Annotated in this window: 39 protein-coding genes (2 of these 39 cut by a window edge); 27 read left to right on the plus strand and 12 right to left on the minus strand. The window is 63.3% G+C overall.

Going from position 1 to position 57,671, the window contains the following annotated elements; genetic code table 11:
• On the minus strand, positions 1 to 2,650 hold the 5' portion of the coding sequence (locus ACN9MU_RS08915) for a TonB-dependent receptor (RefSeq protein WP_426169802.1). Its footprint begins 119 nt before the window's first position; only the first 2,650 of its 2,769 coding nucleotides appear in the window; the start codon lies at positions 2,648 to 2,650; the stop codon falls past the left edge of the window.
• A 241-nt stretch (positions 2,651 to 2,891) separates the two neighbouring features.
• Between ACN9MU_RS08915 and ACN9MU_RS08920 the strand changes: the two genes are divergently transcribed.
• The 20 genes from ACN9MU_RS08920 to ACN9MU_RS09015 all read left to right on the plus strand — a co-directional run bounded on the left by ACN9MU_RS08920 (position 2,892) and on the right by ACN9MU_RS09015 (position 32,615).
• Positions 2,892 to 3,827, plus strand: a complete 936-nt coding sequence (locus tag ACN9MU_RS08920) for an ABC transporter permease (RefSeq protein WP_426321763.1) — start codon at positions 2,892 to 2,894, stop codon at positions 3,825 to 3,827.
• Between the two features lie 12 nt (positions 3,828 to 3,839).
• A complete protein-coding gene (locus ACN9MU_RS08925) occupies positions 3,840 to 4,871 on the plus strand; it encodes an ABC transporter permease (RefSeq protein WP_426337152.1) in 1,032 nt (343 codons plus the stop codon).
• 1 nt (position 4,872) lies between these two features.
• Complete coding sequence (locus ACN9MU_RS08930; RefSeq protein WP_426337153.1) at positions 4,873 to 6,546, plus strand: ABC transporter ATP-binding protein; 1,674 nt, start codon at positions 4,873 to 4,875, stop codon at positions 6,544 to 6,546.
• Between the two features lie 70 nt (positions 6,547 to 6,616).
• Entirely contained in the window at positions 6,617 to 8,839 is a 2,223-nt protein-coding gene (locus tag ACN9MU_RS08935; RefSeq protein ID WP_426169811.1) for a response regulator, read from the plus strand.
• Positions 8,840 to 8,868: 29 nt separating this feature from the next.
• Positions 8,869 to 9,858: a VTT domain-containing protein gene (locus ACN9MU_RS08940; RefSeq protein WP_426169814.1), complete on the plus strand. Its 990-nt coding sequence runs from the start codon at positions 8,869 to 8,871 to the stop codon at positions 9,856 to 9,858.
• 244 nt (positions 9,859 to 10,102) lie between these two features.
• A complete protein-coding gene (locus ACN9MU_RS08945; protein ID WP_426169817.1) occupies positions 10,103 to 11,113 on the plus strand; it encodes a glucokinase in 1,011 nt (336 codons plus the stop codon).
• Between the two features lie 177 nt (positions 11,114 to 11,290).
• Complete coding sequence (gene scpB, locus ACN9MU_RS08950; RefSeq protein ID WP_426321770.1) at positions 11,291 to 12,022, plus strand: SMC-Scp complex subunit ScpB; 732 nt, start codon at positions 11,291 to 11,293, stop codon at positions 12,020 to 12,022.
• A complete protein-coding gene (gene rluB, locus ACN9MU_RS08955; RefSeq protein ID WP_426344441.1) occupies positions 12,009 to 14,012 on the plus strand; it encodes a 23S rRNA pseudouridine(2605) synthase RluB in 2,004 nt (667 codons plus the stop codon). The genes scpB and rluB overlap by 14 nt, the downstream gene beginning before the upstream one ends.
• A 338-nt stretch (positions 14,013 to 14,350) precedes the next feature.
• Complete coding sequence (gene rimP, locus ACN9MU_RS08960; protein WP_130315189.1) at positions 14,351 to 14,839, plus strand: ribosome maturation factor RimP; 489 nt, start codon at positions 14,351 to 14,353, stop codon at positions 14,837 to 14,839.
• Positions 14,836 to 16,401 carry a transcription termination factor NusA gene (gene nusA, locus ACN9MU_RS08965; RefSeq protein WP_426169826.1) on the plus strand — a complete coding sequence of 522 codons (1,566 nt, stop codon included), beginning with the start codon at positions 14,836 to 14,838 and terminating at the stop codon, positions 16,399 to 16,401. The genes rimP and nusA overlap by 4 nt, the downstream gene beginning before the upstream one ends.
• A gap of 63 nt (positions 16,402 to 16,464) precedes the next feature.
• On the plus strand, positions 16,465 to 19,353 hold the full coding sequence (gene infB, locus ACN9MU_RS08970; protein WP_426321775.1) for a translation initiation factor IF-2: 2,889 nt from the start codon (positions 16,465 to 16,467) through the stop codon (positions 19,351 to 19,353).
• A 197-nt stretch (positions 19,354 to 19,550) separates the two neighbouring features.
• Entirely contained in the window at positions 19,551 to 19,952 is a 402-nt protein-coding gene (gene rbfA / locus ACN9MU_RS08975; protein WP_426169831.1) for a 30S ribosome-binding factor RbfA, read from the plus strand.
• A complete protein-coding gene (gene truB / locus ACN9MU_RS08980; RefSeq protein ID WP_426321777.1) occupies positions 19,949 to 20,875 on the plus strand; it encodes a tRNA pseudouridine(55) synthase TruB in 927 nt (308 codons plus the stop codon). Before rbfA ends, truB begins: the two co-directional genes overlap by 4 nt.
• Entirely contained in the window at positions 20,872 to 21,453 is a 582-nt protein-coding gene (locus tag ACN9MU_RS08985) for a hypothetical protein (RefSeq protein ID WP_426321779.1), read from the plus strand. Before truB ends, ACN9MU_RS08985 begins: the two co-directional genes overlap by 4 nt.
• A 111-nt stretch (positions 21,454 to 21,564) precedes the next feature.
• Complete coding sequence (locus ACN9MU_RS08990) at positions 21,565 to 23,544, plus strand: M13 family metallopeptidase (protein WP_426344442.1); 1,980 nt, start codon at positions 21,565 to 21,567, stop codon at positions 23,542 to 23,544.
• Positions 23,545 to 23,614: 70 nt separating this feature from the next.
• Complete coding sequence (locus ACN9MU_RS08995) at positions 23,615 to 24,712, plus strand: sensor histidine kinase (protein ID WP_426169842.1); 1,098 nt, start codon at positions 23,615 to 23,617, stop codon at positions 24,710 to 24,712.
• Positions 24,709 to 25,428: a LytR/AlgR family response regulator transcription factor gene (locus tag ACN9MU_RS09000; RefSeq protein WP_426321783.1), complete on the plus strand. Its 720-nt coding sequence runs from the start codon at positions 24,709 to 24,711 to the stop codon at positions 25,426 to 25,428. Before ACN9MU_RS08995 ends, ACN9MU_RS09000 begins: the two co-directional genes overlap by 4 nt.
• 73 nt (positions 25,429 to 25,501) lie before the next feature.
• On the plus strand, positions 25,502 to 27,337 hold the full coding sequence (gene typA, locus ACN9MU_RS09005) for a translational GTPase TypA (protein ID WP_426169847.1): 1,836 nt from the start codon (positions 25,502 to 25,504) through the stop codon (positions 27,335 to 27,337).
• Between the two features lie 308 nt (positions 27,338 to 27,645).
• Positions 27,646 to 30,699 carry a TonB-dependent receptor gene (locus tag ACN9MU_RS09010; RefSeq protein WP_426321785.1) on the plus strand — a complete coding sequence of 1,018 codons (3,054 nt, stop codon included), beginning with the start codon at positions 27,646 to 27,648 and terminating at the stop codon, positions 30,697 to 30,699.
• Between the two features lie 8 nt (positions 30,700 to 30,707).
• Complete coding sequence (locus ACN9MU_RS09015) at positions 30,708 to 32,615, plus strand: family 43 glycosylhydrolase (protein ID WP_426321787.1); 1,908 nt, start codon at positions 30,708 to 30,710, stop codon at positions 32,613 to 32,615.
• On the opposite strand, the gene ACN9MU_RS09020 is transcribed toward ACN9MU_RS09015, so the two are convergent.
• Genes ACN9MU_RS09020 through ACN9MU_RS09045 form a run of 6 tightly spaced genes read right to left on the minus strand, consistent with a single transcriptional unit; the run spans position 32,602 to position 39,355 of the window.
• Positions 32,602 to 33,972 (minus strand): FGGY-family carbohydrate kinase, encoded by a 1,371-nt coding sequence (locus tag ACN9MU_RS09020; protein WP_426321789.1) that lies wholly within the window; start codon positions 33,970 to 33,972, stop codon positions 32,602 to 32,604. The two genes, ACN9MU_RS09015 and ACN9MU_RS09020, sit on opposite strands and share 14 nt — an antisense overlap.
• Entirely contained in the window at positions 33,969 to 34,985 is a 1,017-nt protein-coding gene (locus tag ACN9MU_RS09025; RefSeq protein WP_426321791.1) for an ABC transporter permease, read from the minus strand. Before ACN9MU_RS09025 ends, ACN9MU_RS09020 begins: the two co-directional genes overlap by 4 nt.
• A complete protein-coding gene (locus tag ACN9MU_RS09030) occupies positions 34,982 to 35,974 on the minus strand; it encodes an ABC transporter permease (RefSeq protein WP_426344443.1) in 993 nt (330 codons plus the stop codon). The genes ACN9MU_RS09025 and ACN9MU_RS09030 overlap by 4 nt, the downstream gene beginning before the upstream one ends.
• Positions 35,971 to 37,458 (minus strand): sugar ABC transporter ATP-binding protein, encoded by a 1,488-nt coding sequence (locus tag ACN9MU_RS09035; RefSeq protein WP_426169861.1) that lies wholly within the window; start codon positions 37,456 to 37,458, stop codon positions 35,971 to 35,973. Before ACN9MU_RS09035 ends, ACN9MU_RS09030 begins: the two co-directional genes overlap by 4 nt.
• 26 nt (positions 37,459 to 37,484) lie before the next feature.
• Entirely contained in the window at positions 37,485 to 38,450 is a 966-nt protein-coding gene (rhaS, locus tag ACN9MU_RS09040; RefSeq protein WP_426172152.1) for a rhamnose ABC transporter substrate-binding protein, read from the minus strand.
• A 38-nt stretch (positions 38,451 to 38,488) separates the two neighbouring features.
• A complete protein-coding gene (locus tag ACN9MU_RS09045; protein WP_426321797.1) occupies positions 38,489 to 39,355 on the minus strand; it encodes a DeoR/GlpR family DNA-binding transcription regulator in 867 nt (288 codons plus the stop codon).
• Positions 39,356 to 39,632: 277 nt separating this feature from the next.
• On the opposite strand from ACN9MU_RS09045, the gene ACN9MU_RS09050 reads away from it, so the two are divergent.
• The 4 genes from ACN9MU_RS09050 to ACN9MU_RS09065 are packed head-to-tail and all read left to right on the plus strand — an operon-like array spanning position 39,633 to position 44,800.
• A complete protein-coding gene (locus ACN9MU_RS09050; RefSeq protein WP_426344444.1) occupies positions 39,633 to 41,732 on the plus strand; it encodes a bifunctional rhamnulose-1-phosphate aldolase/short-chain dehydrogenase in 2,100 nt (699 codons plus the stop codon).
• A 21-nt stretch (positions 41,733 to 41,753) separates the two neighbouring features.
• Complete coding sequence (rhaI, locus tag ACN9MU_RS09055) at positions 41,754 to 43,046, plus strand: L-rhamnose catabolism isomerase (protein ID WP_426344878.1); 1,293 nt, start codon at positions 41,754 to 41,756, stop codon at positions 43,044 to 43,046.
• Between the two features lie 3 nt (positions 43,047 to 43,049).
• Positions 43,050 to 44,486, plus strand: a complete 1,437-nt coding sequence (locus ACN9MU_RS09060; RefSeq protein WP_426344445.1) for a glycoside hydrolase family 28 protein — start codon at positions 43,050 to 43,052, stop codon at positions 44,484 to 44,486.
• On the plus strand, positions 44,483 to 44,800 hold the full coding sequence (locus ACN9MU_RS09065; protein ID WP_426321803.1) for an L-rhamnose mutarotase: 318 nt from the start codon (positions 44,483 to 44,485) through the stop codon (positions 44,798 to 44,800). The genes ACN9MU_RS09060 and ACN9MU_RS09065 overlap by 4 nt, the downstream gene beginning before the upstream one ends.
• Here ACN9MU_RS09065 and ACN9MU_RS09070 read toward each other — a convergent pair.
• Positions 44,788 to 45,693 (minus strand): alpha/beta hydrolase, encoded by a 906-nt coding sequence (locus tag ACN9MU_RS09070; protein ID WP_426344446.1) that lies wholly within the window; start codon positions 45,691 to 45,693, stop codon positions 44,788 to 44,790. The genes ACN9MU_RS09065 and ACN9MU_RS09070 overlap by 13 nt on opposite strands.
• 14 nt (positions 45,694 to 45,707) lie before the next feature.
• Here ACN9MU_RS09070 and ACN9MU_RS09075 point away from each other — a divergent pair, with 14 nt between their 5' ends.
• On the plus strand, positions 45,708 to 46,331 hold the full coding sequence (locus ACN9MU_RS09075; protein ID WP_426344447.1) for a 3-keto-disaccharide hydrolase: 624 nt from the start codon (positions 45,708 to 45,710) through the stop codon (positions 46,329 to 46,331).
• A 14-nt stretch (positions 46,332 to 46,345) separates the two neighbouring features.
• Here the strand turns inward: ACN9MU_RS09075 and ACN9MU_RS09080 are convergent, their stop codons facing one another.
• Entirely contained in the window at positions 46,346 to 47,686 is a 1,341-nt protein-coding gene (locus tag ACN9MU_RS09080) for a hypothetical protein (protein WP_426344448.1), read from the minus strand.
• A gap of 126 nt (positions 47,687 to 47,812) precedes the next feature.
• On the opposite strand from ACN9MU_RS09080, the gene ACN9MU_RS09085 reads away from it, so the two are divergent.
• Both ACN9MU_RS09085 and ACN9MU_RS09090 read left to right on the plus strand, forming a co-directional pair.
• Positions 47,813 to 50,119 (plus strand): DUF6250 domain-containing protein, encoded by a 2,307-nt coding sequence (locus ACN9MU_RS09085; protein WP_426169881.1) that lies wholly within the window; start codon positions 47,813 to 47,815, stop codon positions 50,117 to 50,119.
• 20 nt (positions 50,120 to 50,139) lie between these two features.
• A complete protein-coding gene (locus tag ACN9MU_RS09090) occupies positions 50,140 to 51,495 on the plus strand; it encodes a glycoside hydrolase family 88/105 protein (RefSeq protein ID WP_426344449.1) in 1,356 nt (451 codons plus the stop codon).
• A gap of 34 nt (positions 51,496 to 51,529) precedes the next feature.
• Here ACN9MU_RS09090 and ACN9MU_RS09095 read toward each other — a convergent pair whose 3' ends face one another.
• The 3 genes in view from ACN9MU_RS09095 to ACN9MU_RS09105 are tightly spaced (each overlapping or abutting the next) and all read right to left on the minus strand, a layout consistent with a single transcriptional unit that may run on beyond the window.
• Positions 51,530 to 54,493, minus strand: coding sequence for a DUF4982 domain-containing protein (locus ACN9MU_RS09095; protein ID WP_426337163.1), 2,964 nt, complete (start codon positions 54,491 to 54,493; stop codon positions 51,530 to 51,532).
• Entirely contained in the window at positions 54,490 to 57,318 is a 2,829-nt protein-coding gene (locus ACN9MU_RS09100) for a GDSL-type esterase/lipase family protein (protein WP_426344450.1), read from the minus strand. The genes ACN9MU_RS09095 and ACN9MU_RS09100 overlap by 4 nt, the downstream gene beginning before the upstream one ends.
• Positions 57,315 to 57,671, minus strand: the final stretch of a protein-coding gene (locus ACN9MU_RS09105) for a glycoside hydrolase family 2 TIM barrel-domain containing protein (protein ID WP_426344451.1). Its footprint extends 1,965 nt past the window's final position; the window shows 357 of its 2,322 coding nt (coding positions 1,966–2,322); its start codon lies beyond the right edge, outside the window — the gene reads right to left on this strand; it ends in the stop codon at positions 57,315 to 57,317. Before ACN9MU_RS09105 ends, ACN9MU_RS09100 begins: the two co-directional genes overlap by 4 nt.

The following is a 57,671-nucleotide window of genomic DNA, read 5'->3' on the forward strand; positions in this document are numbered from 1 at the left end:
TCACGTTGTTGATCGAAGCGAACACCGTGAACTGCTGGTTCACGTTGTAGCGCGCCGACAGGTCCAGGGTGGTGAACGAGGCGATCTTGCAGCCGTTGGTGCCCGGCTGGCCGTTGGCCAGGGTGGAGGCGCAAGGATCACCGGCGAACTTGACGTTCTCCATGCTATCGCGGTAGTTGACGATACCGGCAACGTTCCAGTCACGGAAGTCCCAAGATGCGTTCAGGTTCATCTTGTTCTTAGGCGTGCCGGCGCAGTTTGAAGTGTCGCAGTTGCCGTGGGTGCCGTTGAACTGGTACACGGTAGTGGCGGACTCGTGACGCTTCCAGGTCGCGGTATGGGTCCATACGAAGCCCACAGTTGCGCGGCCGTACTCGCCCAGGCGGATGCGCTGCTTGACATCCAGGTCCACGCCGCTGACTTCGGTGAAGCTGGAGTTGCGGTACGGCGCCTGTGTCAGCACCAGGGTGCCCGAATTCGGGATCACGACGCCGTTGACGACCAGGTTGTTGTCGTTGCGGATGGCGGTTGGCAGGGCAGCTGCTTCGTTGTATGGCAGCGGGTTGATCTCGTTGCTACGCTTGATCTTCCACGCATCGAGCGCCAGGCTGGTGCCGTCGAACGGGTCCCACACGATGCCCAGGGTCGAGCCCTTGGAGGTTTCAGGTTTCAGGGCAGAGGAGCCAACCTTCACAGCTGCAACCGGAATGCCGCAGTCGGTCGAGGTAGCACCGCCAGGTGCCGGCGTTTTGCCGTTCGGGCAGCGGATTGGATCGGTAACGGTGGAAGTGCCGGTCGATTGCGACAGCGGGGAACCTTCCGCTGGGCCAGGAGCACGGAAGCCTTCGGTGTAAGTACCGCGCAGGGCGAAGGACTTGACCGGGGTCCATTTGAAGCCGGCTTTAGGCGTAGTGGAATTGAAACTGTCGTACTTGTCGTAACGTACGGCAGCGCTCAGTTCCAGGCCTTTCAGCACCGGGGCGGCCAGTTCGAGGAAGACTGCCGATACCTTGTTGTCGCCGAAGGCTGCAACGTAGGAAGAGTTGATCGAACCGTCGATCGAGCCGGACAGCGACGGGTTTTCCAGCTTTTCACGGCGGTGTTCGGCGCCGACTGCCAGGCCCAGGTTGCCGCCTGGCAGGGCGAACAGTTCACGCGAAGCGTGGAAGTCGATCACGTCCAGCTTGGTGGTCGAATCCGAGGTCGCGTTGGTGACCAGGGCAGAGTACAGGGCAGCCGAGTTCTTGGACGCTTCGGTGCCGATGTAGTACCAGCCGTACTGGGTCGGATCGCGCATTGCCGTGCGCAGCACGTTCAGGTTCAGCATATTGCTGTAGTCCAGGTGCAGCTTGGACTTGGAGTGGGTCAGGCCAGCGTCGTAGTCCCAGCCGGCGACCGCGCCTTTGATTCCCACCACGAATCGATTGAACTCGTTGTTGGCCGAGCGGGTGCTTGGGCCGATATCAAACGCGGTGTAGCGCACGCGGGTCGCCACGCCATATGGGTTCTGCGGGTGGTTTGCGCCCATCAATGCCAGCGCGCCGTAGTTGACGAAACCCAGCGGGTTGGCGGCATTCGGCGGGAAAGCCACCGTTGGCGTGATCGATGGCGGCGTCATGGTGAAGGCGGTATCGCGCTTCGAGTAGCCGGCTTCAGCGTACACCTGGGTGTCGCCATTGACCTGCCAGGTGCCGCGCGTGTACAGGTTGACCGATTCGATCTCCGGCTGCATGTCGCGGAACTGATCCTGATGCCACAGGCAGCCGCCGTTGGCGCCGGTCTGGTCCTTGGTGGCGCTCAGGGTGGAGCAGCCAGGCAGGCCGACGTAATCCAGGGTGGCCGGATTGCGGATCGCGCCGGCTGGACCAGCCGAAGCGTTGTTGTTGCCGGCGATGTAGCCGCCGGCGAACTGGGTGCCGACCGGGAAGCCGTACGGACGCAGGTCGCCCTTGCCGATGTGGCCGCGGTCCTTGCGGTCGCTGTTCTTGATACGGTCCGAATCCGTGAACTCGGCATTGACCACCCAGTTGTACTTGTCTTCGTCCAGGTTGCCCAGCCCGTAGGTGATGGAAGCCTTGTTCTGCTTGCCGTCGTCGTAGCGCGACCAGCCGGTATCACCCTTGACTTGCAGGCCCTCGAAGTCCTTGCGCAGGATGATGTTGACCACGCCGGCGATTGCGTCTGCGCCGTAGGTGGAGGAAGCGCCGTCTTTCAGGATTTCAATGCGCTCGACGATCTGCATCGGCACCGTGGACAGGTCGGTAAAGCTCTTCTGGCCGTCGTCGGCACGTGCGAATGGGGCCATGCGGCGGCCGTTCAACAGTACCAGGGTCGACGTCGCACCGAGGCCGCGCAGGGAAATCGCGGTGGAGCCAGCAGCGAAGCCGTTGCCGAAACCAGTCGGCAGCGAACCGGCGCCGTCAACGGTCAGGGTCTGCAGGTATTCGGCCACGGTTGCCTTGCCGGACTTCATCAAGTCTTCCTTGCTGATGACCTGGATGGGCGATGCAGTTTCCTGGGTCGCACGCTTGATGCTCGAGCCGGTCACTTCCACGCGCTGCATTGGCGCCGGGGCTTCCTGCGCAAAGACAGGGGCGGCTATGGTGGCCAGCATACCGCCGGCGCAAACCAGCCGTACGGAACGAGCCATGATTTTTTCCATCATGTTTGCTATCTCCAAAAATTTGGAATAAAAAGACGAGCTACAGCTTTTGACTACTGCTTCGGCGCTCCCATTGGAAGGAACCATCTATGTGATTCCTCGGGGAAAGATGAGAGCATTTGGACTAATATTGCGTCAATTAAAAACTGGCCAACGATACAATTTTGAGAAGATCCGTCTCATTTATGAAACGATAGCAAGTGAACCAGTTATAGATTGATTACCGAGGATGATTTCATTTTTAATACGTCGCATCTGGCAAATGGCGCCGACACTGCTGGGTGTTGTGTTACTGGTGTTCGTGCTGTTCAACTGGGTAGGTGGCGATCCTGCCTATATCCTGGCCGGCAAGATGTCCGACGCCGCCAGCATCGACAATATTCGCCGCCAACTTGGCGTGGACCAGCCCTGGTACGTTCAGCTGGGAATTTTCCTGAAGCAGATCGCGACTTTCGATTTTGGCCAGAGCTGGGCCACCGGGGAAGCGGTATCGGACATCATCACTTCCCGCCTGGGGCCTTCGCTGACCGTGCTGGTGCCGCTGACCTTGCTAGAAACCGTGCTGGGCATTGCACTGGCCCTGGCGGTGGCCTTCGTGCGCGGTTCGCTGGCCGACCGCGCCGTGATGGTCGCTTGCACGGTAGGCATGTCGATCTCCATCCTGGTCTATATCATCGTGTTCCAGTATTGGCTGGCCTACAAGGCGGGCTGGTTCCCGGTGCAGGGCTGGGGTGCCGGCTTGCCGGAGAACCTGCGCTTCGCAGCGCTGCCCATCCTGATCGGGCTGGCTGTGTCGCTGGCGCCGACCTTGCGCCTGTACCGCAGCTTCGTGCTGGACGAAGTCGGGCAGGATTACGTGCGCACGGCGCGCGCCAAGGGCTTGCCCGAGCGGCGCGTGATGTGGCTGCATGTGCTGCGCAATGCGGCGATCCCGATCATTACCCACGTGATGGCGAATTTGCCAGCCATGCTGATCGGCGCCTTCCTGCTGGAGCGCTTCTTCGGCATCCCGGGCATCGGGCGCGAAGTGATCCTGGCGGTGGAGCGTTCCGATTTCCCCGTGATCAAGGCGATTACCGTCTACGTAGCCGTGGCGACCATGGTGTTCAACCTGCTGACCGATCTGCTGTACCAGGCTGTCGATCCGCGCGTACAGCTCAAGTAAGAAGGACAGCGCATGCATGCCATTCATGACTCGGCCGGACTGTGGACCCTGGCCTGGCGCCGCCTGCGGGCAGACCGGCTTGCCATGGCGGCGCTGGCGGTCGTAGCCGGCTTCCTGCTCCTGCTCGCAGCTTCCGCCAGCGGCATCGTAGCAGCCGACTGGGAAGAGGAGGTTGCGCTCAACTATGCGCCGCCGACATTTGCTGCGCCGCCTGCGGTGCAGGTGGCGCACGATGCCGCCGCCGGGACCGACAACGCCGGCAGCGCAGCGCCACCCCCCAATGAATTCGACCCGCTGGCGGAAGACCTGCGTGAGCTGCGCGCCACCTTGGGCAAAGCGGTCGCCGAGCCCGCTGCAGGACGGGCTCCGAGCCTGCCGTTCGGCGCTGACAAATGGGGCCACGACATCATCAGGAAAACCATCAAGGGCGGCGAAACCTCGATCGTGGTCGGCCTGGCTGCGGCCACGCTGGCAGTTGGCCTGGGCACGTTTTTCGGCGCCGTTTCCGGCTTTTACGGCGGCGTGGTGGACGATTTCTTGAACTGGTTCTACAACGTCTTTACCTCGATCCCCTCGATCCTGATGATCCTGACCGTGGCCGCCGTGCTGCAGCAGAAAGGTGTGCTGACCATAGTCCTGATCCTTGGATTGACCGGCTGGACCGGCCCATACCGCCTGATCCGCGCCGAATACATCAAGCACAAGGCGCGCGAATACGTGCTGGCTGCCGACGCCATCGGCGCTTCGGCCTGGCGCAAGATGTTCAGCCACATCTTCCCGAATGTCAGCCACGTGGCCCTGGTGCAGCTGTCGATCCTGGTGGTGGGCTTCATCAAGGCCGAAGTGATCCTGTCCTTCCTTGGCTTTGGTGTGCCGGTCGGCGTGGTGAGCTGGGGCTCCATGCTGAACGAGGCCCAGAATGAACTCGTTCTCGGCAAATGGTGGCAGCTGACTGCTGCCGCCAGCGCCATGGCCTTGCTGGTCACGGCCTTCTCCCTGTTTGCCGACGCCCTGCGCGACGCGCTCGACCCCAAGGTGAAATGACATGCTGCTACAGGTCCGCAACTTGCGTATCCGCTTCCGTACCGACAAAAAGAACACTGTCGAGGCGGTGAAGGGCATTTCCTTCGACATCCCGCATGACCGTACGGTCGCCCTGGTGGGCGAGTCGGGCAGCGGCAAGTCGGTCAGCTCGCTGGCTGTCATGGGCCTGCTGCCGCCGCAAACGACCCTCATCGACCAGCAAAGCAGCGTGCTGTTCGAGGGCCGCGAAGTGCTGCACCAGCCGGCACGTGAACGCCGCGCCATGTGCGGCAGGGATATTGCGATAATTTTCCAGGAACCGATGTCCTCGCTGAACCCCGTGTTCACGGTCGGCTTCCAGGTCGGCGAAGTGCTGCGCCTGCATATGGGCATGGACCGGCGCAGCGCCCGCGCCCGCACGCTGGAGTTGCTGGAAGAGGTGGGCATCCCCGATCCGCCGGCCAGGATCGACGCCTATCCGAGCCAGTTGTCGGGCGGCCAGCAGCAAAGGGTGATGATCGCCATGGCGATAGCCTGCAGGCCCAAGCTGCTGATCGCCGACGAGCCCACTACCGCACTGGATGTCACGATCCAGAAGCAGATCATGGAACTGATTGCCGGGCTGCAGAAGAAACACCGGATGTCGGTGCTGTTCATCACCCACGACCTGGGCCTGGTGGCGGAAATTGCCGATGACGTGATCGTGATGCGGCACGGCGAAGTGCGCGAAACTGGCGATGCGCGTGCGGTGTTCGCCGATCCGAAAGACCTGTACACGCGCGCGCTGCTGCACTGCCGGCCATCGCTCGACGCGCGCCCGGTGCGCCTGCCGGTGATCAGCGACTACATGGAAGGGCGCTTCGGCGCTGCCGTGCAGCAGGCGCAGCGCGCGCGCGGCAGCGCTCCGGGCGATGAGATCGTGCTGGACGTGCGGGGCCTGAAAAAGAGCTTCTGGCTGCGCGAAGGCCTGTTCGGCAAGCGCGAATTCCAGGCTGTCAAGGACGTCTCGTTCACGCTGGCGCGCGGCAAGACACTGGGCGTGGTCGGCGAATCGGGCAGCGGCAAGTCCACGCTCGGCCTGACGCTGCTGCGCCTGCACCAGGCCAGCGGCGGCAGCGCCCTGTTCAAGGGGCGTGACCTGCTGGCGATGAGCGACAAGGAGTTCCGCCCGTTCAAGCGCCGCATCCAGATCATTTTCCAGAACCCGTATGCCTCGCTGAACCCGCGCTTTACCGTGGGCCAGATCCTGCTGGAACCGATGCGGCTGCACGGCATCGGCGCCGACGACGCCCAGCGGGTAGAGCTGGCGCTGGCGCTGCTGGAGCGGGTAGGGTTGCCTCAGCAAGCCTACCATCGCTATCCGCACGAATTCTCCGGCGGCCAGCGGCAGCGCATTGCCATCGCGCGCTGCCTGACCATGAAGCCGGAAATCCTGGTATGCGACGAGTCGGTATCGGCGCTGGACGTGTCGGTGCAGGCCCAGGTGCTGAACCTGCTGCAGGACCTGCAGGACGAATTCGGCCTGTCCTATATTTTCATCTCGCACGACCTGTCGGTGGTCAGGTACATTTCCGACCAGGTGATGGTGATGCATAAGGGTGAAGTGGTGGAAATGGCCGACTCGGACGAACTGTATCGCAACCCGCGGCACCCCTACACGCGCTCGCTGCTGGCGGCTATCCCCAGGGCTGCTTGATCGCCCCCAGCAAAGCTGGCACACTGGTCATTCGCGCCGCATACCGCGGCGCCCCGGCCGGAGCAGGTCTTTGCGTTCGAACAAAGTTGCCTCCATCGCATTATTGGTCAGCGTGGCGTTAGCGAGCATCGTCAGCGCCGTGCTGCTGGTGTTCGCCGCTTATTCCTATTCCTCGGAGAGCAGCAAGCGCTGGCAAGAGCTGCAGCGCGTGCTGAACATCAGCGCCGACCAGTTGGCGCTGGGGGTAGCCATGCCAGCCTGGAATTTCGACGACAAGCAAGTGTTGTCCATCATGCGCGCCAGCATGAACCAGCGCGACCTGCATGCCATCGTGTTGTACGGCACGGGCAGCAAGCGTGAGCTGGTGGTGCAGCGCGGCCCCGGCGACAAACTTGAAACCAGCCTGCCGCTGGCAACCACGCCGGACATGCTGGTGGCCCAGCGCCCGGTCGTCGTCGATGGCGCCGCGATCGGCACCATCAAGGTTTTCGCAACGCCAGCCTATATGCTGCAGCAATTGCAGGACCAGCGCCGCGCCAACCTGATGGCGATCCTGGTGCTGGCCGCGGCGCTGGTCACCAGCCTGTACGGCTTGCTGTGGTTCCTGATCCTGCGGCCACTGAAGGCTGTAGGCCAGTACGTCATGGGCGATACGCCGCAAAAGGCCTGCTTCTACGGCGAACTGCGCACCCTCAAAGAGTCCATCCACAAGATGTGGGAGCTGCTCGACAGCCGCTACCGCGCGATGCGCGAGAGCGAGGAACGCCTCAGCGTTGCCACCCGCGCTGCACGCATCGGCATCTGGGACTGGGACGTGGTCTACGACGAATTGATGCAGGACGACGAGATCATGCGCCAGTACGGCCTTGGCAGCCGGCTGGGCGGCGGCAACTACAAGGCCTGGCTGGAGCGCGTGGTGCCGGAAGACCGGGAGCGCGCGCGCGCCGAAGTGGCGGCCGCCTTGAACGGCGAGCGCGACTTTTCCCTGCAATTCCGCATCCGCCGGCCTGACGGCACGCTGCGCCACTTGCGTTCAATGGCTCGCTCCTTCCGCGATGCGCAGGGCAAGGTGGTGCGCATGGTCGGCGTCAGCATCGACGTCACCGAGGCTACCGAAAGCGAGCAGGAGTTGCGGCGCCACCGCAGCCACCTGGAAGAACTGGTGAGCGAACGCACGGCAGCCCTGTCGGTAGCGGTCGCCGAAGCCCAGGCGGCCAGCCGCGCCAAGAGCGTGTTCCTGTCCACCATGAGCCATGAACTGCGTACGCCCCTGAATTCGGTGATCGGCTTTTCGCGCCTGATGGCGCATTCGACCACCATGTCGGCCGATGAAAAACGCAATATGGCGATCATCCACCGCAGCGGGCAGCATTTGCTGGCCTTGATCAACGACATCCTCGAGCTGTCGCGGATCGAGGCCGGCGGCGTCAGCTTGCACCGGGAAGCGGTCGACGTGGCGCAGCTGCTGCGCGATGTGTGCGATATGGTCGGCGAGCGTGCCGTGCAGGCCGGGGTGGCGTTGAAGATGGAATGCGGCGCCTTGCCGCGCGCGCTGATGATGGATGGCGCCAAGGTGCGCCATGTGCTGCTCAACCTGGTGACCAATGTCCTCAAGCATGCGCGCCAGGGCACGATCACGCTGTCGCTGCGGCCGACGGGCTTGCCCGGCGGGCGGCATGGCCTGGCGTTTGCAGTATGCGCGGGACAGGCTGGCATTCCAGAAGACCCCGGCCTTGGCCTGGCGATTTCGCGCCAGTACGTGCGCATCATGGGCGGCGAGCTGGAAGTCGAGCCCGGGCCGAGGCCGGGAGCGGGCACGGTATTCCGCTTTACCATCGAGGCGGAAGAGGCCGATGCCGGCGAGCCCCTGGCGCGCCTGCCGCAGCTGGCGCCGATGCACCAGGGCCGGCGCATCCTGGTGGTGGATGACGGTGTCGAGGGCCGCCACCTGTTGCGCAGCATGCTGCTGCCGGCCGGCTTCGAGGTTCAGGAGGCGTCCGATGGCATGGAGGCACTGGATGTCATCGCCAAGTCGCAGCCGGAACTGGTATTGATGGACTGGCGCCTGCCAGTGCTGGACGGGCTGGAAGCAACGCGCCGCCTGCGCGCCGATCACAGCCTGCCGCAGCCGCGCGTGGTGTTGATGGCGGCAACGGCCTTTGGCGGCGAGCGGCAACAGGCCCTGGCGGCCGGCGCCGACGACTTCCTGCACAAGCCGGTGGAACAGGACAGGCTGTTCCGGATGCTGCAGCAACAGCTGTCGCTGCAGTACGTCGAGGGAGCCCTGCCTTAGCCCTCGTTTTGCGCTACCATAGTCGAACTATGGCTAACCTAATATCCTTGTTGCAGCAGTATGGTGTCCTGATCGTCTTTGCCGTGGTGCTGGTCGAACAGATGGGGTTGCCAATTCCTGCCTATCCGGTGCTGATCGTGGCCGGTGCGCTGGCCATCGATAATGGCAATAGCGCGCCGTTTCCGGTGGTGCTGGGCGTTGCCATGCTGGCATGCCTGCTCAGCGATTTCTTCTGGTTCCGCGCCGGCCGCCGTTTTGGCAAGCGCATCCTCAAGCTGCTGTGCAAGATTTCGCTGTCGCCGGACTACTGCGTCAGCCAGACGGAAGACAACTTCCGCAAATGGGGGCCGAAGTCGATGGTGGTGGCCAAATTCATCCCCGGCTTCAACACCATTGCCCCACCGATGGCAGGCGCGCTGGGCACCGGCGTGCCCACCTTCCTCGGTTTCAGCCTACTGGGCGGCCTGCTGTGGAGCGCCACCGGACTGCTGATCGGGGCCTATTTCCATGCCGACGTGGACAAGGTGCTGGACGTGCTGTCGACCATGGGGTCGACCGCGCTGACGGTGCTGGCTATCCTGCTCGGCCTGTTCGTGCTGGCCAAGTTCATCGAGCGGCGCCGCTTCCAGAAGGCCATGCAGACCGAGCGCATCAGCATCGACGAACTGAAAGAGTTGCTCGATTCGGGCCATGATCCGGTAATGGTCGATGCCCGCAGCGCCACCGCACAATTGCTGGATCCGCCGGTGCCGGGCGCCCTGCTGGTAGGCGCCAGCGACCCGCTGGCCGTGATCAAATCCCTGCCGAAGGACCGCCACATCATCGTCTACTGCAGCTGCCCGAACGACGTCACCGCCGCCAAGGTCGCCAAGCAGCTCCACTCCCACGGCTACAAGCGCGCCAAGCCCTTGCACGGCGGCCTCGATGCCTGGAATACCGCCTTCCGCAGCGAGGGCGAATCCGCCGTGATCGCCGAACAGACCCCCGACAGCCTCACCCCCGCCGACTCCCGTCATTAATTAAAGTCGGGGTCAGGTCTGGCAATCCGCCAAAAAAGGCACGTGCGTGCCTTTTTTGGCGGATTGCCAGACCTGACCCCGACTTTTTTACGCAAGCTGGAGTAGTCATACTACCGTCGAAATATCGCGTAATGTAGTGTGTGTACCTAATTTTTACGTTTCTTGTACTCAAACTACAAAGAATTCCTTGCGTCTCGGCTAACAAATCCCTTAGGATTAAGGCTCAACTTAATCGCTTGTGCCCATGACTGCCCAGACCATCCCTGTCACGCCTGCCTTCTTCCAAAGCCCGCGCCTGCTGGCCGATGTGGGTGGGACCAATGCCCGGTTTGCCCTGGAACTGGCGCCAGGCAGGATTGAGCATATCCACGTGCTGTCCGGCGCAGCTTATGCAACGCTGGCCGATGCGCTAAGGGCTTACCTGGCGCTGCCGGATGTGGTGGCGGCTGCCGGCCTGGGCGTGCGTCATGGTGCGATTGCGATCGCCAATCCGGTCAATGGCGATTACGTCAAGATGACCAATCACCATTGGGAGTTTTCGATCGAGGCATTGCGCCTGGAAGTGGGCTTCGAGGTGCTGGTGGTGGCCAATGATTTCACCGCGCTGGCGCGCTCGCTGCCGCTGCTGGCGGATGACCAGAAGCGCCAGGTCGGTAGCGGCACGCCGCAAGCCGGCGCGCCGCTTGGCCTGATCGGCGCCGGCACCGGCCTTGGCGTGTCGGGCCTGATCCCGTCGGCAGCCGGCTGGACCGCACTGCTGAGCGAGGGCGGCCATGTCAGCTTCCCGCCGATGAATCCGGAAGAGGTGGCGATCCTGCAATACGCCTGGACCGAATTTCCGCATGTGTCGGCGGAGCGCTTGCTGTCCGGCGTCGGCATCGAACTGATTTACCGCGCGCTGGTGGCCCAGCGCGGCCATGAGGAGCCGGTACTGCCGGCGCCGGAGATTGCGCGCCGCGCGCTGACCGGCGAGTGCCCGCTGTGCGACGATGTGATTGAGCACTTCTGCACCATGCTGGGCACCATTGCCGGCAACCTCGGCGTGACACTGGGCGCGACGGGCGGCATCTATATTGGCGGCGGCATCGTGCCGCGCCTGGGCGAGCGCTTCGACCGTTCCGGCTTCCGCGCCCGTTTTGAGGAAAAAGGGCGCTTCAACAAATACCTGGCGGCGATTCCTACCTATGTGATCACTGCCGAGTACCCGGCTTTTGTTGGTGTTTCGGCAATCCTGGCCGAGCGCCTGGCCGGCTAAGCGAGCAGGCTTTTACACTTCTCCTGACTTTTATCAGGTACAATTGGCCAAGTTGGATGAAGCGGCGCCTGTCGTCCGCCTTGTTTTCGCCCTGAAAACGCTCTCCACCTGAGACTCTCGCCCCGGCGCGTAGCGGTCCGGCGCCTTCTTACTTAGTTACACAACCAAATGTAGTGTATGGATAATGCAGAGGCTAAGAAAGTCCTCGAAGCTGCGCTGCTATGCGCCCGTGAACCCTTATCGATCCACAGCCTGAAAAAGCTGTACGTCGAAACCGACGACCAGGGCAATCCGCTCGGAGCTGGGGTCGGCGCTGATACGATCAAGGAATTGCTGGAAGAGTTGCGCCAGGATTGGCAAGGGCGCGGCATTGAGGTGGTCAGCCTCTCCAGCGGCTGGCGCTTCCAGAGCCGGCCTGAAATGAAGTTGTACCTGGATCGCCTGAATCCGGAAAAACCGCAGAAATATTCGCGCGCCACGCTGGAAACGCTGGCCATCATCGCTTACCGCCAGCCGGTGACCCGCGGCGATATCGAGGAAATCCGCGGCGTTGCGGTGAACTCGCAGACGATCAAGATGCTGGAAGACCGCGGCTGGGTCGATACGGTCGGCTACCGCGATGTGCTGGGCCGCCCGGCCTTGCTGGGCACGACCAAGCAGTTCCTGGACGACCTGGGACTGGAATCGCTGTCCCAATTGCCGCCGCTGCAGCAGATCAGCGATACGCAGAATGAAAATCCGCTGGAAGTACTGGAGGCTCGCTTGACCGAGAACTTCGAGAAGGCGGCGCAGGAAGCACAAGTAGTAGAAGAGAAAGAGGCGACGCCAGACGAGGCGCCGCCGGTAACAGATGACCCGGCGCCCGATAACGTCGAGCCCTTAGCAGAAACGAATAATGAACAAGCCTGATAACTCCCCAGAAACCGGTACCCCGGCAGCCGCCGAGACCGCACCCGCCAAGCCGAAACGCCGCACCAAGGCGCAGATCGAGGCTGACAACGCTGCCGCCCTGGCGGCCGGCGAAACGCCAAAGCCCAAGCGCCGTACCAAAGCCGCGGCCGAAGCTGTGGCGGGCGAGCAGCCTGCTGCGAGCGCGGAAGCCGCTCCGGTCAAAAAGCCGCGTGCCAAGAAGGTTGTAGTGGCGGAAGCGGCACCGGTTGCGGAAGCAGCTCCAGAGCCGGCCGCACCGGCACCTGCGGGGGCAGCGCAGGCCGGCGAAAGTGGGGAAGGCCAGGGCAAGGATCGCGGCCGTGCGCCGCGCGGCCCGCGCCAGATGCGCGAACAGCGCGCACTGCGCCAGGCTGAAAAGGCTGCCGTGGCGGCACTCGGCGCCGAAGCAGTGCCTGCCGAGGGCGCCGCGCTGGCCGCCGCTGAGGGCGGCGACGGTGCGAGCCCATGGCCAAGTGCAGTCCCTGCTGAAAAGCGCCACGACAAGCATGGCAAGCACAAAGGCAAGAAGGGCAAGCACGGCAAGCAGGCGCATGGCGAAGGCCAGGGCGCGCAAGCCGGCGAAGGCGGCCAGGTTCAAGGCCAGGGCAAGGGCGGCCAGGGCAAGCAGCGCGTGCCGGGCGCCTTCGGCAACAAGATGAAGGCCAAGGACAAGTCGTCCGAAGCCGATGCGGTGTTCTCCTTCGTGACCTCCGACGCGTTCGACCGCGACGAGGGCGGTTCCGGTAAGCCGGTCAAGGCGCGCCGCGACCTGACGGCGGAAGACGATGCACCGAAGTTGCACAAAGTGCTGGCGGAAGCAGGCATGGGCTCGCGCCGCGACATGGAAGAGCTGATCATCGCCGGCCGCGTGTCGGTGAACGGCGAGCCGGCCCACATCGGCCAGCGCATCCTGCCGACCGATGCGGTCCGCATCAACGGCAAGCTGGTGCAGCGCAAGGTTTCCAAGAAGCCGCCGCGCGTGCTGGTCTACCACAAGCCGGCCGGCGAAATCGTGTCGCACGACGACCCGGATGGCCGTCCATCGGTGTTCGACCGCCTGCCGACCATGAAGACCGGCAAATGGCTGGCCGTTGGCCGCCTGGACTTCAATACCGAAGGCTTGCTGCTGTTCACCACCTCCGGTGACCTGGCGAACCGCCTGATGCACCCGCGCTACAACATCGACCGTGAATACGCGGTGCGTACCCTGGGCGAGCTGGAAGAGGGCATGCGCCAGAAACTGCTGGCCGGCGTCGAGCTGGAAGACGGCATGGCGCAGTTCACCAAGATCGCCGATGGCGGCGGTGAAGGCGTGAACAAGTGGTACCGCGTGGTGATCGGCGAAGGCCGTAACCGCGAGGTGCGCCGCATGTTCGAGGCGATCGGCCTGACTGTGTCGCGCCTGATCCGTACCCGTTACGGCGCGCTGACCTTGCCTTCGAACTTGAAGCGCGGTCGCTGGGAAGAGATGGAAGAGAATTCGGTGCGCGACCTGCTGACGGCTGTCGGCTTCAAGAAAGAAGGCAGCGCCGGCGCTGGTGCTGGCGAGGGTAAGAAGCCGCAGGGCGGTCCGGGTCAAGGCCAGGGCAAGCGTGAACGTGAGCGCGAGCCGAATGGCAACCGCATGGATGTGAGCAACAAGAATGCCGATCCTTTCCCGCAGGCGCCGCGCGGTGGCCGCAACCAGGGGCAGGGGGCGTTCTATGGTGCGCCGCGTCATGGCGGCGGCTTCACCGGATTCGGTGACCAGCAGCCGGGTGGCCGTGGCGCCGGTGGTGCTGGCGGCGGCAAGGGTAAGGGTAAAGGCAAGGGGCAGGGTAGCGGTCCTCGCCAGCCGGATCCGCTGATGACGACTTTTGGCTTCGCTGGCCAGGGCCACGGCCACGGCCAGGGGCAGCAGCGCCGCGGCGGGCACCAGCCGCGCGGCGGGGCTTCGGACCATGGCATGCCGCGCCGCCGTAAGGGCTAAAACCGGTAAACCGGTGTCTGACCCGCAGGGTCAGACACCTGCCCAGCCAGCGGCAGTAGCGTACAAGTGTCTGCCCCCCGCGGGTCGGACGGGGCGGCCGTCCGACTGCAGTGCCGGTTTAAGGTGTTGGTTTTTGAGCACCTTCCTATTGTTACACCCTCGTCCGATGTGGTATGCGGCATTGCAGCGAAGTCAATAAGGCGCTATAATGAGCAGCCTAGTTAAAGTTCTTCGCAGGTATTTTTGCCGAGAGTGCTTTCATCTGGCTGCAGTAACGAAAGATGGGCAGTTGCCCATTTTTTTTTGGTTGAATCGTTTTAAGTATCTGGAGATTTCTTTTGCAACTGCCTGAATTGATTGAAAAAACCGTCGCTGGCCTCGGCTACGACCTGGTCGATTTCGAACGGGCCGAACGCGGACTGCTGCGTGTTTATATCGACTTCACGGCGGAAGATGCAGAAGAAAAGGGCCCGATCACGGTTGAAGACTGCGCCACGGTGAGCCACCAACTGTCGCACGTGCTGACGGTCGAGAACGTTCCTTACGAACGCCTCGAAATTTCGTCGCCTGGCCTGGACCGTCCGCTGCGCAAGTTCAGCGACTTCGTCCGCTTTGCCGGCTCCGAAGCGATCGTCAAGCTGCGCATGGCCATTCCAGGCACTGCAAATCGCAAGTCCTACCAGGGCATCCTGACGGAGCCTGAAGGCGATCAACTGGGTATTGAATTTGAAGGTAAAGAAGGTCCTGCGGTGCTGAATTTCACGCTCGCGGACATTGACAAGGCACGCTTGGTGCCGCAGGTGAATTTTGGGAGCCGCAAAGCATGAGTCGCGAAGTATTGTTATTGGTTGATGCGCTGGCGCGCGAAAAGAACGTCGACAAGGAAGTCGTGTTCGGCGCGCTCGAGTTCGCACTGGCGCAAGCCACGAAGAAGCGCTATGAAGGCGAAGTGGATATTCGCGTTTCGATCGACCGTGAAAGCGGCGAGTTCGAGTCCTTCCGCCGCTGGCACGTAGTGCCGGACGAAGCCGGCCTGCAACTGCCTGACCAGGAAGTGCTGCTGTTCGAAGCGAAAGAGCAGATCCCTGACATCGAAGTCGATGAATACATCGAAGAGCCGATCGAATCCGTGGAATTCGGCCGCCGCTTCGCCCAGGACACTAAGCAAGTGGTCCTGCAGCGCGTGCGCGATGCTGAACGCGAGCAGATCCTGCAAGACTTCCTGGAGCGCGGCGACGCGCTGGTCACCGGCACCATCAAGCGCATGGAACGCGGCGATGCGATCGTCGAATCCGGCAAGATCGAAGCCCGTCTGCCGCGCGACCAGATGATCCCGAAGGAAAACCTGCGTATCGGCGACCGCGTGCGTGCCTACATCCTGCGCGTTGACCGCAATATGCGCGGCCCGCAAGTGATCCTGTCGCGCACCGCGCCAGAGTTCATCATGAAGCTGTTCGAACTGGAAGTGCCGGAAATCGAACAAGGCATGCTGGAGATTAAATCCGCTGCGCGCGACGCCGGCGTGCGCGCCAAGATCGCCGTGCACACCAACGACAAGCGCATCGACCCGATCGGTACCTGCGTCGGCATGCGCGGTTCGCGCGTGCAGGCCGTGACCGGCGAGCTGGGCGGCGAGCGCGTGGACATCGTGCTGTGGTCGGAAGATCCAGCGCAATTCGTGATCGGCGCGCTGGCACCTGCCAACGTGTCCTCGATCATGGTTGACGAAGACAAGCACGCGATGGACGTGGTGGTTGACGAAGAAAACCTGGCAATCGCCATCGGCCGCTCCGGCCAGAACGTGCGCCTGGCTTCCGAGCTGACCGGCTGGAAGATCAACATCATGACCGCGGAAGAATCGGCCGACAAGCTGGCGACCGAAACCGCTGCAGTGCGCGCACTGTTCATGGAAAAGCTGGATGTGGACCAGGAAGTGGCCGACATCCTGGTGGAAGAAGGCTTCAGCAGCCTGGAAGAAATCGCCTACGTGCCGATTTCCGAGATGCTGGACATCGAAGCGTTCGACGAAGACACCGTCAACGAGCTGCGTACCCGTGCCCGCGACGCCCTGGTGACCGAAGCCATCGCTTCGGAAGAAGGCCTGGAAGGCATGGAAGAGCAGCTGGTTGGCCTGGAAGGCATGGACCGCGTCACCGCGGGCAAGCTGGGCCTCGCAGGCATCAAGACCCTGGCGCAATTTGCCGGTCTGGCCTATGACGAGTTCGGCGCCATCCTGGCATTGTCGAGCGACCGCGCGCGTGAACTGATTTCGAATGAGTTTGAGAATGTGACCGACGATGAAATGAAGCTGGTCGACGGTAAGTACGATGATCGCGCCAAGGCCCTGCAAGCCAAGGCCTGGGCATCGTCCGAAGCGGCCAAGGCCTAAAGAATGGCCTGAACAGCAGTAGCAGCTTTATTTATCATCGAGACACATAGAAAAGAGGACTGAATGGCGAGTAACAACGTAGCCCAATTTGCCACCGAACTGAAGATGCCTGCAGATTTGCTGCTGTCGCAGCTGAAGTCTGCTGGCGTCGAAAAGAGTTCGGCGTCAGATCCATTGTCAAAAGATGATAAGGACAAGCTGCTGGAACACCTGCGCCGTACCCACGGCGCAGGAGCAGAGCCGGGCGAAAAGAAAAAGATCACCCTGACTCGTAAAGAGACCACGGAGATCAAGCAGGCCGACGCCTCCGGCAAGGCCCGCACCATCCAGGTCGAAGTGCGCAAGAAGCGCACCTTCGTCCAGCGCGACGACGTGGTGACCACCACCGCCGCCAAGCCGGCCGCGCCGGTGATCGACGCTGCCGAACAGGCGCGCCGTGAAGAAGAAGCACGCCGCCAGGCCGAGCTGATCGCCCGCCAGGAAGCGGAGCTGAAAGAGAAACAGGAACGCCTGGCCAAGCTCGACGAGGAAAAGGCTGCCCAGGCCAAAGCCGCCGAAGAGGAAGCCAAGCGCGTAGCGGAAGAACAGTCCAAGAAAGCTGCAGCCGACAAGGCCGCCGCCGAAAAGGCCGCTGCTGCCGCTGCTGCCGGCGCCGCGCAGAAAGCCGCTGCCGAAGAAGAAGAGAAGAAGCGCCTGGCCGATGCCGAAGAGTCCAAGCGCAAGCACGAAATCGCCGCCAAGGAAGCCGCCGAGCGCGCCGAAGCGACCGAACGTGCCCGTAAAGCTGTTGCAGACGAAGTGGCCCAGATCAAGCTGATGATGAGCCAGCCGCGTCGCGTCATGAAGGCTCCTGAGCCGGCTCCGGCCGCTGCTGCAGCCAAGCCGAAAGTCGCCGAAGGCACCCTGCACAAGCCAGCCGACAAGAAGCCTGCCGCTACCGCAGCAGCTCCAGCCGGCGACAAGAAAGAAGGCAAGCCAGGCGACAAGAAATCCATCAAGTCGGCCAACGTGGCTTCGACCTGGCAGGATGAAAAGCGCCGTGGCGCCCCGGGCGGCGGTGCAGGCAAAGGCCGCGGTGGCAACACCGGCGCCAATGCAGGCGGCCGTGACGGCTGGCGTGCAGGCGGCAAGGGCGGTCGCCGCGGCGGTCATCATGACGATCGCGAAACCAACTTCCAGCAGCCGACCGAGGCGATCGTGCATGACGTGCACGTGCCGGAAACCATCACCGTGGCCGAACTGGCGCACAAGATGGCGGTCAAGGCATCCGAAGTCATCAAGCAGCTGATGAAGCTGGGCCAGATGTGCACCATCAACCAGGTGCTGGACCAGGAAACCGCGATGATCGTGGTGGAAGAGATGGGCCACAAGGCCTTCGCTGCTGCCGTCGACGATCCGGAAGCGCTGCTGGCCGACCAGGGCGAGCACGCCGAATACGAAGCAACCCCGCGTGCACCAGTGGTGACCGTGATGGGCCACGTCGACCACGGCAAGACCTCGTTGCTGGACTACATCCGCCGCGCCAAAGTCGCGTCGGGCGAAGCCGGCGGCATTACCCAGCACATAGGCGCTTACCACGTGGAAACCCCGCGCGGCATCATCACCTTCCTGGATACCCCGGGTCACGAAGCCTTCACGGCCATGCGTGCCCGCGGTGCGAAAGCAACCGACATCGTCATCCTGGTGGTGGCGGCCGACGACGGCGTGATGCCGCAGACGAAGGAAGCAATCGCCCACGCCAAGGCAGCAGGCGTGCCGCTGGTGGTGGCGATCAATAAGATCGACAAACCAGGCGGCAACGTTGACCGCGTGACCCAGGAGCTGGTGGCCGAACAGGTGGTGCCGGAAGAATACGGCGGCGATTCGCCGTTCGTGCCGGTGTCCGCCAAGACCGGCCAGGGCATCGACGACCTGCTGGAGCAAGTGCTGCTGCAAGCCGAAGTGCTGGAACTGAAAGCCCCGGTGGAAGCGCCTGCGCGCGGCCTGGTGGTGGAAGCTCGCCTGGACAAGGGCCGTGGTCCTGTGGCCACCATCCTGGTGCAATCTGGCACCCTGCGCCGCGGCGACGTGGTGCTGGCAGGTTCGTCCTTCGGCCGCGTCCGTGCGATGCTGGACGAGAACGGCAAGTCGATCGCGGAAGCAGGTCCTTCCATCCCAGTGGAGATCCAGGGCCTGACCGAAGTGCCGGCCGCCGGTGAAGAAGCGATGGTCATGGCTGACGAGCGTAAGGCCCGTGAGATCGGCCTGTTCCGCCAAGGTAAGTTCCGCGACGTGAAGCTGGCCAAGCAGCAAGCCGCGAAGCTGGAAAACATGTTCGACCAGATGGCCGAAGGCGAAGTGAAGAATCTGCCGCTGATCATCAAGACCGACGTGCAAGGCTCGCAGGAAGCGCTGGTTGGCTCGCTGCAGAAGCTGTCGACCTCCGAAGTGCGCGTACAGATCGTGCACGCAGCGGTGGGCGGCATCTCGGAATCGGACGTCAACCTGGCGACCGCCTCCAAGGCAGTCATCATCGGCTTCAACGCCCGTGCCGATGCACAGGCGCGCAAGCTGGCCGAGACCAACGGCGTCGACATCCGCTACTACAACATCATTTACGATGCGATCGAAGAGGTCAAAGCGGCGCTGTCGGGCATGCTGGCGCCGGAGAAGCGCGAACACGTTACCGGCCAGGTCGAGATTCGCCAGGTCATCCACGTCTCCAAGGTCGGCGCGATTGCGGGCTGCCTGGTTACCGATGGCGTAGTCAAGCGTTCGTCTTCCGTCCGCCTGCTGCGCAACAACATCGTGGTGTGGACCGGCGAGATCGACTCGCTCAAGCGCTTCAAGGACGATGCGAAGGAAGTTCGCGCCGGCCTGGAGTGCGGCCTGAACCTGAAGGGCTACAACGACATCGTCGTAGGCGACGTGCTCGAAGTGTTCGAAGTGCAGGAGATCGCCCGTACCCTGTAACAGCAGGACGGCGCGATACACGGCGGGTGCTTCCCGCCTCGCGAGAGCGGGGCAGGGCACCCGCCTTTTAGTTTTATGAAAACCGGCAAACCGATGCCCGACCCGCAGGGTCAGGCACCTGGCCCACGGCAGCCGCGTATCGGTGTCTGACCCTGCGGGTCAGACACAGGTTTACCGGTTTAAAAGGAAAGAAAATCATGGCAAAACACAGCAAATCCATCCCCCAGCGCGGCCTGCGCGTGGCGGATCAAATCCAGAAAGACCTGTCCGAGCTGATCGCCTTCGAAGTGAAGGACCCGCGCGTCGGAATGATTACCCTGTCCGAAGTGCAGCTGACGCCCGACTATGCGCATGCGAAAGTCTTCTTCACCACCCTGAAGGACGATCCCGAGTCGATCAAGAACACCCTGGCCGGCCTGGCCGCCGCCGCCGGCTACCTGCGCAACCAGCTGGGCAAGCGCCTGCACATCCACACCTTGCCGCAGCTGCACTTCCTGCACGACATGTCCGCCTCGCGCGGCATGGCGATGTCCGCCCTGATCGACAAGGCCAACGCCACCCGCGCCGCCGACTTCGAAGAAGACAAAGACGAAGAATGACCGAAGCACGTGTAAAGCGCGTGCGCGACGCTGTGAACGGCGTGCTGCTGCTCGATAAGCCGGTTGGCCTGTCCAGCAACGACGCCCTGATCAAGGCCAAGCGCTTCATGAACGCGAAAAAAGCCGGCCACACCGGCACGCTCGACCCGTTTGCCACCGGCCTGCTGCCGCTGTGCTTCGGCGAAGCGACCAAGTTCTCGCAAGACCTGCTGGAAGCCGACAAGACCTACCTGGCCACCGTGCACCTTGGCGTGCGCACCGACACCGGCGACACCGAAGGCCAGGTGCTGGAAACGCGCGACGTCGGCGCGACGCTGGCAGACATTGAAGCCGTGCTGCCCCGTTTCCGCGGCCCGATCAAGCAAGTACCGCCGATGTACTCCGCGCTCAAGCGCGATGGCAAGGCCTTGTACGAATACGCCCGCGAAGGCATTACGCTTGAGCGCGAGGCGCGCGACGTGGTGATCCACAAGCTGGAAATCGTCGGCTATGAGGCGCCGTTCCTGCGCATTGAAGTCACCTGCAGCAAAGGCACTTACATCCGCGTGCTGGGCGAAGACATCGGCGCCGCCCTGGGCTGCGGTGCGCACCTGAATGCCCTGCGCCGTACGCAAGTCGGCGCGCTGACCACCGACAAGATGGTCGCGCTGGAAGACCTGGCCGCCCACGCTGCGCCACGCGAGCTGCTGGCGCCAGTGGACGCTCTGCTGTCCTCTTTCCCGCGCATCTTGCTGAACGCCGACCTTGCGAAACGCTTCCTGCACGGCCAACGCCTGCCGCTCGGCAAAGAGCCGAGCATTGCCGTCCCCACGCCATACGAGGGCCGGGTGCGCATTTACGATGAAGCCGGCCGCCTGCTCGGCACTGGCATCTTCGGCGAATATGCCATCCTGGCGCCGGAGCGCTTGATCGCAGCTGCGTGAAGGCGTACTTTGAACTCGGCGCACCTGACGGCCTCCGCTCCAGGTTTCTCGCCGATGCCGCCGAATTCGAAAGCTGGCTTCTTGACCTGGCAGGAGAACTATCCGGCGAATATCCGCCTGCGGCGCTGGCCAAGCTTGCGGACATTTCACTGCGCGGCGCTGCAGCGCTGAAGACTGCCCATCTGGACGAAGCATGCCTGATCGACCGCCTCATGCACGATTACTGGATCTTCTGCACCATGACCGCCCGGCATGGAGAGCAGGACGTCACGCCGGCGACCGGGCATTGCTACCCGATGGAGCTCGCGCGGGTCCTGCCGGCTGCCAGCCCCGAAGTGTGCGAATACTATCGGCGCCTGTTCGCGGGCAACACGCTGGCTGAGTGCAGCGGCCATACTTTTCGATCGGCAGACGGCGTGTTCCGCTGGTCCTGGCTCTTGCCGCATGAGGTGGCGGATTTTTGCGACAGGTTGCAGGACCATGCACATTCCGAAAGCGAAGATGCAGTACGCGAGACTCTCGCGCTACTCCGTATGGCAAAGGACGAGCGAAGCAGTCTGCTGATTTCGATTGCCTGAGCGCCCAGGTTTTTTGCCACTTGTCCCCGCATAGCGCCGTTCGGCCCCTTTTTTTCCAGGCTCAAGGAAGAGGTCCGAGAATGAACCACCAATTCATTCGAAAGGCTCACCATGAAACTGCTGAAGCTTGCCAGCCTGGCCGTGCTGGCTTCCCTCGCCGCCCAGGCCGGCGCCGCTGCGCCGCGCATCCAGGATGACCTGTACCGGGCCGTCAACGGCGCCTGGATCGAGACCACCACTATTCCCGCCAGCCGCACCGAGTCCTACGGTGCGGAGCTGCCCGATATCGTCGATCAACGCGTGCGCGAAATCGTCGAGGAGCTGTCCGCGCGGCCGCAGCGCGCGGGCAGCATTGAGCGCAAGATCGGCAGCTACTACGCGGCCTACCTGGATACCGGACGGATTGAAAAGGCAGGCTTGGCGCCGGTCCGGCCCTTGTTGGCCGAGATTGACGCGATTGGCAATCGCCGTGAGCTGGCCCGGTGGATGGGACGGGCGCAGGGACGCATCGAGACGCCGCTGTGGCTGTGGGGCGGCTTTGCCGACTTCAAGGATCCGACGCTGAACCGCGTCATGATGTGGCAAGGCGGGCTTGGCTTGCCGAGCCGGGATTACTATCTGTCGCCGGACGACGTTCCGATGGCGAAAGCGCGCGCGGCCTACCGCGAGTACCTTGCGGCGCTGGCGGCGCTGGCGGGCCAGCCGCAGCCCGCAGCGATGGCTGCACGCGTGTTGGCGCTTGAACAGCGCATTGCTGCAGTCCAGCTTCCGCTGGCGCAGGCGCGCGATCCGGCGCTGATGCACAACCCGATGAACGCGGGCGAGCTGCTGCGGCATGCGCCCGGCATCGACTGGCCGGCCTTCATGCGCGCCGCCAGCATGCCCGTGGACGAGGCGGTAACGGTGGCGCAGCTTGCGCCGGCCAAGGCCATTGCCGCGCTGTTCGCCGCAGTTCCCCTGGACGACTGGAAGATGTACTTCAAGCTGCGCAGCCTGGACGAAGCGGCACCGGTATTGCCGAAGGCTTTTCGCGACGCCAGGTTTGCTTTCAGGGGCAGGGCCCTTGGCGGCCTGGGCGCTGAAGCGCCGCGTGCCGAAAGCGCGATCATCGAGCTCAGCACGGCCTTGAGCGAACCGTTAAGCAAAGTGTATGTCGAACGCCATTTCCCGGCTGCGCACAAGGCGCGCGTGAGCGCCATGGTCGATCACCTGCTGGGCGCCTATAGCGAGGTGATTGCCGACAGCAGCTGGATGTCCGCGGCGACACGTGAGCAGGCATTGGCCAAACTGTCCAAATACCAGGCCAAGATCGGGTATCCGGAGCAGTGGCGCGATTATGCCGGGCTTGTCGTGCGTGACGGCGATGCCCTTGGCAACCGTCACCGAGCGCGTCGTTTCGAGTGGGAATACAAGGCGGCGCAGGCGGGCAAACCGATGGACCGCAGCGCATGGGCAATGTCCCCGATTGCCGTCAACGCTTTCTACGATCCGATGCTGAACGAAATCAACTTGCCGGCCGGCCTGCTGCAGGCGCCCTTGTTCGACATGGCAGCGGACGATGCGGCCAACTACGGCGGTATCGGGGTCCAGATTGCCCATGAGATCAGCCACGGTTTCGATTCGATGGGCGCGCAGTTTGATGGCGATGGCGTCATGCGCAACTGGTGGACCGATGCCGATCGCAAAGCTTTCGAGGAAATCGGGCAGCGTCTGCAAGCGCAGTACGCGCGCTACGAGGCCTTGCCGGGCAAGTACGTCAACGGCGCCATGACGCTGGCGGAGAATATGGCCGATCTGGCCGGGCTGCAGGTGGCGTTCCGCGCGTATCAGCTCGCATCTGCCGGCAAAGTCGTGCCGCTGGTGGACGGCTTCAGTGGCGAGCAGCGCTTTTTCCTGAACTTTGCAAAAAGCTGGCGCAAGAAGGCGCGCGACGAACGGGTGCTGCAGCTGCTGGCGTCCGATCCCCATGCGCCGAACGAGTTTCGCGCCAATGGGCCGGCAGTGAACGTCGACGCCTTCCATGAGGCGTTCGCCACCAAGCCGGGCGATGCCATGTTCAAGCCGGCGGATGAGCGTATTCGGGCGTGGTGAGGCGCATAGCTCGCTTATTGCATAAAAGTCACCTAGAATGCGGTACTCGAATCCTTTGCCTGCCACCTGCATGCGTCAACCCTTCTTCTTCCCGCGCGACAGGCAGTTCTGGATCTTCCATGGCAGCGCGCTCGCCCTTGGCTTTGCGGTGTCGGCATTGATGATCTATTTCGCCGGCTACCGCGTCGCCAGCAAGCTGCTGGCAAGCACGGTGTGGATGCCGGTATACACGGTGGCAGTGCTGTGTTTCCGCTGGCTTTACCTGCGCCGCGCATGGCAGCGACTGTCCATGGGACGCCTTGTTTTCATCGCGGTGGGCTACAGCGCGGTGGCGGGCATCGCCATCGGGGGGCTGGTCGTGTCGCTTGTCGCTCCGCCGTTCATCGGCGATGTGCGTGTCCAGTACCAGGCTCTCGGGATGTCGTTCGATCCCCGGCGCTATTACTTCGATTCGTTCGTTGAACAGGCGGTGCAAAGCCAGCTCTTTGTCTGCATCTGGTGCTTCATCTATACCAGCGTCACCTCGATGCGACGCATTCGGGAGACGGAATTGCAGACCTTGCGTCTGCAAAACGGCTTGAAGGAAGCCCAGTTGAGCAGCCTGTCAAACCAGCTCAACCCCCATTTCCTGTTCAACGCCTTGAACAACATCCGTTTCATGATGCATGAGGACGTGCAGTTGGCCGACCGCATGACGACGTCGCTGTCGGACATCTTGCGCTATTCACTGGAAAGCAGTCGCCATGACAAGGTGAGCTTGCGGCGTGAGCTGGCCATCATCCACCAGTACGTGGACATCGTGAAGATCCAGCTGGAAGAGCGCATGGATTTCGCGATCCGCATTCCCGAGCAATTGCACGGCGCCCTGGTGCCGCCGATGGTGCTGCAGATGCTGGTTGAAAATGCGGTCAAGCATGGCCTGGAGAACCTCCAGCGCGGCGGCAGGCTGGCGGTGGACCTGGCCGACCGCGGTGATTGCCTCGTATTCGAAGTCTGCAACGATACGCCGCAACAGGCGCCCGGCAAGACAGGCGGCATGGGTATCGGTTTGCAGAATATCGAACGCCGCTTGAAGCTGCTGTATGGCGAACTGGCCGCCATGCTGGTCGAGCGCAGCGCCGGCCAGTTTAAAGTGACCGTGACATTACCCAAGGAATATGCAAAGTGAAAGCTGTTGTCGTTGAAGATTCCCGCCTGGCGCGCGAAGGGCTGGTGCGCATGCTGCAGGCTTTCCCCGCGATGGACGTGATCGGACAGGCGGACCATCCGAGCACGGCGCTGGCATTGATGCGGGAGACGCGGCCCGAAGTTGTTTTCCTCGACATCCATATGCCCGGTGCCACAGGCTTTGATTTGCTGGAGCAGCTCGATTATGTGCCGCGCGTGATATTCACCACCGCCTATTCGGAACATGCCATCCGTTCCTTCGACTTCCATACGGTCGATTATCTCCTGAAGCCGATCAGCGCCGAACGCCTGGCCCTGGCCATAGCCAAGCTGACGGGTGCCCCCGGCGCCTCGGACGAGGGTGAGGCGCACAAGCCGGAACTGGAATTTAACAGCAGGATCTTTATCAAGGATGGCGACCGCTGCCACCTGGTGTCGCTTGACGCGATCCATTACATCGAGAGCTGCAGGAACTACGTACGGGTGTTCTTCGGCGAGAAGAGCGCCTACGTCAAGAAGTCGTTGAACAGCATTGAGGCCCGCCTGCCCAGGCAGTTCTTCTTCCGCGCCAATCGCCAGCACATCGTCAACCTGCAGTCCATTGTGCGCATCGAGGAGTCGATGAATCTAGGCTACGACGTGACCCTCGCCTGCGGCAAGGTGCTGGAAATTTCGCGCCGCAACGCAGCCGAGTTGAAAGAGCTGCTCAGTTTCTAAGTCGCGCCACACCATGCTATACTAGTGGGTTCAGTGCTTCCGCACGTGCAGAATTCCTGTCAATACACAAATCATGTCTAATACTAAACGCGCAATTCGCAACATCGCCATCATCGCCCACGTTGACCATGGCAAAACCACCCTGGTGGACCAGCTGCTGAAGCAATCCGGTACCTTCCGCGAGAACCAGCAGGTTGACAACCGCGTCATGGACTCCAACGATCTGGAGAAAGAACGCGGCATTACCATCCTGTCGAAGAACTGCGCCGTTGAGTACGAAGGCACCCACATCAACATCGTCGACACCCCAGGCCACGCCGACTTCGGCGGCGAAGTGGAGCGCGTGCTGTCGATGGTCGACTCCGTGCTGCTGCTGGTCGACGCGCAGGAAGGCCCGATGCCTCAGACCCGTTTCGTCACCCGCAAGGCGCTGGCCCTGGGCCTGAAGCCGATCGTGGTGCTGAACAAGATCGACCGTCCCGGCGCGCGCGCTGACTGGGCGATCAACCAGACCTTCGAACTGTTCGACAAGCTGGGCGCAACCGATGAACAGCTGGACTTCCCGATCATCTACGCATCGGGCCTGAACGGCTACGCCGGCCTGACCGAAGACGTGCGCGGCGGCGACATGAAGCCGCTGTTCGAAGCGATCCTGAAGTACGTGCCGGTGCGCGACGACAATCCGGACGGCCCGCTGCAGATGCAAATCACCTCGCTGGACTACTCGTCCTACGTGGGCAAGATCGGTATCGGCCGTATCAACCGTGGCCGCGTGAAAGCAGGCCAGGACGTGGTCGTTGTCGACGGTCCAGGCGCTACCCCGATCAAGGGCCGCATCAACCAGGTGCTGAACTTCAAGGGCCTGGAGCGCGTGCTGGTTGACGAAGCTGTCGCAGGCGACATCGTCCTGATCAACGGTATCGAGGAAATCGGCATCGGTTCCACCGTGTGCGCGGCCGACACCCCTGATCCGCTGCCAATGCTGACCGTGGATGAACCAACCCTGACCATGAACTTCATGGTCAACACCTCGCCGCTGGCTGGCCGCGAAGGCAAGTTCGTGACCTCGCGCCAACTGCGCGACCGCCTGGACAAGGAACTGAAATCCAACGTGGCACTGCGCGTTGCCCCGACCGATGACGACACGATCTTCGAAGTGTCCGGCCGCGGCGAACTGCACCTGACCATCCTGATCGAGAACATGCGTCGCGAAGGTTTCGAAATGGCCGTGTCGCGTCCACGCGTTGTGTTCAAGATGGTGGACGGCGTGCGCCACGAGCCGTACGAAATGCTGTCGGTTGACGTCGAAGAAGCCAACCAGGGCGGCGTGATGGAAGAACTGGGCCGCCGCCGTGGCGACCTGCAGAACATGGAATCGGACGGCAAGGGCCGTGTGCGCCTGGAGTACCGTATTCCTGCGCGCGGCCTGATCGGCTTCCAGGGCGAATTCATGACCCTGACCCGCGGTACCGGCCTGATGTCGCACGTGTTCGACGCCTACGCTCCGGTCGACACCTCCAAGGGTGAAATGGCTGGCCGCCGCAACGGCGTGATGATCTCCCAGGACGACGGCCAGGCCGTTGCCTATGCGCTGTGGAAGCTGCAGGACCGCGGCCGCATGTTCGTGGTGCACAACGACCCAGTGTATGAAGGCATGATCATCGGTATCCACTCGCGCGACAACGACCTGGTCGTGAACCCGATCAAGGGCAAGCAGCTGACCAACGTGCGCGCTTCCGGCACCGACGAGGCAGTGCGCCTGGTTCCGCCAGTCCAGCTGTCGCTGGAATACGCAGTGGAATTCATCGAGGACGACGAGCTGGTGGAAATCACGCCTAAGTCGATCCGCCTGCGCAAGCGCTACCTGAAGGAACACGAGCGCAAGCGCGCTTCCAAAGAAAACGCGTAATCGCCTCAGCGCATCGCGCCAGCCCGCCGCCTCGCAAGAGCCGGCGGGCTTTTTCTTTGCGCCTGCGCGTAACAAGCAATCACCGGATTGATCGTTTGCGCATTGCAGCAAGCATATCCTTATTCGTAGAACGCCTTTAACTGGGGGTTTTTTTCAACACTTTGATCATCGTAGTGATTCTTTGGCAGAGCCGTGATTTTTCGTTACAGGGCTCACTTAGAATCGGCTCACCAAGCAAGCAAAACTACAACAAGGAGATCACCGTGAGTCAGCCGCAGTACAGGAAAGTCCGACTGTTCAATCGAACGATGTACATTTTGGTATCGCAACTGGTCGCCAGCGGCGCCTTTGCGCAGGAGGCGGAGCAGCAAGCGACGCATGTGGTGACCGTCAGCGGCACGCGTGCTTCCGTGGCGTCGGCCATCGAACGCAAGATCCGCAGCAGCACCGTCTCCGATTCGCTGGTGGCGGAAGACGTGAACCAGTTCCCGGACAAGAACGTGGGCGAGGCGCTGTCGCGCATCACCGGCGTGCAGTTGACCCGCGATTTCGGCGAAGGCTCGCAGGTCTCCATCCGCGGCGTTGAGCCGGACCTGAACCGGGTGGAGATCAACGGCATGTCGGTGCTGGCCACGGGTGATGGCGGCGGCCGCGGCGCGGAATTACGCGAGCTGGCATCGGAACTGATCCAGTCGATCGACGTCTACAAAGGAACCACCGCCGACCTGACGGAAGGCGGCGTAGGCGGTACGGTGGTCATCACCACGCGCAAGCCGCTGGACTTCACCAAGCCCACCCTCAGCACTACAATTTCGGCCGAACGCGCGACGAGCCGTGGCGGCGCGCAGCCGCGTGCCAGCTTGCTGCTGGCCGACAAATACCTGGACGGCAAGCTGGGCCTGATGGCCAATATCGTCTACGACAAGGTTTTCACCCGCAACGACTACGCGCGCAATACTTCGTGGCGCTTCCTGCGCGACTGGGACTTCTCGCCGGAGAAGACCGTCACCAGCCTTGACCCGGCCGTGGCGGCTGTGAGCACGCCTGCCGGCTGCGCGTCGACGACGCTGACCTCGGCCCAGCGCACCGCCTGCAACGCGCAATGGTCCGACTATTCGCCGGGTATTTCGCGCTACGGCATCTGGACCCGCGACCATCAACGCACTTCGGCGGAACTGACGGCGCAATACCAGTTCACGCCGGGCTTGCGGGCCTTTGTCAGCTACGAAGGCAATGACCAGGACCAGCGCCTGAATGACCGCAACTTCGGCACGGACCTGGGCAACGTCAGCCGCCTGTCCAATGCCGGCACCGCGCCGGTGTATAACCCCGCCACAGGCGTCCCGACCACCGCAGGCAGCTGCGTGGGCGTCCCAACCACGAACACTCCCGCAGGCGTCACGGTGCAGAACCATTATGTGACCCAATACACAGTCGGCAACTGCCTGTATGTGGGCGGCGCCGGCGGACAGGGCGCCTTCGGTACGTCGGCGCGCGACTTCTCGCTGAAGGTCCGCTCGGATTACCTGTCCACGGGATTCAACTGGAAGACCGGCGCCTGGGAGGTGGACGGTTTGCTGAATACGTCGAAGTCCAAATACAGCTCGCAGAGCAATAATATTTCGATGACGCAGAATGCGCCCGGCCTGAAGGTGTCGCTGGATGCGCAAGGCTTGCCGCATTTCGAATTCCCGTCAGGGTATTCGCCGGATGCCAACACCTCCTATACGCAAGTACAGCTGCAATACCGGCCTTCGGAAACCAAGAACACGGAAGACCAGGGCAAGCTGGATTTCAAGTACAAGCTGGATAACCCATTCTTCCGCAAGCTGTGGTTCGGCGTGCAGGGCCGCCGCTCGACGGCGCAAAAATATGGCGGCGGCGGCTACCTGGCCAGCAACGGTGCGAACCTGGCCTCGACTGCGGACGACGTCAACGTATTGCAGGCCAATGTCAACCAGACGCTGATCTACGATCCTTTGAACAAGACCGGTGTCGTGCGTGCTGCGGACGTGCAGCCGTTTATCTCGTCGACTTCTTCGACCAAGTACATCAATGCGGCGCAGATGGAAGCGCTGGTGGCCGCCGTGCGCGGAACTTCGCCGGGCACCTTCTTCAAGGGCTTCGATGGCGTCAGCAACATGCCTTCGGGCTGGTTGAGCCCCAACTACCAGGCAGCGGCGCCTTATTTCGATACGTCGAATTTTACCCACCAATACCTGTACAACGCACCGGGCAGCGACGGCAAGACCTATCCGCAGATTCCTGCATTCAAGGCGGAGGAACGCGTGCTTGCCGGCTACGGCCGCCTGGACTTCAGCACCGAGCTGGCAGAGCGCCAACTCTTCGGCAACATCGGCGTGCGTTATGCCCGTACCCAGGAAAGTGCCACCGGTCTGGCGAAATACCAGGTGCGGGTCGCCACCGCGCCTGGCAGCACGTCTTTCGTCGACCGCGTCATTTCCAACGGCATCGCTACCGTCGACAACACCTATCACGACTGGATGCCGAGCGTGAACGCCGGCTTGTGGCTTGTCCCCGACACTTTCCTGGTCCGCACCGCCTGGGGCAAAGTGCTGGCGCGTCCGAAGATCGACTTGCTGGTGCCGAACGCCACCTGTACCGCAGGCAGTGGCCTGGCGCAATTCGGGGGCGATGGCGTTGACGACTGCAAGGCCGGCAACCCTGACCTGAAGCCATACCGCGCAACCAATACTGACCTGAGCCTGGAATACTATCCAAGCAAGGATACCCAGTTGAGCATGGGCCTGTTCAACAAGAAGATCACCAGCTACATCGTCGACAAGGCGGTAGTGCCCAAGGTCGACTTGTTCAAGGATGGCGTGCTGTTCGACGTGACCCAACCGATCAACGGCCAGGGCGCAACCACCAAGGGCATCGAGCTGACGGCACGCACGGCCTTGACCATGCTGCCTGGCTGGCTCGGTGGTTTCGGCATCGATACCAACTACACGCGCATGAAGTTCAAGTACGCTGCCGGCACGGCGCTGGTGAATGCCCTGGACGGGACCGAGCTGCCATATCCGGGCTTGTCGAAGAACAGCTACAACATCGCCTTCTGGTATGACCGCAATGAGTACAACGCACGTATCGCATATACTTATCGCGACCGCTTCTTCACCGGCGGTAATGACGTGTCGGGTAATCCGAACTTCCAGGAGAAGACAGGCTTCCTGGATGCGAAATTCCAGTACCGCTTCAACAAGAACCTGACCTTCTCCATCGAGGGCAAGAACTTGACCGACCAGGAACAAGTCACCGATGCCGGCGACCTGTTCCGCGTGAACGAGCTGGCCTTCTCCGGACGTCGATATTTTGTGAGCCTGACTTATACGCACTAAGGAGTAAGATGGTTGCACGCTTCCTTGTAGTTTTGCTGGCTTTGCTGGCGATGGGGGAGGCGTCTGCCAATCCCCTGGTCCTGCAGCGCGCCGATCCACAGGTGCTGCTGCAGGACGACGGCAATTACTATCTCGCCGCCACCGTTCCAGAATATGACCGCATCGAGCTGCGCCGCGCGCCCACGCTGGAAGGCCTGGGCAAGGCCGAAGCACATGTGGTCTGGCGCAAGCATGCGAAAGGCGAAATGGGCGCGCATATCTGGGCTCCCGAGCTGCACCAGATCGGCGGCAAGTGGTACATCTACTTCACGGCCGGCCGTTCGGATGCGATCTGGGAAATCCGCTTGTACGTGCTGGAGAATAGTTCGCCCGATCCCTTCAAGGGCGAGTGGATAGAGCGCGGCCAACTGAAGACCGGCAGGGAGTCCTTCTCTCTCGATGCCACCACCTTCGCGTTGCGCGGCCAGCGCTACCTGTTGTGGACGCAGAGCGATCCCGATCCTGCCAGGAAGGCGACCAACATCTATATCGCGAAGATGGATTCGCCGCTGTCGATCAAGGGCCCGGCAACCATGTTGTCGACACCCGATTTCGCGTGGGAGAAGAAAGGCCATAACGTGAACGAGGCACCGGCTGCGCTGGTGCGCAACGGGCGCGTGTTCGTGACTTATTCCGCCAGCGCGACGGACGCGAACTATGCCTTGGGGATGCTGACCGCGCGCGACGATGCCGACCTGCTCGACGCTCGCTCGTGGAGCAAGTCGCCCGAGCCGGTACTGCGCAGCAGCGTTGCGAACGGCCAGTTCGGACCGGGACATAACTCCTTTACCACAACACCGGACGGCAAGACGGATATCCTGGTCTACCATGCGCGCAATTACCGCGACATCAAGGGCGATTCACTGCTCGACCAGAATCGCCACACCCGTGCGCAGGCAATTCGCTGGCGCGCCGACGGTACGCCGGATTTCGGCGAGCCGGTGCCCGACGATGCCGGGGCTGTGGCCCCCAAACCGCTGTTCCGCGACCCGGTGCATGACGGCGCGGCAGACCCGGTCGTCATCTGGAATCCGTTCGTGGGGCGGTGGTGGATGTTCTATACCAACCGCCGTGCCAACGTCCCGGGCCTGGCTGATATCGCCTGGGTCCACGGTACGCGCATCGGCATTGCCGAATCGGATGATATGGGGGCGCATTGGCGCTACGTGGGCACGGCCAACATCACGCTGCCGGAGGAGCTGGGCGGGGCCGGTGCGACGCAATGGGCGCCGGACGTGGTGCGTGCGCCCGATGGCCGCTATCACATGTTCCTGACGGTGGTGCCGGGCGTCTTCAACGACTGGAAGCATCCGCGCCATATCGTTCACCTGACCAGCGGCGATTTGCGCAACTGGGGCGATGCGAAGGAAGTGCCGTTGGCTGTGCCGAAGGTGATCGACGCCAGCGTCGTAGCGCTGCCCGAAGGCGGCTGGCGCATGTGGTACAACAATGAGGCGGACAAGAAGTCGATCTATTTCGCAGACAGCGCGGACCTGGTGAAATGGACTGACCGCGGCCGCGCCATCGGCGACCAGGCCGGTGAAGGGCCAAAGGTATTTCGTTGGAAGGACAGTTGGTGGATGGTGACCGATGTTTGGCAAGGCCTGGGCGTGTACCGCTCCTCAGACGCCTTGAACTGGAAGCGCCAGCCGGGCTACCTGCTGCAGCAGCCAGGCAATGGGGAGGACGACCGCGCGATCGGTGGGCATCCGGATGTAGTGGTCAGCGGCGAGCGCGCATTCCTGTTCTATTTCACGCATCCGGACGGGAAGGGCACGCGCCGCTCCAGCATCCAGGTGGTGGAATTGGCCAGCGACGGCCAGGTACTGCATGCCGAGCGCGATGCTGCGGCACGCGTCATGCTCATCCCTCAATAAGTTCGCGCCAGCGCTGGCGGTAGGCTTGCAGGCCGTCCAGCGCAAGCGCTTCGGCGGCTTGGCCCTGCAGTTGGGGCGTGCCTTCGCGGCGATGCAGCAGCCAGCCGCCGCAAGTTGTTCCGCTGGTATCGTTAGTTGCCAGCACGTGGCCGGTGCGCAGCGCTGCCAGCACCGGAGCGAAGTACGCATTTCCGGTAAAAGCTCCCTCGACCACCACATCGCCGCGCACGCCCAGCGCATCCAGGCAGTAATCGCACATCAGGACGAGGTACAGCGTCGCCAGGGCTGAACGTTCCGCAGCGCTCGTCGGCGCCGGTCCGGCAATGCCGCCATTGCGCCGTGCGAAGGGGCCCGCCTGGGCGAATGCCGGCAGCGCGAACGTGGCCTGGTGCACGATGGCCGCCAGGTCGCTTGCCAGGAAGTCCGTCGGCGGTGTGCCGTCCGTGCCGCTGGCGATCGCGCCGAATTCCCTTCCGCCCATGAAGCGCATGCAGGGCACCGGTTGCGCGAAAGCGCTGCTGTTGGCCAGCATGTCCGCCTTCTCGCGCAAGCCGTCGAGCGCCATGCCGGGGGCGGCGGCGATGACCCAGGTGCCGGTGGAGAGCACGGCTGGGGCGGCAGGCGCGCCAAGGTGGCGCAGCAGGGACGCATTGCTGTCGTGGATGCCGCACAGTACCTGGCAATCGACCGGCAAGCCGGATTGCGCCGCCAGTTCGGGCTTGAGCGTGCCAAGCGCGTGCCAGGCGGGCTGCAAGGGCGGCAGCAGTGCATGCCAGCCCATGCGCTCCACCAGGGCGGTGTAAGCCTGCCTTGCGGGCTGCCACAAGTCGGTATGGCAGCCCAACGACGTCACTTCGCCCGCCGCCACCCCGCACAGGCGCCAGGCCCAATACTGCGGATACATCAGGATGTGCTGTGTTTGCGCGAACTCGTCGGGGTAGGCTTGTGCCAGCCATGCCAGCTGGCTGCCCAGGTTCAAGCCGGCGGGCAGGCGCGGCGAGTAGCTGCTTGTGTAGGCAGGCCGCAGCGCATCGTAGCGTTGCACGTGTGCGGCTGGAAGCACGTATTCATAATCCAGTACCGGCAGCACCAGGCCGTCGCGGTTGACCAGCGCCGCCGTGGCGCCATGCGTGACGGGTACGATGGCGCCAATAGCGGCCTGGCCGGCAAACTGGCGCAGCACGCCCAGCATCCAGTGCCAGATGCCTTCCGTGTCGTGATGCGGATAGGGGCCATCCTGCAGGATGGTATTGGACCGGCGTTGCTCGGTAAGCTGGCTGCCGTCAGCGGCGATCAGGGTCAGCTTGGCGTTGGTCTTGCCGATGTCGAGGACGACGGTGGCGCGCCGGTCGCTCATTTCGCCACCTTGCGACCGCGCAGCAGGCGCGGCAAGGCAATCGCCACCAGCAGCAATACGCCAACGGCAATCGTCATGTAAATGCCAGGCACGTTAGCCAGCGACAGGCCGAAGGTGACGGCACCCAGCGTCAACACGGCAAGCATCACGCCGCCGATGGTGCCGATGCCGCCGGCGATGCTGACGCCGCCGAGGATCACCATCGTGATCGCTTCGAGCTCCCAGCCCATGGCGATGTTGGGGCGCGTGCTGCCTATGCGGCCGGTCAGGAGGAAGGCGGCCAGGCCGGCCATGGCGCCCGCCAGGACGAACAGCATGAAGCGGTAGCGTTCCACGGCGATGCCGGAAAAGCGCGCCGCCACCGGGTTGTTGCCGATAGCGTAGATGCGCCGCCCCCAACTGGTGGCGTGCAGCACGAAGGCGAACAGGGCGGCACACAGCAGCAATACGGTGAATTCACGCGGCAGGACGCCGAAGAAATAGCCCTGGCCCCAGTCGGCCATCAGCTGCGGGTAGCCGGTGAAAGCCTGGTCGCCCAGCACCACGCTGGCGAGGCCGCGGAACACCGACACCGTGCCGATCGTGACGACGATGGAGGGCAGGGCGAAATGCGTTACCAGCACGCCATTCAGGGCGCCGCATGCCATGCCGGTCAGCAGGGCTACCAGGAACAGGGATTCCGGCGGCCAGCCGGCGCTGTTGGCCAGGCCCATCGCAACGGAGCTGAGCGCGAGGATGCCGGCCACGGAAATGTCGATCTCGCGGCAGATGATCAACAGGGCCATTGGCAGCGCAAGAAGGGCCTTCTCGCTGAAGTTGAAGGTGCCGTCGGCCAGGTTGTCCAGGTCCAGGAAATGCGGCAGCAGTGTGCCGTTGACGGCGAACACCGCGACGAGCAGCAGGGCGAGCATGGATTCCCAGCGCCCGAGCAGGGCGCCGAGCCGGAAGCCGGGACGATCGAGGATGGTGTAGCGAGAGGTGCTTGGAGCGGTCATGGTCTGGGCGGAGTTCATGCGGCACTCCTGGCGGGATTATTCAGGTGCAGCTGCAGGATCTGGCGCCCTTTGCTGCGGCCGCCGCGTGCATTGATCAGCACCGCGACCAGGATGACGATGCCGGTCAGTGCGCTTTGCCAGAATGGCGATACCTTGACCACCGGCAGGGCGTTGCCGATCACGGCGAGGAACAGCGCGCCGAGGACCGCGCCCGTCACGGAACCGCAGCCGCCGGCAATGCTGATGCCGCCGATGACGCAGGCTGCAATGACGGTGAACTCAAAGCCGTAAGCGATTTCGGTATAGGCCACGGCATAGCGCGCCACCCACAGGTAGCCGCACAGGCCGGCCACGGCGCCGGACAGGCCGTAAGTCCACAGCAGTCGGCGCGCGATCGGAATGCCGACGTAGCGCGCCGACGCCGGCTCGTTGCCGATGGCGTACAGGTCGCGGCCAAAGCGGCTGTGGCGCGCTACGTACCACGCTGCGAGCGCGGTGGCTGCGGCGATCCAGACCAGGTGGGTCAGGCCGAGCAGGCGTTCAAGCGGGAAAGCAATGAACTGCGCCGGCATCTGGTGCGAATTGACCCAGGCGCCGCCCGAAAGCACGAAGACCAGGCCGCGATAGACGCTCATGGTGCCTAGCGTGACGACGATGGGCGGCAGTTCAAGGTAGCCGACCAGCCAGCCATTGAGCAGGCCAAGCACGAGGCCCAGAGCCGTCGCCGCCAGCATGACGAAGGCAAGCGGCAAGCCGGGATTGCGCGACGCCAGCAGGGCGGCAGCCATGCCGCAGAGCGCAAGGGTGGACGCTACCGACAGGTCGACACCGCGCGTGACAATCACCAGCATTTGCGCCAGTGCCAGCATGACCAGCAAGGTGCCGTCGGTCAGCAGGTTGGCCAGGCTGGGCGCGGTCAGGAATACCGGCGCGCGCCAGCCGACCAGCAAGGCCAGGGCGGCAATCGAAAGCGCAAGCTGGGCTTCGCGTTGCTTCAATATCTTCATGCCGTCTCCATCTCCAATCCTGACGCGGCGGCCACCACGTTCTCGGGCGTGGCTTCACCGCGCTTGAATACCTGCTTCACATGACCCTTGTGCATGACCAGAACGCGGTCGGCCAGGCCCAGTACTTCCGGCAATTCGGAAGAGACGAGAATGACCGACAAGCCTTGCTCGACCAGCCTGCTGACGAAGCGGTGCACGGCGGCTTTGGAACCAATATCGATGCCCTTGGTCGGTTCGTCCAGGATGATGACCTTCGGCTGCGTTGCCAGCCATTTGCCCAGCACGACTTTCTGCTGGTTGCCTCCGGAGAGTTCGCTCACGTTCTGCAGCAGGTGGCTGGCCTTGAGTTCCAGCTGCTCGCTGTAGTGGCGCGCAATTGCGCATTCCTCGGCACGCCGCCGGCGCAGCAAGAAGCCAACGCGCGAAAGGATCGGCAGCGTGATGTTCTGCAGAATCGGCATCGACAGATGGGCGCCCTGGTGCTGGCGGTCTTCCGGCACGTAGGCGATGCCGTGACGGATCGCGTCCAGCGGCCCTCGGATGTGCAGCGCCTTGCCTTCCAGCCTGATGCTGCCGCTGACGTTGGCGGTCAGGCCGAACAGGCCCTGCATCACTTCCGAGCGGCCGGCGCCGACCAGGCCATAGAAGCCGAGGATCTCGCCGCGCCGCAGCTGGAAGCTGACCTGGTCAAATTCGGTGGGGTGGCACAAGCCTTCCACCTCCAGCAACACTTCGCCCGGCTCCACGCTAGCCTTGGGGTAGGCCTCGTGCACCGCCCGTCCAACCATGAGGGCGACCAGGCCGGCTTCATCGATGTCGGACAGCGCACCAGCAGCGATGAACTGCCCGTCGCGCAGCACCGTGTAGCTGTCGGCGACGGTAAATATCTCATCGAACTTGTGCGAAATGAAAATCACCGCCGTGCCGGCCGCGCGCAACTGGCCGATGATGCGGTACAGCTCCTGGATCTCATGCTGCGAGAGGGAAGCGGTCGGTTCGTCCATGATGACCACGCGCGCTTCCTGCGACAGGGCGCGGGCGATTTCGACGAAGTGTCGCTGCGCGACGCTCAGGTCCTTGACGCGGGCGCGAACCGGCAACGACACTTCGAGCCGCGCGAACAGACGCTCCGCTTCCGCTTCGATCAGCTTCCAGTCGATATGGCCCGCGCGGCTTGGGTGGCGGCCGACGTAGATGTTCTCGGCTACGGTCAGCTCGTCGAACATCACGGTTTCCTGGTGCACGGCAGTGATCCCCGCGCGCATGGCGTCCTGCGGACAAGTGAATGCCACGTCCTGGCCGGCGAGGCGAACGACGCCTTCGTCCGGCGTGTAGATCCCGGTGAGAGTCTTGACCAGGGTCGACTTGCCGGCGCCGTTCTCGCCCACCAAGGCCATGACTTCGCCTGCGCGTACAGAGAGGCTGACCTTGTTCAGCGCCACGATGCCGGCAAAACGCTTGCTGATGCCAGAAAGTTCCAGCACTGGTGCCTTGTTTTCCTGCATGGCGCTCAGAAGATACTGGAGAACTGGTCGACGTTCTCCTTGTTGTAGGTGAACGGCGGCGCCATGGCGGCTTCGCCGTGCGCGTCGAGCGAAATCGCGCCCATGCGGCCGGCGTTGATGCTGCCACCGGCCTTGGCTCCCGGCTCGCCCTTGACGAAGCCGTAGGCCGCATACGTTGCCGCGTAGCCCAGGTCGATCGGGTTCCAGATCGCGAACTCGCGTACTGCGCCGCTCTTGACGTGACCTGCCATTTCCGATGGCAGGCCAAGGCCAGTGACGAAGACCTTGCCGACCAGCTTTTCGTCCACTACTGCCTTGCTGGCTGCGTTGATGCCGACGGTGGTCGGGGCGATAATGGCTTTCAGTTGGGGATTGCTGCGCAACAGGCCGATGGCTTCGCGGTAGCTTTTGTCGGACTGGTCGTCGCCATACACGGTGGCGACCAGCTTGAGTTTGGCAAACTCTGGCTTGGCCAGTTCGTCCTTCATCACCTTGATCCAGATGTTCTGGTTTGTCGCCTGGGCCGATGCGGACAGGATCGCGATGTCGCCCGCGCCGCCGATGGCGTCGGAAGCCATCTGCACCTGCTTGCGGCCGATCAGCTGCGCATTGGAAGGATTGAGGTGCATCTGGCGGCCTTCTTCGGCCAGACCGCTGTCGAAGGAGATCACCTTGATCCCGCGCTGCATGGCCTTCTTGGCGATCGGCACCAACGCGTTCGGGTCGTTGGCCGAGATCACGATAGCGCTAACCTTCTGGCTGATCAAAGAGTTGATGATCTCGATCTGGCCTTCCGCGCTGGGCGTGGTGGGGCCGGTGTAGATAATCTCCACGTTCTTCAACTGTGCCGCCGCCTCGTTGGCGCCGGCATGGGCGGCATCGAAGAAACCGTTGCCGAGGCTCTTGACCACCATCGCGATGCGGATTTTCTCGGGCGCTTTTTGGGTGCAACCGGCGACGGCCGCCAGCATGCCTGCGGCGAAGGCCGCAATGACTAATCTCCTGGATTTCAATGCGAAGTCTCCGTGTGGTAAAGCGCTGCAGGCTGGAAGTCGAAGTTGGGTGCGAATGCGGCTGGGCTGATTGTTTGCGGCAGTGCCTCTGGCGCCACCGTGACAACGTTGACGCCGGATTGTTCCAGCAGCTGCACGGCGTAGTCGGAGGCATTGGTGTCGGTGATAACAGTCGAAACGCGATTCAGGCCGCACAGGATCAGGCCCGCTTTCTTGGCGAACTTGGAGCTGTCGGCCAGCACGATCAGTTCCTCGGCCTGGCTGATCAGGCGCTGCTCGGCCTGGATCAAGAGCGGATCGGCCTCCATCAGGCCAAGCAGGGACAGGCCGTACACGCTCATGAACATCTTGGCGGCGTAATGGTGCTGGGTGATGTCGTTGTCGAAGGGGCTGAGAATCACGTTCTGCTCGCGATACACTTTTCCGCCCGGGAGAATGATTTCGTTATCGCTCGAGACCAGCAGGCGCTCCGCCATCAGGAAGGAATTGGTCAGGATCTTCAGGTGCTTGTCGGTCAGGAACTCGGCCATCATGAAGGTCGTCGTTCCGCCGTTGATGATGATCGTTTCGCCATCGCCGCACATGCTGGCGGCATAGCGTGCAATGGCGCGCTTGCGCTCCGCATGGCACTGGATGTTGTTCTGGAAGGTTTCGCTCGTGAGCGGGAAGCCGCGCTTTTTCTGCGGCAGGTTGGCTGCGCCGCCCCTGGTACGCGTCAGGAGGTTGCGGGCGGCCAGCCAGCTGATGTCGCGCCGCACCGTGGCAGGCGAGGCGCAAAGCCATTCGACCAGTTGCGGAACGCTGGCTGTCGTATGTTCCGCGAGCAGCTTGAGCAAACGTTTACGGCGCTTGTGATTCACCATCTTCGTCTCCTTATGTTGTGCCTTCCCTCGGTTCCGGAGCCGGGCCGGGTGGCTACTTTATTAAATCGAGGCTAATCAATCCGCCGGCACAGGTCAATCAAGTGATGATCAATTCGCTGATTATTTCGGGATTTGCTGTGACTGATAACCAAATGCGATCAACGATATGATTATTTCGTTCTTGGTCATCATGTTGATTGCTTTCGCATTGACACTCCACCGGCGCCTGATTTCTACTGGTTTCCAGGCAAATCAACCAACCAATACGGAGAAAGTAATGCAAGATTCAAGGCAGAAGGCGGCGATTGCATCGCTGTGGGACGATGCGAAGGCGGCCGCCATGAGCGAGCCGGAGCTGCTGCTGTACCGTTCCAACCTGCTCGGATCGGACCTGCGCATCACCAATTTCGGCGGCGGCAACACCTCGGCCAAGGTGATGATGGAAGATCCACTGACCGGCGGCCAGGTCGAAGTGCTGTGGGTGAAAGGCTCCGGCGGTGACCTGGGCAGCATCAGGAACGACGGTTTCTCGACCCTGTACATGGACAAGCTGCAGGCGCTCAAGCAGCGCTATCGCGGCCTTGAGCACGAAGACGAGATGGTGGGCTACCTGCCGCACTGCACCTTCAACCTGAATCCGCGCGCGGCTTCGATCGACACGCCGCTGCATGCCTACATCGACCGCAAGCATGTAGACCACATGCATCCCGATTCCGTGGTCGCAATTGCGGCCTGCGCCAACAGCAAGGCGTTGACGCAGAAGATCTTCGAAGGTGAACTGGGCTGGCTGCCATGGCAGCGCCCGGGCTATGACCTGGGCCTGAAACTGGAGGCCCTGTCGCAAAGCCAGCCGGAGCTGAAGGGCATCATCCTGGAGGGCCACGGCTTGTTCACGTGGGGCGACAGCGCCAAGTCCTGCTACGAAACCACGCTGGCCATCATTAAGCGCGCCGAGGAATGGCTGGCCGCGAACATCCGGCAGCCGGTCTTCGGCGGCGCGGCGATCGCGCCGATAGCTGCGCAGGAGCGCGCCGACCTGGCCGCGCGCCTGATGCCCATCCTGCGCGGGAAAATCAGCAAGACCGAATTCAAGCTGGGCCACTTCGACGACAGCGACGCCGTGCTGGAATTCGTCTGCAGCCGCGACCTGAAGCCGCTGGCTGCGCTGGGCACGTCCTGCCCCGACCACTTCCTGCGCACCAAGATCCGTCCGTTTGTGATCGACTTCGATCCTGCCCGTCCGGATTTCGAGGCGCTGGTGGCGGGACTGGATGCCAGCCTGGAAGCCTACCGCGCCGACTACACGGCCTACTATGAGCGCTGCAAGCGGGCCAACAGCCCCGCAGTGCGCGACGCCAACCCGATCATCTACCTGATTCCCGGCGTAGGCATGCTGTCCTTCGCCAAGGACAAGGCAACCGCCCGCATCGCCGGCGAGTTCTATGTCAACGCGATCAACGTGATGCGCGGCGCGAATGGCGTCGACAGCTACGTCGGCCTGCCGGAGCAGGAGGCCTTCGACATCGAATACTGGCTGCTGGAAGAAGCCAAGCTGCAGCGCATGCCCAAGCCGAAGTCGCTGGCCGGGCGCATTGCCTTGGTGACGGGCGGCGCCGGCGGCATCGGCCAGGCGGTGGCGCGCCAGCTGCTGCAGGAGGGCGCCTGCGTGCTGCTGACCGATATCGACAACGATGTGCTGGCCGAGGCGCACCAGGCGCTGGCCAGGGTGGCCGGCAAGGACAATGTGGCGAGCATCGTGGCCGACGTGACCAGCGAGTCGGCGGTGGAAGCGGTGTTGCGCGAATCGGCGCTGCGCTTCGGCGGTGTGGACCTGCTGGTGTCGAATGCCGGTATCGCGTCGTCTGCGCCGCTGGAGGAAACCACCCTGGAGATCTGGCAGCGCAACCAGGACATCCTGGTCAAGGGTTACTTCCTCGCCAGCCGCGGCGCCTTCCGCATCATGAAGCAGCAGAAGCTGGGCGGGAGCATGGTCTTCGTCGCCAGCAAGAATGGGCTGGTGGCGTCTGCCGGCGCGTCGGCCTACTGTACCGCCAAGGCGGCGGAAATCCACCTGGCGCGCTGCGTGGCGCTGGAAGGCGCGCCGCACGGCATCCGTGTCAACGTGGTCAATCCGGATGCTGTGATCCGGGGCTCGCGGATCTGGGATGGAAAATGGAAGCAGGAACGGGCACAATCGAACAAGATCGATGCGGACGACGTGGAGGCCTTCTACCGCGACCGCAGCATGCTGAAACGCAGCGTGCTGCCGGAAGACATTGCGGAAGCGGTGTATTTCCTGGCCAGCGACAAGGCTGGCAAGAGTACCGGCAACGTGCTCAATGTCGATGCCGGCAACGCGGCAGCCTTCACACGATAAGCGGCGCAACAAGGAGACATGATGACGGCAGTAGTCAAGCAGGACCAGGTGGCGGAACATAACGCCACCCTGCAGGCGGGACTGGATGCGGATTACGCAGCCCTGGGCGGCATGCTGGGGCGGCGCGGCGTTGATATAGAGCAGCTCACCGCCGTGGCGCAAACATTTGCGGTGGCCTTGCCCAGCTGGGGCGTCGGCACCGGCGGCACCCGCTTCGCGCGTTTCCCGGGCAAAGGGGAGCCGCGCAATGTGTTCGAGAAGGTGGAAGACTGCGGCGTGATCCACCAGCTGACGCGCGCCACGCCGACTGTTTCGCTGCATTTCCCCTGGGACCGTACCGACGACCCGAAGGCGCTGCGCGAGCAGGCTGCGTCGTACGGCTTGGGCTTCGATGCGGTCAATTCCAATACTTTCCAGGACCAGCCGGGCCAGCAGCACAGCTACAAGTACGGCAGCCTGACTGCGCAGAGTGCCGAAGCCCGCGCGCAGGCCGTTGCGCACAATATCGAATGCATTGAGCTTGGCAAGGCGCTGGGCTCGAAGGCGCTGACGGTATGGGTGGGCGATGGCGCCAACTTCCCGGGGCAGCATAACCTGCGCGGGGCGCTGGAGCGTTACCTGGACAGCATGCGCGACATCTACGGCGCGCTGCCGGCGGACTGGCAGGTATTCATCGAGCACAAGCTGTTCGAGCCGGCCTTCTACGCCACCACCATCGCCGACTGGGGCACCAGCTTTGCCTGCGCGCAGCAACTGGGCGAGAAGGCGAAATGCCTGGTTGACCTGGGTCACCACGCGCCCAATACCAATATCGAAATGATCGTCGCGCGGCTGGCGCAGTTCGGCAAGCTGGGCGGATTCCACTTCAACGACAGCAAGTACGGCGACGACGACCTGGATTCGGGCAGCATCAACCCGTTTCAGCTGTTCCTGGTGTTTAACGAGCTGGCCGATGCTGCGCAGCGCGATACGGCATTGCAGCCCGCCTATATGCTGGACCAGTCGCACAATGTCACCGATCCGATCGAAAGCCTGATGAATAGCGCGGCCGAAGTGCAGCGCGCCTTCGTGCAGGCGGCCCTGGTCGACCGCGCGGCGCTGCGCCGCTACCAGGAAGCGAACGACGTGCTGCAGTCCGCGCAGACGCTGAAGCAGGCCTACCGCACGGACGTCAGCCCGATCCTGGCCATGGCAAGGCTGCGCTCCGGCGGCGCAATCGATCCGGTTGCGGTATACCGTGCTTCCGGCTATCGCGAACAGGCGGCGGTGCGTCGCCCGGCCAAGGCCGGCGCCAGCAGCAGCGGCATCGTTTAAGGCGTGCTGCGCTACCTTGCCGCCGTACTGCTGGCCTTGGCCCAGGCCTGTGGCGCTGCGCACGCGGCAAGTGCCGCCACGGTGGCCGAATTTGGTGCGAAAGGCGACGGTGTCACGCCGGATACGGTCGCTATCCAGCGCGCTATCGATGCTGCCGCGTCGAAGGGCGGCGGCACCGTCAGCTTCCGGCCCGGCATTTACCTGACCGGCTCGATCTTCGTCAAATCCGGCGTCACGCTGTACATCGGCAAGGGCGTGACCTTGCTCGGGTCCCAGCGCATCGAGGACTATCCCGTCATGCCGACCCGCATTGCCGGCATCGAAATGAGCTGGCCGGCCGCGCTGGTCAACCTCTATGGGCAGAAGGGCGCGGCGATTGAAGGCGAGGGCACGATCGATGGCGACGGCAAGGTTTTCTGGCACAGCTACTGGACGCTGCGCAAGCAATATGAGCCGCGCGGCCTGCGCTGGGCATCGGATTACGATGCCCAGCGCCCGCGCCTGGTGCAGGTTTTCAACAGCAATGACGTCAGGGTGGGCGGCGGCCTGCTTCTGCGCCGTTCCGGCTTCTGGACCCTGCATATCTGCTATTCGGAGAACGTGACGGTGGACGGCGTCACCATCCGTAACAATGAGGGCGGGCGCGGGCCGTCGACGGACGGCATCGACATCGATTCGTCGCGCAAGGTGTTGGTGCAGAACGCTGATATCGCCGTCAACGACGATGCACTCTGCATGAAGGCTGGCCGCGACGCGGACGGCCAGCGTGTGGCGCGGCCGACGGAAGACGTGATCATTCGCAATTCCATCGTGCGCGACGGCGCCGCCGGCATCACGTTCGGCAGCGAGACTGCCGGAGGCTTCCGCAATGTGGAGGCCTACAACATCACCGTGGAGCGCGCGGTACCCGTCGGCATCCTGTTCAAGTCGGCCCACACACGCGGAGGCTTCGGCGAGAACCTGCGCCTGCACGACTTCACGATGAAGGACGTTGCGGTGGTTCTGCGCATTACGATGAACTGGAACCCCAGCTACAGTTACGCCGCCATACCGCCCGGGATGAAAGACGTGCCGCCGTACTGGAAAGTGCTGGCGACGCCGGTGCCGCGCGAAAAAGGCATCGCGCATTTCCACGACGTGGAGGTCAGGAAGATCAAGGCAACCGGCGCTGCCACGGCCTTTGAAGTCAGTGGCTACAAGGAGGCGCCCCTGCAGCGCTTTACCCTCGACAAGCTGGAAATTCAGGCTGCCAAAGGCGGCCATCTGTACGACATCGACGGCTGGCGCATCACCAACAGCCGGCTGGAACTGGGTGCGCCGCTCGAGATGGAAGACGCCCGCGGCGTGCAAGGCCTGCCGCAAGGGAGCTTCATCGTGCGTCCGGCTGCGCCGAGGGTGGATCCATCGAAAAGGAGTTTTGAGGAACAGGACAAGACATGACGACGACCCGAGCATTCCGCATGAAGCTGAAACCCGGCATGGTGGAAGAATACCGCCGCCGCCACGATGAACTGTGGCCAGACCTGGCGCAGGCGCTGGAAGAGGCCGGGATCTACGACTATTCGATCTTCCTCGACGAAGAGACGCTGCACCTGTTTGCGGTCCTCAAACTCAGGCCGGATCACAGCATCGATGCACTGCCGCAGCAGCCGGTCATGCGCAAATGGTGGGATTACATGGCGGACCTGATGGAGACGGTGCCCGGCAACCGTCCCCGCGAATGGCCCCTGCAGCCGATGTTCTACTTCGCTTGAGGCGTCGCCAGCAGGCCGCGTGCGCGCAGCCACTCCTCGGCGCGCCTTGGCCAGGCCGAAGCCGTGCCAAGGTTGTCGCGCATGCCCATGCCGTGCGAGCCCTGTTCGAACAAATACATTTCAGTCGGCACCTTGTGGCGGGTCAGGGCCTGGTAGAACAGGACGCTGTTCTCGACCGGCACCGACTGGTCAGCCTGGGTGTGGATCAGCAGCGTCGGCGGCGTGCGCGGGGTGACCTGCTTCTCAAGCGACATCAGCTCGATCAGGTCCGGCGACGGTGCCGCGCCAAGCAAGGCTTTGCGCGAACCCTGGTGGGCGGCTGGGCCGTCCAGCGTGATCACCGGGTACATCAGGACCAGGAAGTCGGGCCGCGCGCTGACGGCGTCGAGCGCTGCGCCGGTGCGGCCGGCGGGATGGTCGAACAGGGTGCCGGCGCTGGCCGCCAGGTGGCCACCGGCGGAACTGCCCATGACGCCGATGCGGTTCGGGTCGATGCCGAATTCGGCTGCGCGCGAGCGCACTAGGCGGACTGCGCGCAGCACGTCCTGCAGCGGGGCCGGGTGGCCGAACTCCTGCATCCGGTAATTCAGTACGAAGCTGGTGACGCCGAGGGTGCTGAGCCAGTTGGCATATTGGTAGCCTTCGCGCATGGCGGACTGCCGCACGTAGCCCCCGCCCGGCGCGATGATGACGGCGGTGCCGTTGGGGCGGTCGATCGCGGCGGGAACGACGGTCAGCGTCGGCACGCTGGTATTGGAGATATAGCCGTCCTTGCGTACTTCGGCGCCGATATTGCGTGCACCCGGCACGCCTTCGGGCCACAATGGCAGTTCGGCGGCTTGCGCGAGCAGGGCGCCGGCGGACAGGATCAGGAACAGCAGTGTTTTCTTCATAGGGAGTCCAGGTGGTGAATCGACGAATTCTTGTTGCGGCTTTGGCGCTGGCCCTGGCTGGCGGCGCGGCGGCAGCCGATATGTTCAATGGCCGCGATTTCAGCGGATGGGAACTGCGCACGGAGCCCGCGGCGGCGATCGACAGCGTATTCAACGTTCAGCCGGGCGGCGTTATTGCGGCCAGCGGTTCGCCGCTCGGCTTCCTGGCGACCAAGGCCAGCTACCGCAACTACAAGCTGCACGTGGAATGGCGCTGGCCGGGCAAGACCGGCAACGGCGGCGTGCTGCTGCACATCAGCGACGGCCCGCTGGACCGCGTCTGGCCTCTGAGCCAGCAGGTCCAGACCAAGTTCGGCGCTGTGGGCGACCTGCTGCCGATGGCGGGCGCCAGCTTCGCCGAACCACTGACCGGCGACAAGCCGGCGCTCAAGGCACATATTGCGCCAGCCAGCGAGAAGCCGGCAGGGGAGTGGAATGCCGCCGATATCGTCAGCCGCGACGGCGTGATCGAAGTGACCATCAACGGCGTGCTGCAGAACCGCATCAGCGGGGCGGCGCCGCGCGAGGGACGCATCGGCTTCCAGCTGGAGGGCACGCCGTACGAGCTGCGCGCGGTGACGGTGACGCCTCTCGACTGAGGCGGCGCCACGCCTCATTTCCGCTTCAGCCATTCCTCGGGCACCGGCACCACCACGATATTCATCGAGCGTCCGTTGGGTGACAGCATGGCCGACTGGATCTCGATCTTCGTCCCGTCGGCATTGAAGGTCGGATGGGGATGATCCTGGGCGGTGTCCTTGTGGCCGGTGGTCAGCATGATCATCTCGCGCGTACGGCGGTCGATCAGGTAAAGGCTGCGGCTGAAATCGTCGCCGACGGCAAAGCGGCCGTCGGGCGAGCCATGCACGTGCCACAGGCCGCTGCCTGAAGGGGTTTGGCCGGCGATGGTCATTTCACGGGTGCGCAGGTTGACGATGGCAAGGCCGGTTGGTTTTTCGCGCGTGCCGCTGTTGCCCCAGCCGGCATCCTGGCCAGGATTTGCGCCATACACACCGGTGGCCGGCGCCGCGACACCGCCTCCGCCGCCCGCCACGGGCCGATGGCCCATGATGGCCATCGCCACCTCGTCCTTGCCGATCACCGCCTCGTGCGTTACCCATTCATACGGCGCTTCCGGATACAGCGGGCGCAAGCCGCTGCCGTCGGCCTGCACGGTCCAGGTGCGCTGCGGCGACTTGCCGCCGGTCTCCCAACAGAAGACGATCTCGCCCGCCTGCCACAGGTTGGCCTGGATATGGCCGATCTGGAAGGGGACCGACACTACGTGGCGGATTTCTCCCGTCTGCAGGTTCATGCGCGCGATGCCGTTCGGCCCGGCGCCCATATTGCGCGGGCCGAAATTGGGTTCGATCCTGGTGCCTGGCTTCAGGTGGGGGGCTGCAGCCTCTTTGCCGACCCTGAAATAGACCCATTCCTCGTCCGCATCCAAGGCCATGTCGCCGCCGGCCTCCAGCTCTGCGGGCGTGATCCCTGCCACGCGCTGGTAGCTGGCTGCAGGCTGCATGGCGCCTGCCTGGCTGTCGGCCAGGACCTGTCCCAGGTCGACTTCAACGATCTGCACCCGGCCCGGCGTGCCGTCCTTGCGCATGAAATACAGCTTCATCGCCTTGCGGGCCAGGTTAAGCATGCCAATGTAGCCGCCTTCGGTCACCTGCACCAGGTCCCCGGTCGCTTCGTTGACGGCCATCGCTTCGCCGCGCACACGGTTGGAACGGAACACCAGCCATTTCCCGTCGGACGTCCATTGAGGGTGCGTCGGGTAGATCTTGGCGTCGCCATGCGGCTGGCTGGTGAGGAAGGTCAGCATGGTGCCGGTAACCGGGTCCTTGACGACCTTGCGCTCGGAAGCGAAGCGCTTGCCGATCTGCGCCTGCGCAGTGGTGGAGAGGAAAAACGCCACGCACAGCATGGCGCAGGTGGTCAATCGTTTCATCTTGGTCTGCATCGCCTGTTGAAGGAATTTGATTGTCGGCGCTTTCTTTTGATCATATTGCTCATTTTCTTGATTCTTTAAACCGGGGGCGTTTTGGCCGAAACGCGCTCGCTTAGAATTGGCCGCATGAACAGCTTCCAGAAGGCGCTTGCCAGCGCCGCCGCCTACATCTTCCTGCTGGCGGGTTGCGCACAGCAGCCTCCCGCTGCCGTCAACACCGACCCCGCGCGGGCCCAGGTTACGCTGCCGGAACCTGGCAACCCGGCATTGCCGTCGCTGATCCTGATCGGGGATTCTACCGTGCGCAATGGCCGCGACGATGGCCAGGGCAAGGGACCGCAAGGGCAGTGGGGCTGGGGCAATCCGATTGCGGCCTATTTCGATCCTGCCAGGGTGAATGTGGTGAACCGCGCCGTGGGCGGCTTGAGCAGCCGCACCTACCTGACGAGCGGTCACTGGGCGAACACGCTGGCGCTGGTCAAGCCGGGCGACGTGGTAATCATGCAGTTCGGGCACAACGACAGTTCGGCCATCAACGATACCTCGCGTGCGCGCGGCACCATCCGCGGATTTGGTGACGAAAGCCAGGAGATTGACAACCTGTTGACCGGCAAGCACGAAACGGTGCGCAGCTACGGCTGGTACCTGCGCATGTACATCGCCGCGATCCGCGAGCACGGCGCGACGCCGGTGGTGGCGTCGCCGATCCCGCGCAAAGCCTGGGATGCGGAAGGCCGCGTGGCGCGGGCCCGCGGCGATTACGCCGGCTGGGCGGAGGCGGTGGCGCGCCAGCAGAATGTGGGTTTCATCGACCTGAACGAACAGGTGGCGCGCCAGTACGATGCGCTGGGCCGCGACGAGGTGACGAAGCTGTTCCCGCAGGTGACGCCGGATGAGCGGGTGCATACCAACCTTGCCGGCGCCGAACTGAATGCGCGCACCGTGGTGGCGGGCATCAAGGCGCTGCGGCTCCCGATGCTGCTTGCCGCGCTGTCGCCGCGCGCGGACAGCATCGCCGCCGCCGAGGACGAGCGTCCGGTGGTGGATGCCGCCAGGATCAAGGGCGAGCAGCCGCGCGATCCGCGCCTGCCCAGCATTTTCATCGTGGGCGATTCCACCGTCCGGAGCGGCGGCCAGAACGGCGCCATCGGCTGGGGTGAACGCATCGCGCCTTACTTCGATACTTCGCGTGTGAACGTCGTGAACCATGCGATAGGCGGACGCAGCAGCCGCACCTTTTTCACCGAAGGACGCTGGGAGCGCGTGCTGGGCCAGTTGAAGACCGGAGATGTGTTGTTGATCCAGTTCGGCCACAACGATGGCGGCCGCATCGGCGACCCGGCCAACAAGAACAGGGCATCGGCCCCCGGTACCGGTCCGGAAACCGTCACCGATACACGCCCGGACGGCAGCCAGGAACAAGTGCATACCTTCGGCTGGTATATGTCGCGCTACGTGCAGGACGCGAAGGCGCGCGGAGCGCGCGTGGTGCTGCTGTCGCCTGTGCCGCACCGGGATGCCTGGGAGCAGGGACGCGACTTTGCCAATTTTGCCGAATGGGACCGCGAAGTCGCTGCGCGCGAAGGCGCATTGTTCGCAGACCTCACCATGACGGTCAGCGACGGCTACCGGCGCCTGGGGGCTGCAGCGGTCAATACCTTCTTCTCCGACGCCCGTACGCATACCAATGACGCCGGCGCGCGCTTCAATGCCGAAAGCGTGGTCGCGGCCCTGAAGTCCTTGCCCGAAAATCCGGTTGCCGCTTGGCTCTCCCAGCGGGAACCGCAAGTCTGCACCTTTTCCGGCGAGCACGGGAAGCTGCTGTATGCCGACGATTTCACTAGGGGACTGGCGCAGTGGCAGGCGGAGTACAGGCGCGGCGCATCCAGGGCGCCGGCGGCTCGCATCGGCGCCGCCAAGGGCCGGTTGGTCATGGACCTGCCGGGCGACGCCACGCTGTGGTTCAAGCCAAAGCTGAAGGGCGATATCCTGGTCAGCTACAAGCGCAAGGTGGTCATGGCCGGTGGGACGAACGACCGCCTGTCCGACATGAACCAGTTCTGGATGGCCAGCGATCCCGCCAACCGCAAGCTATTTACCCGCGACGGCACGTTCGCGCAATACGACAACCTGTCACTCTACTACGCTGGCATTGGCGGCAACGGCAATACCACAACACGTTTTCGTAAATATGACGGCAAGGGCGAACGCGTCTTGCTGGCGGAGCGCAACGATGCCGCGCACCTGCTGCAGCCGAACAGGGAATATGCCATCGAGATTGCGGTGCGCGATGGCTGCACCCGCATGACGGTGGACGGCGAAGAATACTTCAACTGGCGCGATGCCGAGCCGCTGCGCGAGGGCCACTTCGGCTTCCGCAGCACGCATTCGCACCAGCAGATCCGCGATTTCAAGGTTTACCTGCTGAAGTGATAACAACGAGAGACAAACGAATGAACCGAAAGAACCACCTGCTAACCGCTGTCCTGGTTGCGCTGGCGTTGCCGGCGTATGCTGCCCCGCAAGCTCCGCTCAACGACGTGACAGCGCCGCTGCACCTGATGAAGCCGGACTACCCGACCCCGTACGGTGCGCCGACCGTGGCGGACGTGAGCAAAGTGCTGGACCGCGTCTTCACCTACCTCGACGCGGTGACCCCGGCCAAGGTGATCGACCAGAACACCAAGCAGGAGATCAGGGATTTCAGCAAGATCGACGACAATACGGTATTCGCCCAGGGCGATTACCGGCTCACCAGCTACGAGTGGGGCGTCACCTACGCGGGCATGCTGGCAGCCGGCGCCGCCACCGGCGAACAGCGCTACGTGGATTACACCAATAAGCGCGTGGCCCTGCTGGCCGGCCTGGCCAGGCCGACCCTGGCGCGCCTGAAGGCTAATCCGCAAGCCAAGTCCCCGGTGCTGCGCACGCTGGAACCGCACGCACTGGACGATATCGGGGCGCTGTGCGCAGCCTTCGTCAAGGCCAAGCGCAACGGCCTGCAAGCCGATGTAACGCCGCTGCTCGATTCCTGCCGTAATTTCATCGGCAGCAAGGAGCATCGCCTGGCCGACGGCACGCTCGCACGTTTGCGCCCGCAGCCAGATACCCTTTGGCTGGACGATATGTTCATGGGCGTGCCGGCCTGGGCACAACTGGGCAAGCTGACCGGCGAGCGCAAATACTTCGACGAGTCGGTCAAGCAGATCCTGCAGTTTTCGCAGCGCATGTTCAATCCCCAGAAGGGCACCTACATGCACGGCTGGGTGCAAGGCATGGAAGTACATCCGGAATTTCACTGGGCCCGCGCCAACGGCTGGGCGGTGATGACGATGGTGGAAGTGCTGGACGTTCTGCCGGAAGACCATCCGGGCCGCGAGGCGGTACTCAAGCAATTGCGCGCGCACGTCAAGGGCCTGGCGTCATACCAGGATGGCACCGGCTTCTGGCACCAGCTGCTGGACCGCCCGGACAGCTATCTCGAAACCTCCGCCACCGCCATCTACGCCTATTCGATGGCGCGCGCCATCAACAAGGGCTATATCGACCGCATGGCCTACGCTCCGGCCGTCATGCTGGCCTGGAATGCTGTCGCCACCAAAGTCAACGCCAAGGGTCAGGTGGAGGGCACTTGCGTCGGTACCGGCATGGGATTCGATCCTGCCTTTTATTATTACCGCCCGATCAATGTGTTCGCTGCTCACGGGTATGGGCCGGTGCTGCTGGCCGGTGCGGAAGTCATCAACATGCTGAAATCGCACAAGTTCGAAATCAACGACAGCTCGCTGCAGCTGGTCACCCGCAAGTAAGCGGGGAAAGCACTGCGGCCGCGAGCCGCAGTGCTTATTTCCTCGATTTTTCGTAGAACTCTGCCTCGATAATCGACAGCACGCCGCGTGGCGCGCGATTGGCGCCGGTATCCGGCACGGCGTTCGCGTCGACTTCGATCAATTTCAGGGCGTCGCTGTCCACCGTGGGCCCGGTCAGTTCGATTTTTACGCTGGAGCCGTGGACCGGCCGCAATGGCAAGGTGACGTAGCCCAGGCTTTTCGGCGTGTCGCCGGCAAACACTTCTTGACCATCGACCGTGATGCGGATCGGGTAGCTGCGCTCGCGCCAGCCGGACAGGCGCAGGCTGGCTGCCGTCAGCGTGGCAGGATTTTCCAGCTCATAAGCGATCCAGCGTTTGCCCGCCTCCTGGCTGCTGGTCCAGCCGGTGGTCTCGTCGTCGTCGATGGTCCTGGCGGCGGCCGCGTCGTTGCTGCCTGCCGTGGTGCTGGCCACGCCGACCGATACGCGCGACACCTTGAACGATGGACCGGCCGGCGTCGGGCCGCGTTCCAGGTAGGAGGGCAGGCCGTCAGCGGCGCTGCCGACAACCAGCCCGCCTTGCTGTGGAACCGCATGCGATTGCAGTGTGACGGCTGCTGGCTGCATTCCCTGGGCGCTGGCGCGCAGGGTGATGGCGCCGGGCCGGGTCGTGCTGCGCACCAGGACTCGGTTGACGCCGCCCTCGACGGGGAGGCTGGTCTTGAGGATGTAATTGTCCGGACCTTGCGCGATGCCGCCGCGCCATTCGGCCGGCCCTTCCAGCCTGAAGTCGACCATGTCCAGCGCGACCGGGTTGCGGCGGCCTTCGGCGTCGATGGCTTCCACTTCGAACAGGGCCATGTCTGCCCCGTCGGCGCGCATGCCGCCAGGACCGGTGACGGCCTTCAGGCGCAGCGCGACCGGCGCTCCGGCTGTGTGCAAAGTCGCCTCGGCGACCGGCCTGCCGTCGGTCGAGTAACCGATGGCTTTCAGCTCGCCCGCTTCGTAGGCCACGGAAGGGAAGGTATGCAGGAAGCCGGCGCTGCGCTGGCCCCTGCCAAGGGAGCGTCCGTTCAGCAGCAGTTCGACTTCCGCCGCGCTGGAGACGACCGTGACGTCCTTCTTTGTCGCAGGGGCGTAGTTCCAGTGACCGATGATATGGAGCCGCGGCTTCTCGACATCGACCCAGCCATCCCACATGACCTGGTGGGCAAAGTAGCCGTCCTTCGGAATGCGCATGGCGTCGACCTCGCCGCTGCGGCGGTAGTTCTCCGCGCCCCGATGATGGGTATTGGTGTCCGAGAACACGATATTCACGCCGCCGCTGTTGACGCGGCGCCCGGTGCCAGGACGTTCGGCGTAATAGTCGTACCAGCGCAGTACGTCCTCGATGGCGTGCGTGTCCTGGTTTCGGTTGTAGGCGCTGGCGTCTTTCCCTTTGTGCAGGGGACCGTCGCCATTCTTGTGGAAAGGCGGAGAAAAATCGTCCCAGTACTTGCGCAGCGCTTCGTCGCGCGAATACTCCATCGACCAGAAAGGCTGGCGCGCGCTCTTGTTCACGTAGAGCATTTCGCCGCCGTATTCGTTGAAGCGGCTGCCCAGCATGTCGCGGCTACCGGAAGCGCGGCCGCCGTGCGGATCGAACTGGTTGCGCAGCGCCTTCATCTCCTGCATATGCTCGTCCGAAACACCGCGGTTACCGGATTCATAGAAGACGATGCTGGGATTGTTGCGGTTGTAGATGATGGCGTCGCGCATGAGAGCGATGCGCTGTTCCCAGCGGCGCCCCGTCACGTCGGCTTCGGAATCGCCAGCCGGCATGGCCTGCATGATGCCGAGGCGGTCGAGCGATTCAACGTCCTGCTTCCACGGCGTGGTGTGCATCCAGCGCACCAGGTTGCCGTTGCCTTCGACGATCAGGCGGTTGCTGTAGTCGCTCAGCCAGGGCGGCACGGACATGCCCACCGCCGGCCATTCATTGGAGGTGCGCTGGGCGTATCCCTTGAGCTGGATTACGCGGTCGTTCAGCTTGACTACACCGAAGTCGAATTCGGTCTTGCGAAAGCCGGTGCGGGTGCGCACCGTGTCGACCGCCTTGCCGTTGACCTTGAGCGTCGTATCGACGTCGTACAGGTAGCCGTAGCCCCAGCCCCACAGGTTCAGTTGTTCGACACGACCTCCGGCGCTGACGGTGCCGGTGGCGCCGGCGGCAAGCGTCTGCACCGGGCCGTTGAAGCTGGCTACCTGCCTGCCGTCACGGTCGCGCACTTTCACCTCATAGGCGAAAGTGCGCGGCCGTCCCGTTTCATTGCGGACCTGTGATTCGGCGTGGATATTGGCCGTGCGCGCCGCGACGTTGATGCCCTTGGCATAGACATACACGCCAGTGGTGCCGAGCGACGAGTAGAGGGGCAAGGTCTGGTAAAGCTTGCCCGCCACGTGCAGGCGGACGTTCTTCGGGATGCCGCCGTAGTTGGCGTTGAAGTTCTTGTCCGACCACTGGAAGCGCTGGTTGCTGGCCTTCTCTCGATAATCCCAGGCGTTGTCCGTGCGGACGGCGATCACATTGTCGCCAGGCCGGATGGCATCGCTGATGTCGACGCCAAACGCCATCACGCCATTTTCATGCAGAATCAACTGCTTGCCATTGACATACACCTCCGCCGCCTGCCGCACGCCTTCGAACTCGAGGAAGATCTTGCCGCCGGCAGATCCGGGCGGAAGGCGGAAAGACTTGCGGTACCAGGCGATGCCGGTGGAAAGGTCGGCGATGTCCTTCTTGAAGGCGTCATCCTCATTCCAGGCGCGCGGCAGCGTAACCGGCTTCCATGCCTGGTCGTCGAAGCCGGGCTGGCTGGCGCCGGCAGGGTCGCCCACCAGCAGGCGCCATCCGGGATTGAAGTCGTAGACGCTGCGCTGTGACGGCGCCGCCTGCGCGACAGCTGCCGCCACGCAGGCGGCCATCAGGGTAAGGTAGGGGAGTGTGCGGAATGTCATGGCTTGGCGGCGGCAATGGTGGAGAGCAGGGATTCCAGTTCGGCCGCCCACGTGGCGTAGCCTTCGGTGGTCAGGTGCAGCTTGTCGCGGCTCAGGCCTTTCCAGTTGTCGCCTTCGGGCGTGAATTTCGATGCGAGGTCGAGGTAGAGCACATTGCGCCCGTCGGCCATTGGCACCAGAAGCTTGTTGGCGGCGGCCATCTTGTCGTTGGCGCGCGCATTGGGCAGGATGCTGCACAGGACTACTTTCACGCCGGGGAATTTGTCCTGGATCGCTGCAATCACGGCGCGCACACCGGCGGCAATGTCTTCCGGCGAATCGCCAACATTATTGGTGCCGATCATGAGCACGGCAATTTTCGGCTTCAGGAAGGACAGGTCGAAGTTCTGCAGGCGCCACAGCACGTGCTGGGTTTTGTCGGCGCCAAGGCCGAAATCAAAGGCGCGGTCTTCGAAGCGCTGCTTCCAGACCGGAGCGCCCGCGCCCCAGCGCCATTGCTCGGTGATCGAATCGCCGATGAAGATCAGCTCCGCCGGCCGGCCCTTGCACAGCGCCAGGTAGTCGGCGAAATAGCTCTGGTAAGGCACGCGCGCTTCGTAATTCTGGGAGCTCGCGACCGTGGTAGCCGGTCCGGCTGCCGCGTTGAGCGCCGCGATGGCGCTGGCCGGTGCGGCGAATACGGTACCGTGGCGCATGCGCTGCAGCGTGCCCTCGTCGGGGAAGTGCATGCGATCGCTGACGTCCTCCCAGTTGACCAGGTCGCGCGAGCGCATGCCGCCATAGCGCTTGGCCTGGTAGGCGTCGTAGTAGACCAGGTATTCGCCGTTGGCCTTGATGGCGGTTGGTCCCTCGACCCAGAGGCCGGGCGGGGTGAAGGGCTTGCCGAGCGTGCCAAAGGGCCCTTGCAGGTCGGGCGCATCGGCCAGTTGAAGGTATTTGTGGGCCGGGACACTGGTTTCATCCTTCACCAGCAGCAGGTTGCGGCCGTCCGCACGCAGGAAGGTCGCGTCGATCACGCTGAAACCGGGATCGTAGAACAACCGGGTGGGCGTAAAGGTGACGAAGTCCTTCGTAGTGGTGGCGTACATGCGGTGGTTGTACTTGCCTTCCGGCGAGGCTGCCGGCGCAGGGAACTTGCCCGGCACGGTGGAAGCCCAGAACAGCAGGAACTCGCTGCGCTTTGCGTCCCACACGATTTCCGGCGCCCAGGTATTCAGAACGCCGGGTTCGTGAGCCATCACCGGCAGCTCCTTCTGCGCCGACCAGTTGACCAGGTCTTTCGAAGAGGCGTAGCCGATATTGTTTTCGTTCCAGCCGCTGGTCCAGACCATGTGGTAAGTGCCGTCCGGACCGCGCACGATGCACGGGTCGCGCATCAGTTTTGCCTTGCCCACCTTCGGCGCCAGGTAGCTGCGCCCGAAGCCGACTTTCTCCCAACGGTAGCCGTCAGTACTGCTGGCGAAGTGCAGGCCGTCTTCTCCATTGCCGGTGAAATAGGCGAACAGCCAGGCGTCGCCGGCATTGGCATCGTCGCCAGGTGGCCGTTCTGTGGCCCGGTTCGGGCTGGCCGGGACGGCAAAGCGTTCGGGCGGCGCAGGATGGGTTGGGTCGATGACCGCGACATCGGAAGCGATATCGGTTTGCAGAGGAAGCCGGTTGTCGCGAATGCCCTTGATCACCAGCCTGGCCAGCTCGTAACTGCCGTAGTTATTGTGGTGGGTGTTGTCGATCTTGCTGGGAGCAGGGGAAGCAAAGGCCGCCTTCGAACCTTCAGGGCCGAGCGCTTCGTAAAACACCTTGCTCATCGCGTTCAGGTCGATGAAGGGCGTCTTCAGTTCCGTCGCGGACTGGCGCGCCGCCTCGGCATAGTCGGCGAGGGAAGGGACGATCTTGCCGCTGGCGTCGAAGTTGCGGCGCTCCATCGGCGAAATGATGACGGGCAGGCCGCCACGCTTGCGGATGGCTTGCACGTACTCGCGGATCTCTTCCTTGTAGGTAGTGAAAGGAGCGCCCTTGCCATCCTTGATCTGCTTCTGGTCGTTGTGCCCGAACTGCATCAGCACCACGTCGCCCGGATGGAGCTGGCTCAGGACCTTGTCGAGCCGGCGCCGCGCCAGCGAATCGCGGTAGGTTTCGCCCGACTCGGCATAGTTGGCGACTGCGACGCTGCCCGGCTTGAAGAAGCGGGGCAACATCTGGCCCCAGCTGCTATACGGCTCCTGCGGCTGGTCGCTGACCGTCGAATCTCCAAGCAGGAAAACCGTGCGGCCGTTTGCCGGCTCGATATCCAGCGATTGCAGCGATGGGTTGTTGCCATTGAATTCAAGCGTCAGGCGGTTATCCCAGGCCCAGGCCTCCTGCACGGTCTCGCGTGGAGCCTTCAACTGGACTTCGCCGGCGGCGACATCGTTTGCTGCGGCGATGGGGGGAGTGCGGATATTGACGGCGAAAGTCTTGACCTGAGACTGGCCGGGGGCCGTCTGCACGTTCTCCAGCATCAGGCGGCGCAGCTCGGCCTTGACCGTGGTGCTGGCGGCAGCGGCGCCGCCAAGCCTGACGGTGACCTTGTAGCTGCCTTCGGGCAGGTCGACCGAAAAGTAGAACGGCTTGCCGCCGCCGGGCGCCGCACCGGGTTCGAAGCCGTAGCCGCGCGCAGCGGTGTAGGCCATATCGGGAGTAACGGCAATGACAGCGGCGCTCCTGGCGGCAACGGGGGCGTCGCCGAAAGCGAAGTGCCGGGGCTGCGGCGCAGCGGCGCTTGCAGCCTGTGCGAACGTGCCGGCGGCAAGCAGGATGGTGGCAGCAAGGCGTGGCGCGGGCATCATTTCCTCCCCGCCGCGATGCTGACGGACCCCGCTGCGATGCCCGGAGCGGAAGCCCGCAGCGTGATGGCACCGTTGGCGGCGCTGGCTTTCACTACCGCCAGGCAGCGGCCAAACTGCGGTTTGCACTGGTTGGACTGGTAGGAATCGTGGCTCGTGTTATCGCCATTATCGACGGCAGCCAACATGCCGGGACCGTCAATGCTGAAGGTGATGGCGGCCGTGGCATTCGGATGGGGGACGCCTTTGGCATCGACAACCTGCGCCCAGACGAAGGCCGCGTCGTCGAAACCGTCGCCCAACGCGCTGCGGCTGGTGGTGAGCTCGATGCGCGTAGGCGCGCCGGCGGTCTGCAG

This window comes from Pseudoduganella sp. R-32 (assembly GCF_049913245.1).
Taxonomy (GTDB): domain Bacteria; phylum Pseudomonadota; class Gammaproteobacteria; order Burkholderiales; family Burkholderiaceae_D; genus Rugamonas.

Coding starts and splice junctions, on each gene's coding strand:
- ACN9MU_RS08920 (WP_426321763.1), top strand. CDS start 2,892: ATGATTTCATTTTTAATACGTCGCATCTGGCAAATGGCGCCGACACTG.
- ACN9MU_RS08925 (WP_426337152.1), top strand. CDS start 3,840: ATGCATGCCATTCATGACTCGGCCGGACTGTGGACCCTGGCCTGGCGC.
- ACN9MU_RS08930 (WP_426337153.1), top strand. CDS start 4,873: ATGCTGCTACAGGTCCGCAACTTGCGTATCCGCTTCCGTACCGACAAA.
- ACN9MU_RS08940 (WP_426169814.1), top strand. CDS start 8,869: ATGGCTAACCTAATATCCTTGTTGCAGCAGTATGGTGTCCTGATCGTC.
- ACN9MU_RS08945 (WP_426169817.1), top strand. CDS start 10,103: ATGACTGCCCAGACCATCCCTGTCACGCCTGCCTTCTTCCAAAGCCCG.
- scpB (WP_426321770.1), top strand. CDS start 11,291: ATGGATAATGCAGAGGCTAAGAAAGTCCTCGAAGCTGCGCTGCTATGC.
- rluB (WP_426344441.1), top strand. CDS start 12,009: ATGAACAAGCCTGATAACTCCCCAGAAACCGGTACCCCGGCAGCCGCC.
- nusA (WP_426169826.1), top strand. CDS start 14,836: ATGAGTCGCGAAGTATTGTTATTGGTTGATGCGCTGGCGCGCGAAAAG.
- infB (WP_426321775.1), top strand. CDS start 16,465: ATGGCGAGTAACAACGTAGCCCAATTTGCCACCGAACTGAAGATGCCT.
- rbfA (WP_426169831.1), top strand. CDS start 19,551: ATGGCAAAACACAGCAAATCCATCCCCCAGCGCGGCCTGCGCGTGGCG.
- truB (WP_426321777.1), top strand. CDS start 19,949: ATGACCGAAGCACGTGTAAAGCGCGTGCGCGACGCTGTGAACGGCGTG.
- ACN9MU_RS08990 (WP_426344442.1), top strand. CDS start 21,565: ATGAAACTGCTGAAGCTTGCCAGCCTGGCCGTGCTGGCTTCCCTCGCC.
- ACN9MU_RS08995 (WP_426169842.1), top strand. CDS start 23,615: ATGCGTCAACCCTTCTTCTTCCCGCGCGACAGGCAGTTCTGGATCTTC.
- typA (WP_426169847.1), top strand. CDS start 25,502: ATGTCTAATACTAAACGCGCAATTCGCAACATCGCCATCATCGCCCAC.
- ACN9MU_RS09010 (WP_426321785.1), top strand. CDS start 27,646: ATGTACATTTTGGTATCGCAACTGGTCGCCAGCGGCGCCTTTGCGCAG.
- ACN9MU_RS09015 (WP_426321787.1), top strand. CDS start 30,708: ATGGTTGCACGCTTCCTTGTAGTTTTGCTGGCTTTGCTGGCGATGGGG.
- ACN9MU_RS09020 (WP_426321789.1), bottom strand. CDS start 33,972: ATGAGCGACCGGCGCGCCACCGTCGTCCTCGACATCGGCAAGACCAAC.
- ACN9MU_RS09025 (WP_426321791.1), bottom strand. CDS start 34,985: ATGAACTCCGCCCAGACCATGACCGCTCCAAGCACCTCTCGCTACACC.
- ACN9MU_RS09030 (WP_426344443.1), bottom strand. CDS start 35,974: ATGAAGATATTGAAGCAACGCGAAGCCCAGCTTGCGCTTTCGATTGCC.
- rhaS (WP_426172152.1), bottom strand. CDS start 38,450: ATGCTGGCGGCCGTCGCCGGTTGCACCCAAAAAGCGCCCGAGAAAATC.
- ACN9MU_RS09045 (WP_426321797.1), bottom strand. CDS start 39,355: ATGGTGAATCACAAGCGCCGTAAACGTTTGCTCAAGCTGCTCGCGGAA.
- ACN9MU_RS09050 (WP_426344444.1), top strand. CDS start 39,633: ATGCAAGATTCAAGGCAGAAGGCGGCGATTGCATCGCTGTGGGACGAT.
- rhaI (WP_426344878.1), top strand. CDS start 41,754: ATGACGGCAGTAGTCAAGCAGGACCAGGTGGCGGAACATAACGCCACC.
- ACN9MU_RS09065 (WP_426321803.1), top strand. CDS start 44,483: ATGACGACGACCCGAGCATTCCGCATGAAGCTGAAACCCGGCATGGTG.
- ACN9MU_RS09070 (WP_426344446.1), bottom strand. CDS start 45,693: ATGAAGAAAACACTGCTGTTCCTGATCCTGTCCGCCGGCGCCCTGCTC.
- ACN9MU_RS09080 (WP_426344448.1), bottom strand. CDS start 47,686: ATGAAACGATTGACCACCTGCGCCATGCTGTGCGTGGCGTTTTTCCTC.
- ACN9MU_RS09085 (WP_426169881.1), top strand. CDS start 47,813: ATGAACAGCTTCCAGAAGGCGCTTGCCAGCGCCGCCGCCTACATCTTC.
- ACN9MU_RS09090 (WP_426344449.1), top strand. CDS start 50,140: ATGAACCGAAAGAACCACCTGCTAACCGCTGTCCTGGTTGCGCTGGCG.
- ACN9MU_RS09095 (WP_426337163.1), bottom strand. CDS start 54,493: ATGACATTCCGCACACTCCCCTACCTTACCCTGATGGCCGCCTGCGTG.
- ACN9MU_RS09100 (WP_426344450.1), bottom strand. CDS start 57,318: ATGATGCCCGCGCCACGCCTTGCTGCCACCATCCTGCTTGCCGCCGGC.